Raw genomic sequence first — 57,671 nt, forward strand, 5'->3', positions numbered from 1 at the left:
CGGCCGCGCGCGATGACGGGATCGATCGTCGCGATGGTCGTGGGCGTCGTGACGTCCGCCGTGGTGGGCGCGGTGGGCCTGGTGCTCGCCGTGCCGGACGCGCTCGCGGCCTACTGGTGGGTGCTCGTGGTCGCCGCGGCGCTCGCGGCGCTGCTCGTGCCGCCCGTCCTCGCACGGATCGTCACGCTCGCGTTCCGGGTGACGCGCCGCACCGAGGCGCCCGCGCACGTCGGCGGGCGCGCGCTGCTCGCCTCGGCGGCCTGGTCGACCCTCATGTGGGTGGTGCTCGGCGTGCACGCGTGGCTGCTGCTGCGCGAGCTCGCCCCCGGCGCGGGGCTCGCGGTCGCGACCGGGGCGTTCGCCTTCGCGTGGCTGGTGGGCTTCCTCGTGGTCGTGGCGCCCGCCGGCGCCGGCGCCCGCGAGGCGGCGCTCGTGCTCGCGCTGGCGCCCGTCGCGACGCCCGCGCAGGCGCTCAGCCTCGCGCTCGTGAGCCGCTTCCTCATGACCGCCGCCGACGCGGCCGGGCTCGGCGTGGGAATCACTATCGGCGCGCGACGTCGGGCTGTCGCGTCGCCGCCGGACGGGTCGGCTCCGCCGGAGGCGTGACCGCGGGGCCCTGCCCCGGATCGTCCCCGGCCACCGCCGCGTCGTCCGCAGCCGCATCGTCCGCCGCCGCGTCGACCGCCGACACGGCGGGCCGCACCGGCCCGTACTGCTGCTCCTTGAGGCGCTCGAGCTGGTCCTCCGCGAGGATGCGGTTGGTCTTGAGCAGGTCGGACAGCACCCCCAGCGCCACCGCGATGAGCGCGCCCGAGATGAGCGCGCCTCCGAGCATGAGCGACTGGATGTGGTTGCCCTCGTCGCCGAGCGCCCGCAGGATGCCGAAGCGCACGTACGGGAACACGCCGAGCACCCCGAACAGCGTCGCGAGCGAGGCGAAGATCCCCCACGGCCGGAACATGATGTACGAGCGCAGGATCGCCTGGCCCGACTTGGCCATGTGCTCGAACATGTTCGAGAACAGGCGCGACTCGCGGGTCTTCGGGTTGGTGTCGATGGGCACCGACGTGATGGCGAGGCGCTTGTTGCCCGCCTGGATGATCGTCTCCATCGTGTAGCTGAACTGCGTGACGATGTTGAGCCGGTACAGCGCGAAGCGCGAGTAGGCGCGGAAGCCCGAGGCGGCGTCGGGCAGGTCCGTGCCGGCGGCGCGGTTGACCACCCACGACCCGAAGCGCTGCATCGTCTTCTTGAACGCGGAGAAGTGCGCGATCTTGTGCGTCTGGCGGTCGCCCACCACGATCTCGGCCTCGCCCGCGAGGATCGGCGCGACGAGGTCGCCGATGCGCTCCTGCGGGTACTGGTTGTCGCCGTCGGTGTTGACGACGATGTCCGCGCCGTGGCGCAGCGCGTGGTCGACCCCGTCGCGGAACGAGCGGGCCAGGCCCATCGTGCGCGCGTGGCGGATCACCGTCGCGCCGTGGGCGCGCGCGACCTCGGCGGTGCGGTCCGTCGAGCCGTCGTCGATGACGAGCACGTCGAGCACGTCGACGCCCGGGATCGACTCGGGGATCGACGCGAGCACGAGCGGCAGCGTCGTCTCCTCGTTCAGGCACGGGATCTGGATGGTGACCTTCACGCCCCCAGGCTAGTGCCCCCGCACGGGGCGGACGCCGAGCGGGCCTCCCGCGCCCCGCGCCGGTGTCCGGTTCGCCACACCGCAGTCGAGCACCGGGCACGATGCGCAAGAATGGGCCGGTGACCTCCTTCGCCGACCGCCACATCGGACCCGACGCCCCCGCCCTCGAGACCATGCTCGCCGCCGTCGGGCATGCCTCCCTGGACACGCTCGTCGATGCCGCGGTGCCGGCCTCGATCCGCGGCGACGACGTGCTCGTGCTGCCCGAGCCGCGCTCGGAGGCGGAGGTGCTGGCCGCGCTGCAGGGCCTCGCGGCCCGCAACACCGTGCACGTGTCGATGATCGGCATGGGCTACCACGACACGATCACGCCGATGGCGATCCAGCGGAACGTGCTCGAGAACCCGGCCTGGTACACGGCCTACACGCCGTACCAGGCGGAGATCTCGCAGGGCCGCCTCGAGGCGATGCTCAACTTCCAGACGATGGTCGCGGACCTCACCGCGCTGCCGGTCGCCGGCGCGTCCCTCCTTGACGAGGCGACCGCGGTGTCCGAGGCCGTCCTGCTGATGCGCCGTGCGGTCCGCGGCAAGGACGGCGGGCGCATCGTGCTCGACGCCGAGTGCCTGCCGCAGACCATCGCGGTGGTGCGCGCGCAGGCCGAGGCGATCGGGCTGCCGCTCGAGGTGCAGGAGCTCGGCGAGGGCTGGGAGGCGCCCGACGACCTCGTCGGCCTCGTGATCCAGCAGCCGGGCCAGACCGGCGTCGTGCGCGACATCAGCGGCCTCATCGACCTCGCCCACGAGGTCGGCGCGCTCGTCACGGTCGCCGCCGACATCCTGTCGCTGTGCGTCATCAAGGCGCCGGGCGAGCTGGGTGCGGACATCGCGGTCGGCTCGACGCAGCGCTTCGGCGTCCCGCTGTTCTTCGGCGGTCCCCACGCCGCCTACATCGCCGTGCGCGAGGGCCTCGAGCGCCAGCTCCCAGGCCGCCTCGTCGGTGTCTCGGTCGACGCCGACGGCGACCCCGCGTACCGCCTCGCGCTGCAGACCCGCGAGCAGCACATCCGCCGCGACAAGGCGACGTCGAACATCTGCACCGCGCAGGCGCTGCTCGCGGTGATCGCGAGCTTCTACGCCGTGTACCACGGCCCCGACGGCCTGCGCGAGATCGCGCTGCGCGTCCACACCATGGCCTCGACCCTCGCCGACGCGCTCCGCGCGCGCGGCGTGAAGGTCCGCCACGCGCACTTCTTCGACACCATCGTGGTCGAGGTGCCGCGCGGCGCGGACTCCGTCGTCGCCCGCATCGCGGCCCGCGGCATCAACGTGCGCCGCCTCGACGCCGACGCCGTCGCGATCGCGTGCGACGAGCGCACCACCCCCGAGATCCTCACCGCGCTGCTCGAGGCCATCCTCGACCGCCGCGCCGAGCGTCCCGTCTACACGGGCCCGACCGTGACCATCCCGGTGGCCCTGCGCCGCACCTCGGACTACCTGCAGCACCCGATCTTCAGCGCGCACCGGTCCGAGACGTCGCTCATGCGCTACATGCGCCGGCTCGCGGACCGCGACCTCGCGCTCGACCGCACGATGATCCCGCTGGGCTCGTGCACGATGAAGCTCAACTCCGCCGTCGAGATGGCGGCCGTGAGCTGGCCCGGCTTCGCGCAGATCCACCCGTTCGCGCCCGCCGACCAGACCGCGGGCTACCGGGAGATGATCTCGCAGCTCGAGGGCTGGCTCGCCGAGATCACCGGCTACGCAGCGGTGTCCGTGCAGCCCAACGCCGGCTCGCGCGGCGAGTACGCGGGCCTGCTCGCGATCCGGGAGTACCACCGCTCGCGCGGCGAGTCGGACCGCGACATCTGCCTCATCCCCGCCTCGGCGCACGGCACCAACGCGGCCTCGGCGGTGCTCGCCGGCATGCGCGTCGTCGTGGTCGCGACCGCCGCGGACGGCGAGGTCGACCTCGCCGACCTGCGCGCGAAGCTCGCGCTCAACGACGGCAAGGTGAGCTGCATCATGATCACCTACCCGTCGACGCACGGCGTCTACGAGGAGCACGTGGGCGAGGTGTGCGCCGCGGTGCACGACGCCGGCGGCCAGGTCTACATCGACGGCGCGAACCTCAACGCGCTCGTCGGCGTCGCCAAGCCCGGCCACTTCGGCGGCGACGTGTCGCACCTCAACCTCCACAAGACGTTCGCCATCCCGCACGGCGGCGGCGGCCCCGGCGTGGGCCCGGTCGCGGTCGCGCCGCACCTTGTGCCGTTCCTCCCGCGCTCGCTGGCGGCGGTGCAGTCGCCCGCCGAGCTCGCCCGCGAGGGCGCGCCCGTGTCGTCGGCGCCGTACGGCTCCGCCGGCGTGCTGCCGATCTCGTGGGCGTACATCGCGCTCATGGGCCACGGCGGCCTGCGCCGCGCGACCGAGACCGCGGTGCTCGCGGCCAACTACGTCGCCACCCGCCTTCAGGACCACTACCCGGTGCTGTTCCGCGGCCCCGGCGGCCTGGTCGCGCACGAGTGCATCCTGGACGTGCGCCCGCTGACCAAGGCGACGGGCATCACGGCCGAGGACATCGCCAAGCGCCTCATCGACTTCGGCATCCACGCGCCCACCATGTCGTTCCCCGTCGCGGGCACGCTCATGGTCGAGCCCACCGAGTCCGAGGACCTCGTCGAGATCGACCGCTTCATCGACGCGATGGTGACGATCCGCGAGGAGATCGCCGCCGTCGAGCGCGGCGACATCGCCGCGGCGGACTCGCCGCTGCGCCACGCGCCGCACACCATGGCGATGGTCGTCGCGGACGGCTGGGACCAGGCGTACCCGCGCGAGCAGGCCGCGTTCCCGGTGCCGTCGCTGCGCCTCGACAAGTACTGGTCGCCGGTGCGCCGCATCGACAACGCGCACGGGGACCGGAACCTCGTCTGCGCGTGCCCGCCGCTCGATGAGTACGAGGCCTGAGGCACGGCCCCGCGCACCGCCGTCGCGGGCGGTCCGATGGCTACGCTGTCGGCATGAGCCCGTCGCCGTCACGCCGCCATCCCGGGCTCGGAGGGACATGAGCCGTCAGCCCCTCCAGCCGCCGGTGCTGCCCGGGTACACGTACGTGCGCCCGCTCGGGCAGGGCGGCTTCGCGGACGTGTTCCTGTTCCAGCAGGACATGCCGCGGCGCCAGGTGGCGGTCAAGGTGCTCCACGCGCGCGTGCACGATGCGGCCGCGCGCGCCCTCGGCGTCGAGGCGGACGTCATGGCGGCGCTCAGCGCGCACCCGTCGATCCTCACGGTCCACGAGGCGTCCGTGTCGGGCGACGGCCGGCCCTTCATGGTGGTCGAGTACTGCCCGGGGTCGCTCGCGAACCGCTACCGCGCCGAGCAGATCCCGGTCGCGGACGTCCTCGGCGTGGGCGTGCAGATCGCGTCGGCGGTCGAGGCGGCCCACCGCATCGGCATGCTGCATCGCGACATCAAGCCCTCGAACATCCTGGTCACGCAGTTCGGCCATCCCGTGCTGTCCGACTTCGGCGTCGCGACCGCGGTGATGGCGGGCGACGCCGACGACGTCGCGATGAGCCCGCCGTGGAGCGCCCCCGAGGTGATCGACCGGATGAGCTCCGGCACGGTCGCCTCCGACGTGTGGTCCCTCGCCGCCACCGTCTACACGCTGCTCGCGCAGCACAGCCCGTTCGACGAGCCGGACCGCCGCCTGCCGCCGGACCAGCTCAAGGCGCGCATCCTCAAGGCGCGCTACCGCCCGACGGGCCGCGACGACGTGCCGCCCGCGCTCGAGGCGGCGCTCGCGGGCGGCATGCGCCGCGACCCCGGCGACCGCTTCCCGAGCGCGCTCGCCTTCGGGCAGGCGCTCCAGGAGGTCCAGCGCGACCTCGGCCTGCCCGTCACCCCGCTCGAGGTGCCCACCGACGCGTGGGCGCAGGCGTCGCGGGTGACGGTGGACGATGCGCCGCGCGGCCCGGTCCGCTCGCACGTCCCCGTCGCGCAGCGCCGCCGCGCCACCGTCACCGGCACGCTCGCGCGGCCGCCGCACGCCACGCCCCGCACGATCGTCGCGTGGGCGCTCGGCGCCGCCGCCGCCGCGACCGTCACCACCGTGCTCGTCATGACGCTGGCGGGCGGCGGGTGACGGACGTCGGCCGCGCCACCGCAGCGCGGCGCCGCCGCGCCGGACGCATCGTCACGGGCGCGGTGCTCGCCGCGGCGACGGTCGGCGCGATCGTCGCGCCCGGCTTCGACGAGCGCGAGGCCGTCGCGGTCGACCCGACCGTGTGGGCCCTCCAGACGGGTGCGGGCGAGCGCTACGCGCGCGTCAACACCGAGCTCGCCGAGGTCGACACCGTGAAGGAGGTCGACTCGCCGTCGGAGATCCTCCAGCACGCCGGCAGCCTCCTCGTGCTGTCGGCGGGGCTCACCTCGGCGAACGAGATCGACGCGGGCCGGCCGGTCGACCTCGCCGCCGGCGCCGAGGGGGCGGTCGACACCCCGGCCGGCACCACCGCGATCGCGGCCGAGGGCGACGTCATCGCGTACCTGGCCGCGGACGGCGACGTGCTGTCGGGCCGGCTCTCGGACGGCACCGCGCTCGAGCCGCGCGAGCTGCTCCTCGACTCCGGCGACGGGCTCCGCGCCGTCGCCGTCGCGGTCACCGCGGACGGCGCGCTGGCCGCGTACTCCCCCACGCTCGGCGGCGTGGTGCGGGCGGACGCGGACGGCACCGTCGCCGGCATCGACCCCGTGCCCGACGCGCCCGAGGACGGCAGCTACCAGGTCTCCTTCGCCGGCGGCGACTGGGTGCTGCTCGAGACCCGGACCGCGGAGCTGTGGCGCGAGGGCGTCGACGGCGCGACGGTGACGGGCACGGACGTCGACGCGCTCCTCCAGCGCCCGGCCTCCGCGGGCGACGTGCGCATCGCGGACGGCCGGGGGCTCGTGGTCGTCCCCGCGGACGGCTCGGACGCCGACCGCGTGTTCGGCTCCGAGGCGGCCGCGGGCGCCCCGGCGGCGCCGGCCGAGCTCGACGGCGTGATGTACGCGGCGTGGCTGCCCGACGGGGACAGCCAGGGCACCCTGTGGAGCTCGGCCGGCCCCACGATCCCGCTCGAGTACGGGGGCGGGACGCTGGGCGAGCGCCGCGAGCCCACGCTGCGCTCGAACGGCTCGCGCATGGTCCTCAACGAGGTGCGCTCCGGCTGGGTGTGGGGGGTCCCCTCCGGCACGCTGGTGCGCTCGTCCCAGGACTGGGTCCCCGACGAGCAGACGACCGCGACGGAGGAGCAGCAGGACGTGACGTCCGAGGTGCGCGACCCGCGCCCGCCCGTCGCGGAGGACGACGCGCTCGGCGTGCGGGCCGGGCGCCAGGTCCGCCTGCCGGTGCTGCTCAACGACCACGACGCCAACGGCGACCTGCTCACCATCGACGCGGCGAGCCTGACGCAGCCCGACGGGATCGCGACCGTGGCCATCGGCGACGACGGCCAGTCGCTCGTCGCGACCGTCGCGTCCGGGGCGCGCGGGTCGGCGTCGTTCACGTACGCGATCTCGGACGGCTCGGGACCGCAGGGACTCTCCGAGCCCGCGACCGTCACTCTCACCGTCGCCCGCGGGAACTCCGCCCCCGCCTGGTGCGGCGTCGAGGGCTGCGTCGCCGAGTGGCCCGCGCCGCAGGTGGAGTCGGGCGGCACCGTCACGGTCGACGTGCTCGAGGGCTGGGTCGACCCCGAGGGCGACCCCGTCTACGTCGCGAGCGCGGTCGCCGTGGATCCCGAGGTCGCGGTGGCGGCGTCCCCCGAGGGCACCGTCGTGATCCGCCACGGCGGCACCGCCGCCGAGATCGAGGTCGAGGTCACGGTCGCCGACGCCCGCGGCGCCACCGCCACGCGCACGCTCAAGGTGGGCGTCGTCGGCGAGCCGCGCCTCACGGTCGAGCCGCTCGCCGTCACCGCGCTCGCCGGGGTGCGCACCTCCATCGCCTTCGCCGAGCGGGTCACCGGCGGTGCGGGCGTCCCGACGGTCACCGAGGCGAGCGTGGACCCGGCGGACGGCGCCCTCGTCGAGGTGTCGCCCGATGCGTCGGGCGTGCTGTTCGAGGCCGAGCTGCCGGGCACCTACACGGTCGACGTCACGGTCGTGGACGGCACCGTGCAGGCGCGCGGCACCGCGCGGGTCACGGTGCTCGCGCCCGAGGACGAGGCGCTCGCGACGGTGCCGCTCACCGCGTTCGTGCGGCCGCACGAGGACGTCACCGTCGACGTGCTCGACGCGGTCACCAACCCCGGCGGCCGCGTGCTCCTGCTGTCCGACGCCTCGGTGGCGGCCTCCGACGGCGCCCGCGTCGAGGCGTCCATCGTCGGCCACGGCGCGCTGCGCCTGTCGGGGACGACGGGCGACGGCCAGCCCGGGCTGCTCGGCACCGTCGAGTACACCGTGTCGGACGGGTCCGGCCGCGCGGCCATGACGGTGCGCGGGGAGATCACCCTGATCCTGCTCGACTCCGCGGTGCCGGCACCGCCGCTCGTGACCGACGACGCGATCACGGTGCGCGCCGGCGGCCAGGTCGACGTGCGGGTGCTCGACAACGACATCGCGGCCGCCGGCGCCGTCATCGCGCTTGACGCCGGCTCGGTGGAGGCCCCGCAGGGCGGCGGTCTGGCCTTCGCGGCCGGACCCCTCGTGCGCATCCTCGCCCCGGAGGTCCCCGGCACGTACCGGATCCCGTACGCGTCGTACGTGCTGGGCTTCCCGTCGCAGCGCGACACCGGGGTGGTCGTGGTCACCGTGACCGACGGCACGGAGAACGCCGCGCCCACGCCCCGGGACCTCGCGGTGCGGGCGTCCTCCGGCGAGGAGGCGCGGCTCGACTTCGACGGCACCGGGCTCGATCCCGACGGCGACGAGGTGCGCCTCGACGCGGTCGTCACGCAGCCCGCCGAGGGCTCCGCGCGGGTGAGCGCGGACGGCACCGCGCTCGTGTACGCCTCGGTCGCGGGCTTCTCCGGGCAGGACGCCTTCGAGTTCCGGGTCGTCGACGCGCGCGGCCGCACCGCGACCGCCACCGCCCGCGTGGGCGTGGTCGCGGTCGAGGCCGATCCCGCGCCCGTGACCTACACCGACTTCGTGCAGGTGCAGGCCGGCTCGGGCAGCAGGGTGGTCGTGCAGCCCCTCGCCAACGACCTCGACCTCACCGGCGGGGAGCTCGAGCTCGTCGACGTGCGGCCCGACGCGGCCGAGGGCACGGACGAGCGCGCGGCGCTCGCGGCGCTGCTGCCGGCGTCCCTCAACGCGCCCGACGCGCTGGCCGAGGGCGTCGTGACGTTCGCGGTCGGCGCCGACGTCGGCACCTACGCCTACCTCTACACCGTGCGCAACGCGACGGGCTCGCTCGCGCAGGGCCGCATCGTCCTCAAGGCGGTGCGCGAGCGCGTCGTCGACACCCCCATCGTCGCGGACACGGTGCTCACCCTCGAGACCAGGGACGCGTTCCCCACCGGCGTCGACGTGCTCGCCGGCACCGTCGCCTGGGCCAGCGGCGACGCGGGCGCGCTCCAGCTGACCCTGTGGGGTCAGGGGGAGGACCTCGCCGTCGACGGCTCGGAGATCTCCGGTCCGCTGCCCGACGAGACGCGCATCGTGCCCTTCCGCGTCGAGGGCGCCGACTTCGCGGGCGAGACGTCCGTCGGGTACGGGTTCCTGCGGGTCCTCAGCGGGCAGGACCTGCGGCTCGCGTTGCGTGAGGACGCGCACGTCTCGGTGGACGAGGGCGGCTCCGCGACGGTCGACGTCGCGCCGCTGCTCGCGGCGCCCGCGGGCACGGGGATCGAGCTCGACGCGGCCCAGGTCGCGGCCGGCGGCGCGCGCGAGCAGGCGACCTGCACCGCGCTCGGCGGCACGACGGTCCGCTACGACGCGGGCGCCGGCGCGCCGTACACCGACACCTGCATGGTCGCGGTCCGCCTCGCGGGTCAGGACGCGTGGACGGTGCTGCCCGTCCCGGTCACGATCGTCCCCGCGGACCCGGTGCCGACGCTCGTGAGCGCGTCCCTCGAGATCTCGCCCGGCGACGCGGCGACGTTCGACCTGGGACGGATGGTGCGGTGGCCCGAGGGTGCGGCGTCGATGGACGTCGAGGTCGCCGCCACCTACTCCGGCCAGCTCTTCGACGTGCGGCGCGACGGCGGGCGCCTCACCATCGCCGCGAAGGACGATGCGGCGCCCGGGCGCGCCGAGTCGGTCACCGTGTCGCTGCCCGACCACCCCGAGGTGCAGCCGCGCGTGCTGTCCCTCGTCGTCGGGCCCGCGCCGTCCGAGCTGCCCAAGGGCGGCTCCGTGGTCAAGCGCTGCTCGCAGGCCGACGGCGACGGCTGCGTGCTGACCGTGGTCGGCTCCGCGGGCGAGGTCAACCCGCTGCCCGGCACCCCGCTCGAGGTCGTCGACGTCACGGGCGCGGGCGACTGCCCCGACGTCCGATTCCGGGTCACCGGCGGCGACAAGGTGCGCGTGACCTGGACCGCCGGGGCCCCGGGCGGGGTGTGCGAGGCGGTGTTCCGGGTCCGCGACGCGCAGGGCCGCGTGAGCGCCGCCGACCGCTCCGGCAGCATCAGCCTCGACCTCCAGGGCTTCCCCCGTGCGGCGGCCGGCGTCTCGCAGGTCGACTACGGAGACGGATCCGTGACGCTCGCGGTCGCGCCCGGCGGCGCCGCCGGGGCGTACCCGGCGCTCCAGGGCTTCGACGTGGTCTCCGGCGGGGTCACCGTCGCCACGTGCACCGCGGGCGGCGTGTGCGCACCCATCACGGGGCTCGCGAACGGCGCGAAGGCGACGTACGCCGTGTACGCCGTCAACGCCGTCGGCCGGTCCCGCGCCGCGGTCTCGACCGTGGCCTGGTCCTACGCCCCGCCGGCGGAGCCGACGGTGGTGTCGTGGCAGCCGTCGGTGACGTCGGGCGACGGCGAGCGGATCGACCTCGTCGTCGACGTGGCCGACGCCTCGACGAGCGCGCTGCGCATCGCGACCTCGGCAACGGAGCAGACGGTTACCGTCGGCACGGGCCGGCAGCGCCTCGACGGCGTCGCGATCGGCTCGAACGCGCCCGTGGACGTGGTGCTGACGCCCCTCACCGCGTTCGACCTGCCGCCGGTCGACGGCGCGACCGCGACCGGCGCGTCCGTGACCATCACGGCGCACGGGATCGGCCGCCCCACGATCGACGAGGCGACCCACGCGTACACCGCGGGCGCCGGCCAGGCCACCATCACCGCGAGCGTCAGCGCGGGCGGCGCGGGTTCCACGACCTGGGTCGGACGCATGACGGGCGGGCGCTGCGACGCCTCGACGCAGGCCACCGGGGGCACCGCATCGTTCACCGTGCCGGTCGACGCGAACGCGACGAACACGGTCACCGTGTGCGCGGAGAGCCGGGCGGACGGGCAGACGTACGGCCAGGCCGAGACGGTCGACGTCGTGTTCGCCGCGTTCGCGGATCCCGGCGCCCCGGTGCTGCAGCGCGGCTACCGGGTCGCGTCGACCTGCGACGGCACGGGCACGTCGTGCACGACCGCGCTCGCGCGCGAGCCGCAGTGGCAGCCCCGCGCCGGCCTCGAGCTCTGGTACCGCGGCTCGGACGGCTCGACCTCCCGATCGTTCGCCGACGTCCTCGTCGCCGGGCGCGCCGTCACCGTCGAGGCCTACTACTGCGTGGACTTCGGCGGCGGCCAGCGCACATGCTCCGACCAGACGACGCCCGTGACGCAGGAGTCCGGGGCCGCCTACCGGCCCACCGTGACCTTCGCGTCGTGCACGGTGGGGACGGCGCCCACCGCGACGCTCGGCGGCGCGGCCGCCGACCTCGCCCCTACGATCACGATGCTCAACGCCGACGGCGCCCCCACGAGCGACGCGTCGCTCATGCGCACGGCGCGCGTCACCGTCGCCTTCCAGGGCGCGCTCACGGGCATCGCCGACTGGACCAGCGCCGCCGTCACGTGCGGCGGCGCCCCGCCCGACCCCGACCCGACGGTGACGCCGTGACCGGCGTCCGGCCCCTCCGGGGCCCACACGAAAGGAGGCCGCTGTGGCCCTGACCTCCGAGCACACCCAGTGGTTCGAAACCACCTTCGGCAAGCTCGCCGACAACGTCGAACGTGCCGTCGTGGGCAAGCGCCACGTCGTCGAGCTCGCCTTCACCGCGATGATCGCGGAGGGCCACCTCCTCCTCGAGGATGTGCCCGGCACCGGCAAGACGTCGCTCGCGCGCGCGATGGCGGAGACGGTGCGCGGCACCAGCACCCGCATCCAGTTCACGCCCGACCTGCTGCCCGGCGACGTCACCGGCGTGACCGTGTACGACCAGGGCCGCTTCGAGTTCCACCACGGCCCGGTGTTCGCGAACGTGGTGCTCGCCGACGAGGTCAACCGCGCCTCGCCCAAGACCCAGTCGGCACTGCTCGAGGTCATGGAGGAGCGCCAGGTCACGGTCGACGGCGTCACGCGCGAGGTCGGCGCGCCGTTCATGGTGATCGCGACGCAGAACCCGGTCGAGCAGGCCGGCACCTACTCCCTGCCGGAGGCGCAGCTCGACCGCTTCCTCATGCGCACGTCGCTCGGCTACCCCGATCACGCCGCGACCCTGCGGATCCTCGAGCCGGGCCGGCCCACCCGCGTCGTCGTGCCCGCGATCGCCGAGCTCGAGGCGATCACCGCGATGTCCGCGCTCACCCACGACGTCCAGCAGCACCCGCTGATCTCCGACTACATCGCGCGCATCGTGGGCGCCACCCGCACCGCGACGCAGGTGCGCCTCGGCGCGTCCATGCGCGGCGCCCTCGCGCTCGCCCGCGCGAGCCGCACCTGGGCCCTCGCGCACGGGCGCCACTACGTGGTGCCGGACGACGTCAAGGCCCTCGCGGAGGTCGTGCTTGCGCACCGTCTCATCCTCGACCCGGAGGCCGAGTTCGACGGCGTCACCCAGGGCGCGGTCATCGGACAGGTCCTGCTCGACACGGCCCCGCCCAGCCAGAAGGACCTCGCGTGAGCGAGCGCCTCGACCGCACCGCGACCCGGACGCGCAGCGGCGCGACCGGGACGTACTCGACGCGCACGGAGGTCGCCGACGTGCCGCGCGCGAGGGCGGTCGGGGCGCGGCTCCGCGTCGACAGCATGGCGCGCGCGGCGGCAGACGTGCTCGCCGGGGCGTGGGACGCTGCCCGCGCGGTCGTGACGCCCGTCGGGTGGGCCGTGGCGGGATGGACGGTCGTGGGCCTCGCCCTCGGGATCGCGCTCGGATGGGAGGAGGCGCTCGTCGGCGGGATCGTCGGCGCGGTCCTGCTCGTCGCCGCGGTGCCGTTCCTGCTCGGCGACGTCCGCTACCGCGTCGAGTTCGCCCTCGAGCGCGACGCGGTGGTCGCGGGCGAGGAGGCGGCGGGCGAGATCGTCGTCGAGAACATCGGGCGCCACGCCGCGCTTCCCGGCAGCGTCGAGCTGCCCGTCGGCGACGCCCTCGTCGAGCTCCACGTGCCGCTGCTGCGCGCCGGTGGACGGTGGGCCGAGCGGGTGGTCATCCCGCCGCGCCCCCGCGGCATCGTCGAGGTCGGCCCCGCCGCGTCGACGCGCACCGACCCGCTGCGGCTGCTGCGTCGGCATCTCGCCTGGGACGAGATGCGGCCGCTGTACGTGCATCCCCGCACCGTCGAGGTGCCGAGCACGTCCCTGGGCTGGATCCGCGACCTCGAGGGGCAGGCGGTGCGGATCCTCACCAACGAGGACATCTCGTTCCATGCGGTCCGCGAGTACCAGCGCGGCGACGCGCAGCGCCACATCCACTGGCGCTCCACCGCCAAGACCGGCACCCTCATGGTCCGCCAGTTCGAGGAGACGCGCCGCTCGCTCCTCATGCTCGTGCTCGACGTCGACTGCGGCTCGTACCGCGACGACGACGAGTTCGAGATGGCTGTCAGCGCGTTCGGGTCGCTCGGCACGCGGGCGATCCGCGACGGCCGCGAGGTGCGGGCGATGATGAGCGGCGAGGTGCCCGAGTTCGCGCGCGCCTCGATCCGCGCGCTGCGGGCGCTGCGCGTCGAGCGGCCCCGCGCGCTCCTCGACGACCTCACCGCCGTCGACGCCACCCACGCCGCGATGGACCTCGCCACGGTCACCCGGATGGTGGCCGAGGACGACCCGGGCACGTCGCTCGCCGTGCTCGTCACCGGCTCAGCGCTCGCGCACGAGCGCCTCCGGACCGCGGCCCTGCGCTTCCCCGCCGACGTCGCCGTCGGCGCCGTCGTCTGCGACCCCGCCTCCGAGCCGCGCACCCACGTCCTCGGCGGCCTCCAGCTCGTCAGCCTCGGCGTGCTGGAGGACCTGCGCCAGCTGCTCGCCCGAGGGGCGGCCCGCGGATGAGCGCGGCCGAGCGGGGCACCCGGCGCGCCGTCCCCGTGGCGGTGCTCGTCGCCACGTGCCTCTACGCCGTCACGATCGTCGAAGGGATCTGGCTGACGCTGCGCCGCGTCTACCTTCCGACCGACGCGGTCGTCGCGCGGTACGGGCTGGTCGTCGTCGTCGGCCTCGCGATCGGCCTGGCCGCGGGGGTGATCACCGTGCTGGCGCGGCGGGGGGCGGTGCTGCTGCTCGCGCTCGCCGGCGCGGGCTACCTGGCCGCCGCGGTGCTCGTCGCGATCCCGGGCGCGACCGCGAGCGGCCAGGCCGCGGCCTCCGCGGTGGTCGAGGCGCTGCGCGCCCCCGTCACCGGGTGGAAGGACGTGGTCACGCTCCCCGTGCCGCTGGGTGAGTACGGCGCCACCCTCGCGGTCCCGCTCGTGCTCGTCGTCGCGACCTCCGCCGCGATCGTGTGGCTCGGCACGCGCACCCGCTGGTGGGGGGCGGCCGCCGCGGTCGGCGGCGTCGCCTTCGCGGTCGCCATCGCGATCGGGCCCGCGGCACGGACCGATCTGGACGCGCTGCCCGGCGCGCTCGGCGGGATCAGCCGCGAGATCCTCATCGGTCTCGGCATGCTCGGCGCGACGCTCGCCTGGATGCTGTGGCGCATGGCCGACGCGCGGCGGCGGGCGCTGCGCGCGGCCGGCGGCGGCATCCGGGGCGAGCGCGCGCCCGGCCGGGCGCTGGGCCGCATCGTGCTCGGCACCACGGTGCTCGCCCTCGCCGTCGTGGTGGGCGTCGCGGTCGCGGTGCCGGCCGCGCAGTCGCATCCGCGCGAGGTGGCACGCACGACGATCGAGCCGCGACTCGTCGTGGACCGGTCCGTCTCGCCGCTGTCGACGTACCGGGCCTATCTCTCCGACGCGCTGTACGACGCTCCGCTGTTCTCCGTGAGCGCCGTCACCGGCGACGCCGACCGGATCCGCGTCGCGACCCTGCCGTTCTTCGACGGCAGCGAGTTCACGGCCGTCGCGCCGGACGGCTACACGCCGCTGCGGTTCCAGCGCGTGCCGTCGCCGCTGGCCGTCGACGGCGGCGACCCCGTGTCGCTCACCGTCACGGTCGAGGGACTGGAGGGGCCGTGGACGCCGCTGCCGGGCCCGCTCGGCGGAGCGACGTTCGGCGGGCCGCGCGCCGCGGCCCTGGCGGACGCCTTCTACTACGCGCCCGAGGCCGGCGCCGGCGTCGTGACCCTCGCCGGCGGGGTGGCCGCCGGCGACGAGCTGCGCGTGACCTCCGCGACCGGGCCGACGGTCACGCTCGCGGATGCGGGAGAGTCGCCCGGGTCCTCCGGCGTGCCGGCGGACCTCATCCCCGCCTCGCTGAGCGAGTGGGTCGAGTCCCAGGGTGTCACGCGCGACGGCGCGGGCCTGGCGTCGCTGGTCGAGCGCCTCCGCGCCCGCGGCTACCTCAGCCACGCGCTCACCACGGCGGGCTCGCCGCGCTGGGTGACCGACCTCGGCGACTACGCGTTCGAGCCCTCCGCGGCGGGGCACTCCTACGACCGCATCGACCGGCTGTTCTCCGCGCTGATCGAGCGGGAGGCCGAGGCGGGCGCAGGGGCCTCCGCCGCACAGCTGGTCGCGGCGGTCGGCGACGACGAGCAGTTCGCGGTCGCGGTCGCGCTGCTCGCGGCCGAGCTCGGTTTCCCCGCCCGGGTGGTCGTGGGCGTGCGCGTCGCGGACACCGACGTGCACGACTGGACGCCGCCCGTGTGCCAGGAGGTGTGCCGCGGCCGCAACATGAGCGTGTGGACCGAGGTGCGGTCGGGCTCTGGCGACTGGATCCCCGTCGACGTGACCCCGCAGCACGAGACCCCGGTGACGCCGACGGTCGCGACGCAGCGCGAGCCCGAGCTGCCCACCGCCACCGATCCTGACCGCGCCGAGCCCATCGAGGCCGTCGCCGCGCTCAAGGGCCGCAGCGGCGGCGGCGAGGCCGCGCCGGTCACCGACGCCGGCGCCTCGTGGTTCAGCGGCTGGGTCCGGGTGGCGCTGGGCGGGGTGCTCGTGCTCGCGCTCCTGCTCGGACCTGTCCTCGCCGTGCTCGTCGCGAAGGCCGTCCGGCGGTCGCGGCGGCGCCGCGGCGGCCCGCGCGCCGCCGCCGAGGGCGGCTGGGACGAGCTGGTCGACCTCGGGCTGGACGCGGGCCTCGCGCCGATGCCGCTCGCGACGCGTCACGAGGTCGCGGAGGCCTACGGGACCGCGAACGCCGTCGCGATCGCCGCGCTCGCGGACCGCGCCACCTTCACGCGCGAGGGCGTCGAGGAGGACGATGCGCGGCGCGCCTGGGAGATGGTGGCGGCGGACCGCGCGGAGCTCCGGGAACGGCAGGGCTGGTGGCGTAGGCTCGGCGCACGGCTCTCGACCCGGTCGCTGCTGGGCCGGAGGGACGCGACGGCCGAGCCGGGCCACGAGGGCGTGCATGTCGATGAGCGGTGGCACCTCGTGTCGGCCGCGCCGGTGTCGTCGTCGGCTCGACGGCGGCGGACCTGAGGCCTTGAGGGAAGGAGCACGGGGATGACGGCAGGGATCCTGACCGAGGTGACCGGCGAGGCCGCGCTGGCCGCGCCCGGCGGCATCGCGCTCGTCGCGGCGCTCGTCGTGGGATACGCCGTCGGGATCGTGTGGATGGGTCTGACGCTCGGGCCGATCTACCGCAAGGTCGGCGCGCGGCAGGCGCGCGCATGGATCCCCGTCGCACGCTACGCCGAGATGGCGCAGCTCACGCAGTCGAGCGTCGCCGGCACGGTCGCGGCACGCGTCACGACCGTCGTGGGGCTGCTCGTGTGGGCGTACGGCGTGGCGCTCGCGGGTTCGAGCACGTTCGCGCTCGCGGGTCTCGCCGCCGCGTCGGTCGCGGCGCTCGCGGCCTGGGTCCTCTGGATCGTGCAGGTGCACCGTTTCGGCCTCGACCACTCGCTTCCCGCCGCGCTCCCCGTCGTCGCGGCGCTCGCGCCCGGCGTATGGACCGCGGTCGTCGGCTGGTCCTCCATGGTGCGTCCGGTCTCGGGTGCCGTCCCGGTGCGCGTCCCGGTGCGCGTCCCGGTCGAGGAGGACGTCGAGGAGGACGTCGAGGCGGTCGATGCGGTGCTCGCGTCGGTGTCCGCCGCGCAGCAGGGCTCGGAGGCGGCGAACGACGCGCACACGTGGGGCGCGACGCCCGCCGCCGCGCTGTGGTCGCGCGCGCCCGAGGACCGGCCGGACATCGAGGCGATGTACCCCGTCGAGCCGTTCACCGGCAGCGACGGCTACCCCGAGGACGAGCCGATGCCCGGCACGCGCACCGCCGCCGCACCCGAGCCCGAGCCTGAGGCGGAGCCCGCGCCCGCGCCCGCGGACCCCGTCGAGACCGCCCCCATGGTGGTCGTGGAGCCCGGGCCCGACTTCGTCCCGGAGGAGTCCACGCCGTCCACGCAGCCCCTGCCGACCCGGCGGTCCCCGTACGCTTCCCTCGCGCCGCGCGACCTCGCGGACGAGGAGCCCGCGCGCGAGCGCCGCTCGCCGTTCGCCGAGCTCGCGCCCCGCACCCTTCCGTCCGAGGAGGCCGCGTGGGCCGCGGCGCTCGATGCGGATGACGAGCCGACGGCCGAGCCCGACGCCGCCGTCGAGCCCGCGGCGGAGGCCGCTCCGGGCATCGTCGCCGAGCCTGAGCCCGAGCCCGAGCCCGAGCCCGAGCCCGAGCCCGAGCCGGAGCCGACGCCCGCGACCGAGCCCACCGCGGCCGTCGCGGAGCAGCCCGCGGCGCCCCCGTACGTCGAGCCGACCCCCACCGTGCCCATCAGCCCGTACATGCGCGGCGGCGCCGCGGCGCCCCCGCGCGCCCCATCTGCCGTCCCCACGTTCGAGATGCCGCAGGCGCCCGAGCCCGAGCCCGCGCCCGAGCCGCCCGCGGCGGTCGTGGCGCCCCCGGCGGCGCCCCCCGCGGAGCCGGACGCCGCGCAGGCCGCGGTGATCCCGCCGCCGCCCGTGGCCCCGCGTCCCGAGCCGGACCCGGCGCCCGACGCATCGTCCCCCGCGCACGAGCCGGACGACCGCACCCAGGTCTCCACGCGGCAGCGCGAGGCGTGGGAGCTGGTGACCTCCGAGGGCGGCCGCCACGGCTTCGACTCGTCCGCGGTGCTGCTGGGCCGCCTCGGCGGGATGCCGCCCATCGACGGCACCCGTCGCCTCGACCTCGCGGACACGACGCGCACCATCTCGAAGTCGCACGCCCGCCTGGTGCTGCAGCGCGGCACGTGGTGGGTCGAGGACCTCGGATCGACGAACGGCACGTACCTGGTCGACCAGGACGGCCACGAGACGCAGGTCCCGGAGGGCGTGCCGACCCCCGTCGCGGGGCGCCTCATCCTCGGCGACGTCGAGGTCGAGCTCCGACGCCGAGGCGCGTCGTGACCGACGGCCCGGCGGTCGACGTCGCCGGCGCGGGCGTCACCGCCGTCGGCGGACGCTCGCGCAACGAGGACGCCTTCATCGCCGACCCGCCGGTGTTCGTGGTGGCCGACGGCATGGGGGGCCACCTCGCGGGCGCGGAGGCCGCGTGGGCCGCGATGGCCGCCTTCCAGCCGCTCGTCGGGACCGCCGCGGTGACGCCGGAGGACGTCGCGCGCGCGCATCTCGAGGCGCGCCGCAACGTCGCTGCGGTGCAGGCCGACGTCGGCGCCGCGTCCGGCACCACCCTGACCGGTGCCGTCGCCGTCATGCACGGGGGCAACCCGTGGTGGATGGTGATCAACGTGGGCGACTCGCGCACCTACGCGCTCGACGGCGGCGAGCTCCGTCAGGTGACCGTCGACCACTCGCACGTCCAGGAGCTCGTCGACGCGGGCCGGATCACCCCCGCGCAGGCGCTCGTCCACCCGGACCGGAACATCCTCACGCGCGCGATCGGCGACGACATCCTCGAGATGGACGCGTGGCTCGTCCCGCAGGTGCCCGGACGGCGGCTCGTGGTCGCGAGCGACGGGCTGATGAAGGAGGTCGAGGACCGCGAGATCGGCGAGGTCGCCGGCCTCATCGGCGACGCCGCGACGGCCGCCGCGGCGCTCGTGGACCTCGCGATCGGGCGCGGCGCGACCGACAACGTCACCGTCGTCGTCGCCGATGCGACGTCCACCACGCCGGCCGATGCCGACGCTGCGCCGTGGCCCCTGTGGGGCGCGGACCAGGATCCGGACACCACGCCGAGCCTCCGGAGGCGAGGGGGCGCGTGACCGAGGACCACGAGACCCGCGTCTCGGGGCGGCGCGCACGCGCGGCCGAGGCGCCGGACGACACCGTCGCATCGTCCCGCGCGACGGCGGACCCGACCCGGCTGTCGCGCCGGCGCATCGCCGAGAGCGCGACCCAGCCGGCCGAGCCCGACCCCGCCGAGGTGTCGACGCGGCCCGTCGCGGAGGCCCCGGCGCCCGCGGACGACGTGCTTCGGCCGCCCGAGGACCTCGCGGGGCGGATCGGCGACGCCGGCGCCGTCCCGCCGCCGCGCGCCGGCGAGTTCGGCGGCTCGCCCCAGCACTACTACCCGCGCATCCGCCACACCCAGGACGCGACCGGCGCCGGCGTGTGGCCCGAGCCGCCCCGCACCGCGGAGCCCGCGCCCGAGGTGCTCGACGAGTCGGGACGGCAGGAGCGGCGCGCGTCCGAGCTGCGGGGACGGCGGCGCCGTCGCGCGCTCGCGGTCGCCGGCGGGATCGGCGCGCTCGCGGCCGCGGTGGGCGTCGCGCTGGCGCTGCTGTAGACCCGCGCGCCGATACGCTGAGGACCATGTCAGACGCCACCCTGCGCTCCCCGCTCCACGACCAGCACGTCGCGCTCGGCGCGACGCTCGTCCCGTTCGCGGGATGGGAGATGCCGGTGAGGTACACGGGCGACATCGCCGAGCACACCGCGGTCCGCACGGCGGCGGGGCTGTTCGACCTGTCGCACATGGGCGAGATCTCGATCCGCGGCGACCAGGCGGCCGCGTTCCTCGACCACGCCCTCGTCGGCCGCATCTCCGCGGTGGCGCTGTGGGGCGCCAAGTACACGATGCTGTGCACGCCCGAGGGCGGCGTCATCGACGACCTGATCGTCTACCGCCGCGACTGGGACCACTTCTTCATCGTCGCGAACGCCGCGAACAAGGACGTCGTCGTCGAGGAGCTCACCGCACGGCTCGCCGGCTTCGACGCGACGCTCGAGGACATCTCCCCCGAGGTCGCGCTCATCGCGGTGCAGGGGCCGCGCGCCGAGGACATCGTCGCGCGCATGTGCACCCGCGGCGACGACGACATCCGCGCGATGCGCTACTACTCCGCCGCGAACGTCCTGCTCCAGGGCGACATCCACGCGTTCGTCGCGCGCACCGGCTACACCGGCGAGGACGGCTTCGAGCTGTTCGTCGACGCGGACGAGGCCGCCGCGGTGTGGGCGCTGGCGCTCGAGGAGGGCGCCGCGGACGGGATCGTGCCGTGCGGGCTGTCGTCGCGCGACACGCTGCGGCTCGAGGCGGGGATGCCGCTGTACGGCCAGGAGCTCACGCGCGACACCACCCCGTTCGACGCCGGCCTGGGCCGCATCGTCGTGTTCGGGACGCCGGCCAAGCCGCGCGGCGACTTCGTGGGCCGCGAGGCGCTGCTGCGCGCCAAGGTCGAGGGGCCCTCGCGCGTGCTCGTCGGGCTGCTCGGGGACGGCCGCCGCGCCGCGCGCGCCGGCTACGGCGTGCTCGACGCGGAGGGTGCGACGGTGGGCGTGGTGACGTCGGGAGCGCCGTCGCCGACGCTCGGCCGCCCCATCGCCATGGCGTACGTGCCCGCGACCCTCGCCGAGCCGGGCACCGTGGTCGGGATCGACGTGCGTGGCCGACGCGAGGACATGACCGTGACCGCGCTACCTTTCTACTCGCGGGCCTCGTAGGCTCGTCCCAGGGCCGGCCCGCCGGCGCTGCCGCATCCGAGTCCCGTCCCCAGAGAGGGGTTGCCATGTCGAACGTTCCCGAGGAGCTCGCCTACTCCGCCGAGCACGAGTGGGTCTCCGGCGAGCCCGACGCGGGCGCCGAGGTCACGGTCGGGATCACCGAGCATGCCGCGCAGGCGCTGGGCGACATCGTCTACGTCGAGGCGCCTCGCGTGGGCGACACGGTCGTCGCGGGCGAGGTCTGCGGCGAGCTCGAGTCCACCAAGGCCGTGAGCGAGCTCTACTCGCCGGTGTCGGGCACCGTGATCGCGGTGAACGAGGCCCTCGAGGGCGCCCCCGAGACCCTCAACTCCGACGCCTACGGCGACGGCTGGATCTTCAAGGTCGAGATCTCCGAGACCGCCACGGATCTGCTCGACGCCGAGGCGTACGCGGCGCTCACCGAGTAGCGGACGGGCGGTCCCCGTGCCTGTCAACACGCGCCTCGTGGTCGCCGCCGCGATCACCGACTCTCTCGAGGCCCCGCGGCGGCTTCTTGCGGCACGGCGCAGCGCGCCGTCCGCGCTCGCGGGCCTGTGGGAGTTCGCGGGCGGCAAGGTCGAGCGCGGCGAGACCCCCGAGCACGCGCTGCGCCGGGAGCTGCGCGAGGAGCTCGGCGTCGAGGTCGAGATCGGCGACGAGGTGATCGGCCCGGACGACGGGCACGGCATCGAGGACTCGTGCGGCGACGCCCCCGTGTGGATGCTGCGGCCGGGCGACGCCGATCTCGAGCGGCTCGTCATGCGCGTGTGGTGGGCGCGGATCCTGCCCGGCGCGGACGGCGCGGCGGTCGAGCCGCGTCCGCTCGAGGACCACGACGAGCTGCGCTGGCTCGAGCCCGGCGGGTGGCGCGACGTCCCGTGGCTGCCCGCGGACAAGCGCATCGTCGAGGCGCTCCTCGAGGACGCGATCGAACGCCACCGACGCGCGTACTGCTGACTCCCGCGCGCACGTTCCGCGCGTCCGCGCGCGCCGAATCGGACATATCCACATCAAGTGGATACAAATGTGGACAACTCGCGACGGACGAAGGTCCCGCGTCTCACGCGCGCGCGGCCACGCAGCCTGCGATGTGGTCGTCCACCAGGCCGCATGCCTGCATCGCGGCGTGCATCGTGGTCGGTCCGACGAAGACGAAGCCGGCCTTCTTCAGGGCCTTCGCCAGCGCGACCGACTCGGGCGTCGACGCCGGCACGTCCTGCCACGAGGCCGGCGCGGCCGCGCGCGGCGCGGGCGCGAAGGACCAGAACAGCTCGTCCAGGCTCGTGCCGGACTCGCGCAGGGCGACGGTCGCGCGCGCGTTCACGACCGCGGACTCGATCTTGCGCCGGTTGCGCACGATCCCCGCGTCCTCCATGAGCCGCTCGACGTCCGCGTCGCCGAAGGCCGCGACGGCCGCGGGGTCGAAGCCGGCAAAGGCCTCGCGATAGCCCTCGCGCTTGCGCAGGATCGTGATCCACGCGAGCCCGGACTGCGCGCCCTCCAGCACGATGCGCTCGAGCAGCGCCGCGTCCCCGTGGACCGGCAGCCCCCACTCCTCGTCGTGGTACCTCTCGTACAGCGGGTCGCCGGCGCCGAAGCATCGCACGAGGTCGTTCGTCTCCGTGATCATGGGTCCAGTCTGCAGGGACGATGCGACAGCGCCCGACCGCATTTTCGGCACGGGGGAGCACTTCGGTGCGGCCGCGCGACCGGGGACATCACCTCTGGCCGGGGTCCCGGACGCCGGGTATGGTGAGCGCGCCATGACGATCCGTGACCTCCTCTCCGCCGGGCGCCGCACGCTCTCGTACGAGCTCTTCCCGCCGCGCACCCCCGCCGCCGAGTCGACCCTCGTGGAGACCATGGACCTGCTGGCCGCGACGCGGCCCGACTTCATGTCGATCACCTACGGCGCCTCCGGCACCACGCGCGGCACCTCGCGCTCCGTGGTCCACCGCCTCGCGGTGCAGCACACCATCCCGCCGCTCGCGCACCTCACGTGCGTCGACCAGTCCCGCGCGGAACTGATCGAGGTCATCGAGGCGTACCTGGCCGACGGCGTGCGCGACTTCCTCGCGCTGCGCGGCGACCCGCCCAAGGGTCAGAGCGACTGGCGCCCGCACCCCGAGGGGCTGCTCTACGCCTCCGAGCTCGTCGTGCTGCTGCGCGAGGTCGCCCGCGCGCACGGCGTCCAGGACCTCAGCGTCGGCGTGACCGCCTTCCCCGCGCAGCACGCGATCGAGCGCTTCCGCCAGCTCGGGCTCGACGTGCTCCGCGCCAAGCAGGACGCGGGCGCCGACTTCGCGATCACGCAGGTGTTCTACGAGGTCGACCAGTACACCGCGCTCGTCGAGGACGCCGCGGCCGACGGCATCCACCTCCCGGTCATCCCCGAGGTCATGCCGCTCGTGAGCACGCGGCGTGCGATGCGCGCCGCCGAGCTCACCGGCGTGCCGACGCCCGCCGAGCTCACCGGCGAGCTCGAGGCCGCGGAGGACGATGCGGCGGCGCGGGCGGCCGGCGTGGCCCACGCGGCGCGGCTGTCGCGCGGGCTGCTCGACGCCGGCGCTCCGGGCATCCACATCATCACGTTCAACCAGCACGCCGCCGCGCTCGAGCTCGTCGACACGATGGGGCTCGTCCGCGACTGACCTCGACGCGCCGTCCGCGCAGGCGCGCGGTCGGGCACGCGCCCGCGTCCGTGCGACCATCGACGCATGACGCGCACCGCCACCCCCCGCACCGTGACCCTCACCCGTGAGTCCGAGGGCGTCTACGTCGCCACCAACGCGGACGGGGCGCAGCTGCGCTTCGGCCGCGGCGAGGGCCTGCTCGGTCCGGTCGAGCTCATGCTCGCCGCGATCGCGGGCTGCTCGTCGATCGACGTCGACGCGATGACCACCCGCCGCTCCGAGCCCGACCGCTTCGAGGTGACGGCCTCCGCGGACAAGGTCACCGACGACGGCGCGAACATCCTGGAGAACATCCGCGTGCTGTTCGACCTCGCGTTCCCCGAGGGCGAGGCCGGCGACGCCGCCCGCAAGCGCATCGGCGCCGCCCTGCGCGCCTCGCACGAGAAGCACTGCACCGTGTCCCGCACGGTCGAGGCGGGCGTGCCCGTCGCGCTCGTCGAGGCCGAGCCGCGCGCCACCGCGTGAGCCCGCGCGTCGAGATCGACCTCGACGCCGGCCCCGACGCGGCGGACGATGCGGTCGCCGTGATGCACCGCGCGTTCGCCGAGTACGCGCGCACCGGGCTGCCGTCCGGCGCGATGACGGAGACGGCGGAGTCGCTCCGCGGCGAGATCGCCGGCGGCGTCCGGATCGGCCTGCTCCGGGTCGACGGCCGCGCGGTGGCCTCCGTGAAGCACCACCCCGCCGGGGACGGGACGCTCTACTTCGGCAGGCTCGGCGTGGTGCCCGAGGAGCGCGGCCGCGGCCACGCCGCCGCGCTCGTCCGCGCCCTCCGCACCCACGCGCACACCTCCGGCCTCGCGGGGCTGTCGTGCCTCGTGCGGGAGGACGAGGAGGGCAATATCGCCGTCTACCAGGGGCTCGGCATGGCGGTGGCGGGTCGTGGGGAGCGCCGGAGCCGCACCGGGGCGCTGATCCGGGTGGTGGAGATGCGCGACGACGAGGCCGTGGCGGACTGATCGACAGGTGTCCGCGAAGTGGGACGATGCGTCCGAACCGTGGACATGCCCCCTGGCGAAGAGCGCCGCGAGGGGTTAGTCTGACCGTCGCAACTCGGCGCCGCGCGCGTCGACCAAGCGCAATGGCGAGCCCGCCGCGCACCACCCTCATGAGGAATCATGTCTGAGCAGAACAACGTCTCTGTCCCTGCGCACACCTTCCCGGGCGGCACCATCCTGGGCTACCCCCGCATCGGCCGAATACGCGAGCTCAAGCGGGCGCTCGAGTCCTTCTGGAAGGGCGCGACCACGGCGGACCAGCTCGAGTCCGCGGCGCGCGAGCTGCGCCTCGAGAACCTCGCCCGCCTCGCGGAGCTGGGCCTCGACAAGGACGCGTCGGCGATCCCCAGCAACTTCTCGTTCTACGACCACGTGCTCGACGCCGCGGTGACGCTCGGCGCGGTCCCCACGCGCTTCGCGGACCTGCGCGACGCGGACGGCGGCGTGGACCTCGCGGGCTACTCGACGATCGCCCGCGGCGTCGGCGACAAGGCCCCGCTCGAGATGACCAAGTGGTTCGACTCGAACTACCACTACCTCGTCCCCGAGATCGGCCCCGAGACGCACTTCGCGCTTTCGAGCACGCGCTGGGTCGACCAGTTCGTCGAGGCGAAGGACGCGGGCTACCTGACCCGTCCCGTCATCACCGGCCCGCTCACCTTCCTCTACCTGTCGAAGGCGAGCGACGAGGCGCCCGAGGGCTTCCGCCCGATCGAGCGTCTCGAGGACGTCCTCGAGGTCTACGGCAACCTGCTGGAGGCCTTCAAGGCCGCAGGCGCCGAGTGGGTGCAGATCGACGAGCCCATCCTCGTCGCCGACATCGACGCGGACCGCGCCGAGGTCCTCGCGAACGCGGAGAAGGTCTACGGCTCGCTCGCCTCGCTGGCGAACCGCCCCGCGCTGTTCGTCGCCGCGCCGTACAACGCGCTTGACGACGCGCTCCCCGTGCTCAAGGACTCCGGCGTCGAGGCGATCGGCCTCGACCTCGTCCGCGGCGGGGTGCCCTCCGGCACCGACCTGTCGGGCGTGACCGTGGTCGCCGGCGTGGTCGACGGCCACAACATCTGGCGCACCGACCTCGACGCGGCGCTGCGCAAGGCGAAGGAGATCGAGGCGCTCGGCGCGACCGTCGCCGTCTCGACCTCGACGTCGCTGTTCCACGTGCCCCACACCCTGGAGGGTGAGGAGCACCTGGGTGCCGAGCTGCTCAGCTGGCTCGCCTTCGCGGACGAGAAGGTCGCGGAGGTCGTCGCCCTCGCCACCGCGCGCGAGCAGGGCGAGGAGGCGGTGGCCGATGCGCTCGCCGCCACCCGCGCCGCGCTCGCGTCGCGCAAGGCGCACCCGGGCACGAACAAGGCCGACGTGCGCGACGCGCTGGCGGGCGTGAGCGCCGCCGACCTCGACCGCCCGTCGTACGCGGTCCGCGCCGCGGCCCAGGACGCGCGCTTCGCGCTGCCGGAGCTCGCGACCACGACCATCGGCTCGTTCCCGCAGACGCAGGACATCCGCAAGGCGCGCGCCGCCTGGGCGAAGGGCCAGATCGACGACGCCGCCTACGAGGAGGCCATGAAGGCGGAGATCGCCCGCGTGGTGAAGCTCCAGGAGGACCTCGGCCTGGACGTGCTCGTGCACGGCGAGGCCGAGCGCAACGACATGGTGCAGTACTTCGCCGAGCTGCTCGACGGCTTCGACGTCACGGTCAACGGCTGGGTCCAGTCGTACGGCTCGCGCTGCACGCGCCCGTCGATCCTGTGGGGCGACGTCACGCGTCCCGAGCCGATGACCGTCCGCTGGACCGCGTACGCGCAGTCGCTCACCGAGAAGCCGATGAAGGGCATGCTCACCGGCCCGGTGACGATCCTCGCGTGGTCGTTCGTCCGCGACGACCAGCCGCTCGGCGTCACCGCCAACCAGGTGGCGCTCGCCCTGCGGGACGAGATCCGCGACCTGGAGGCGGCCGGCATCGGTATCATCCAGGTGGACGAGCCCGCGCTGCGCGAGCTGCTCCCGCTGAAGAAGAAGGACCAGGCGGCGTACCTGGAGTGGTCGGTGGACTCGTTCCGCCTCGCCACCTCGGGCGCGCACGACGACACCCAGGTCCACACCCACCTGTGCTACTCGGAGTTCGGCGAGATCATCGACGCGATCGACGGCCTCAACGCCGACGTCACCTCGATCGAGGCGGCCCGCTCGCGCATGGAGGTGCTGCCGGCGATCAAGGGTCACGGCTACGAGCGCCAGATCGGCCCGGGCGTGTGGGACATCCACTCGCCGCGCGTGCCGTCGACCGAGGAGATCACGGAGCTGCTCTCGCTCGCCAAGGAGTCGATCCCCGGCAAGCAGCTGTGGGTCAACCCCGACTGCGGCCTCAAGACCCGTGCGTACGCGGAGACCACCGCGACGCTCGAGCACATGATGGAGGCGACGCGCGCCGTCCGCGCGTAGCACCGCCCTCGTCGCCACGGCCCGGACCTCCCCGCGAGGCCCGGGCCGTGGCACGATCGGAGCCATGAGCGAATTCACCGAGGAAGAGCGCGCTGCCATGAAGGAGACCGCGGCCGAGCGGCGCGCCGCGGCCAAGCGGGCCAAGGGCGCCGACAAGGCGGCCGCGGACCTCGCGGACGTGCTCGCGAAGATCGAGGAGATGCCCGACGGCGACCGCGCGCTCGCGGAGGGCATCCACGCGATCGTCACGCGGGTGGCCCCGGGGCTCGCGCCCCGCACCTGGTACGGGATGCCCGCCTACGCCAAGGACGGCAAGGTGCTGGTGTTCTTCAAGCCGGCGGAGAAGTTCAAGTCCCGCTACGCGACTCTCGGCTTCGAGGACGTGGCGGCGCTCGACGACGGCGCGATGTGGGCGACCTCGTACGCGCTCCTCACCCTCGACGAGGACGAGGAGAAGCGCATCGCGGAGCTCGTGGAGCGTGCCGCGGGCGCGTAGCCGACGTCAGGGCGCGACGCACTCCGCGTTCTCGACGTAGCCGTTCTTGGAGTCGAAGCGCACTCCCGGGTTGGCGGAGATGTCGCCCTGCGGATGCTTGAGCTGGACGCACCAGCTGTCGATCGCGCCGCCGGTCCACGTGACGAACTCGACCCCAGGTGACATCCCGAGCACCGGGTCGCCATCGATCATGTATTGCCGATCGGAGGAGACCGTCACGGTCACACCGGTCGTCTCGTCCTCGTCGTAGGCGGCGCGGATGAGCGTGCCGAGGTTCATCGCGTCCGACTGTGCCGCGGCGTCGCTGGCCTTGCGCTGGTGATCGAGATAGAGCGGGATCGCGACCGCCGCGAGGATCCCGATGATGATGATGACGACCACGAGCTCGACCATCGAGAACCCGTCGTCGCGTCCCTGCCGCATGCGTGTCATGGCTGCCCCCCTCAAGGCTCCTCGCTCAGTGTGACCGTTGGTGCAGGAGAAACGCAACAGCCGGCCGGCTGGCGAGCCCCCTGTCGCGCGACGCTCGGCGTTTTCATGCACTTAGCGCCGGCATCGTCTCCTCGGATCGGGCGCTCGCGCTCGGGGCGCCGCTCGCGGGAACCGGCGGCGTTGCGACCGCCTCGAGCTCGCATCGGAAATCTGCCAGGAACGATGCGTACGTCCGCTGCGGTCGCGGCGGTCAGACGTCCGTCCGGTGCCGATGTCCTCGGGCCTCGCACGGGCCGGGGTCGTCCCGCGAACACGCGCAGACGGGTGCAGACGGCGCCGTCCCGGCGCCAAAGTGCATGAAAACGCCGAGCGTGCGGGGCGGATGCAGGCGCCGCCGCGCCGAGGCCTGAGGAGGCAGCGTGAACCCGCTCGAGCCAGGGGCCCGCTTGGGTGCGGCGCGCGAACGGTGGCGCCAGCTGCTCGGCGGCCGCGCCGGTGCGGTTCCGCCGACCTTGCCTCTCTTCACCACGGCCGAGGCCGGGCGTGCCGTGCGCTGCCACGCCGCCTGGCTTGCGCATCAGAGCGGCGCCGGGACGATCGCGGTCGTCGGACGTGGCCTGTACGTCGTCGTGCCGGACGGCGCGCCGGTCGGTTGGGCCCCGGACCCGGTCGAGGTGGCCTGGCTGGTCGCGGCGCACCGGTTCGGTCGCGTGCTGCCATACGTCTGCGGTGTCTCGGCGGCGGCGCTTCACGGCGCCTGCGCCGTGCCCTTCGGCGAGGTGCATGTCACGGTCCCGAGGCAGACGCGCGACCGACCTCTGCCTCCGCTCGGCGCGACCGTGCGCTTCCATCAGCGTCGCGAGATCGACGTCGCGCCGGGATTCTGGGCGGCGCCCGCGCCGGTCCGCGAGAGCCCCGGCCCGGTCCTGGAGACGAGGCAGGGGGAGCTGTGCGACGTGCGCGTCACGTCGACGATCCAGACCGCTCTCGACCTGGTCCACAGTCCGGTGCGCATGGGTGCGCCCGGCGATGCCCCTCGCCTCGCGGATGTCCTCGTGCGCGGCACGGATGGACGGGACGTCCGCACGGTGGCCACCGGCCAGCGGCGGCACAAGGCGTGGGAGCGCCTGTGGCGGCTCAGAGCATGAGCTGCCAGTAGCCGACGTCGATCCAGCGGTCGAGCTTGAAGCCGGCGTCGGCGACCGTGCCGACATGGCGGAAGCCGAGCCGCTCGTGCAGCGCCACCGAGCCCGGGTGCGGCAGCGCGATCACGCCCATCACGGAGTGCACCGGCGCGTGCGCCGTGCCGTCCAGCGTGCGCAGCCGCTCCAGCAGCGCCGAGTACAGGGCGGTGCCGGTCCCGGCCCGCCGCGCGTCGGCGTCGAGGTAGACGGTCGACTCGAGCGTGTGCCGGTACGCGGCACGGTCGCGGAACGGCCCGGCGTACGCGTATCCCAGCACGCGCCCGCCCTCCTCGGCGACGATCCACGGGAGGCCGCGGTCCTGGATGCGCGCGATGCGCGCCCACATCTCGTCGGCGGAGACCGGTTCGGTCTCGAACGTCGCCGTGTCGTGCGCCACGTAGTGGTCGTAGATCTCGGCGATGCGCGCCGCATCGGCGGCGGGGTCGGCGTCTCGGATCACGCGCCCATTATCCGGTCGCCCTGGCGAGGAAGCGCCGATCACGCCGCGACGGGCAGCGAGTCGTCGCGCGTGATCATCTCCTCGTACGCGCGGCGCGAGCGCAGGTAGCGCCACGACGCCGCGGCGATTGCGACGCCCGCGAGCCCCGCGCACGCGGTCACGAGGAAGCCGCCCTGCGCGCCGTGGCGGTCGATGATCGCGCCCGCGAGCCATGCCCCGGACGCGATGCCGAGGTCCATGCCGGTGCGGGTCCAGGTCATGCCCTCGGTGAGGCGCGACCGTGGCACGAGGGCGTGGGTGACGCCGTCGCCCACCGCCATGGTGGGGGCGATCGCCAATCCGGTGAGGAACATCAGCGTGCCGAGCGCGAGCAGCCCCGGCGCGAACATGAACGACACGGCGCCCACGCCGGTCACGGACACGCCCCACAGCAGTCGCGACGCGAGGGTGCGGGCCCACACCCTCGAGCCGTACGCGAGGCCGCCCACGAGCGAGCCCACGGCCCAGACGGCGAGCACGAGTCCGGCCATGTCCTTGTGGCCGAGCTCCTCGGCGAACGCGACGGTGGCGGCGTCGACGGAGGCGAACATCGCGCCCTGGGTGCCGAAGATCACGGTGGTGACGACGAGCGCGGGGGTGGTGACGAGCAGGTGGCCGCGCAGCGCGCCCCGGTAGCGGCGCATGCCGCGGGGCTTGGGAGGCAGGCCGATGCGCTCGAGGGTCCCGTCGATCACCAGCGCGGTGCTGTGCTCGCGCTCGGCCTGGAGCGCGCGGGCGTCGGCGCGCCGTGCGGGCGGCTCCGTCGCGGTGAGCGACAGGAAGCCGTAGCCGCCGATCGCGAGAGTGACGACGGCGATCGCGGACGGCACCCACGACTCCACCTGGGTCGCGAGCACCGTGGCGAGCGCGGGACCCGCGATGAACAGCACCTCCTCGAGCGACGACTCGAGCGAGAAGGCCGTGTTGAGCGCGTCCTTGTCGGGGACGATGTGCGTCCACCGGGCGCGCGTGTGCGTGGACTGGGTGCCGCCGGCGGCGAACAGCGGCGTGAGCAGCATGAGCACCCAGATCGGCTGGTGGGTGAGGGCCGCCGCGATCATCGCCACGCGTCCCACGATGGCGATCGCGTAGCCGATCCGGAGCACGCGCGACTGCCCGTACGCGTCGACCAGCTTGCCCACCTGCGGCGACACGAGGGCGTACGACACGGCGATGGCCGCGACCACCATGCCGCCGTACTCGTAGCGCCCGTACTCGATCTGGACGAGCAGGAACGTCGCGAGGCCGGTCAGCCCCATCTGGATGCGCGCGACGAGGCCCCACAGGGTGAACGCGCGTGCACCGGGCAGGGCGAGGATGCCCCGATAGGGGGTGAGCATGACGGAACCTCACAGGGAGAAGAACATCTCGCGCGTCCTCGCGCGGAAGCCACGCCAACTGCGCGACGTGGCCGGCGCATCGTCCTCGGGGTGAGGCCCGCCGGGACGATGGCCCATGTTCTCACACGGCCGGTCGTGGCCGTGACCGTGCGGCGGGCGCTCTCAACGGTGACGGGATCTGGTCGGCGTAGCGCATCAGCACCGATCCCGCGACGGCGAGGATGAGCACGTAGGCGGCGGCGAACGGGCCGAGCAGCGGCTGCGCGCCGCCCGCGACGCCGAGGCCCGCGATGACGATCGAGAACTCTCCGCGCGGCACCAGGGACAGCCCGGTGCGCCACTGGCCCTTGGGGCCGATGCCCACGCGGCGGGCGGCCCACACGCCCGTGATGATCTTCGTGATCAGCGTGACGACCGCGAGGCCGAGCGCGGGCAGCGCGACCGGGCCCAGGTCGCGCGGGTCGATGGTGATCCCGAAGAAGACGAAGAAGATCCCGCCGAAGACGTCGCGCAGCGGCGGCATGAGCCCGCGCAGCTGGTCCGCGACGTTGCCCGACAGCGTCAGGCCGAGCAGGAACGCGCCCACCGCCGCGGACACCTGGACCGCCTCGGCGAGGCCCGCCACCAGGAACGCGAGCCCGAGCACGCTCAGCAGCAGCAGCTCGCGCGAGTGCGAGTGGACGGCGGTCGACAGCTGCCGCGAGAAGCGCATCGCGAACAGGAACGCCGCCGCGACGATCGCGATCGCGATGGCGGCCGCCACCGCACCCTGCAGCAGCGTCGCGCCGACGAGCATGACCGCGAGGATCGGCAGGAACAGCGCCATCGCGATGTCCTCCATCACCAGGAGGCTGAGGATCACGGGCGTCTCGCGGTTCGCGAGCCGGTCGAAGTCGTCGAGCAGGCGCGCGATGATGCCCGAGCTGGAGATGTAGGTCACGCCCGCGAGCAGCACCGATGCGGTGGCCGACCAGCCCATCATCAGGCCGACCGCGAGGCCGGGCGTCGCGTTGAGCACGAGGTCGAGGATCCCGGCCTTCCAGGTGGTGCGCATGCCCACGCGGAGGTCGTCGGGCGAGTACTCGAGGCCGAGCAGCAGCAGGAGCAGCACCACGCCGATCTGCGCCCCGATCGACAGGAACTCCTCGCCCGCGCTGATGGGGATGAAGCCGCCCTCGCCCATGACGAGCCCCGCGAGCAGGTACAGCGGGATCGAGGGGATCCCGATGCGGCCCGCGAGCCTGCCGAGCAGTGCGAGGACGAGGAAGACGATGCCGAGCTCGATGAATACGAGCGCGGTGTCGCCCCCGTGGGCGCCCTCCACTGCGACACGCAGGCCCGTCATGGGTGCGGTCGCGGCGTCCATGGCTCAGCCCGTGAGGATCGCGGCCGCGCGGTCGACGGCCTCGTCGGAGCCCAGCACCAGGACGGTGTCCCCCGGCTCGAAGATGAAGGACGGCTCGACCCCGGGGATGCCCTGGTCGCCGCGGATCACCGCCACGACCGATGCGGAGGTCACCGTGCGGATGCGTCCCTCCGCGAGCGACCGGCCGACGAGGCCGCCGCGCGCGGGCATCGTCACCCACTCGATCGCGAGCCCCACGATCGTGTGCCGGAGGTCCTCGAGCCGCGCGATGATGTTCGTCCCGCCGAGCAGGTCCGCGAGCTTGCCCGAGTCTCCCTCCGACAGCTCCACGGTGCCGCGGCACGCGTCGGGGTCCTCCCGGTCGTAGAACGCGAGGTCGCGCTTGCCGTCGCGGCGGACCACCACGCCGACGTGGTCGCCACCCTCCGCGGTGAACTCGTAGCGGACGCCGACTCCGGGGAGCGGGGTCTCGAAGATGTCCATGCGGCCTACTGTCCCACGTCCGGGCCGCTACCGGCGAGGATGCGTGCCGATCAGGGGATCGTCACCTCGGACACGATGACCAGGTACTCGTCGTCGATCGCGCGCTTCGACCCGTCGAACTCGTAGCTCTTGAGCGCGCCGTCGTGGGTCCGCCGCAGGCGCGTGACCGCCGCCCCGTCCGCGGTGGCGGTCGCGTGCCAGTCCTCGTACTCGGCGAACGTCGAGAAGTCCTCGAGCGTCGCTCCCGAGGCCAGCGCGGCGTCGTCGAGCGGCGCGACCGCGACGACGTCGTGATCGCGCACCGTGACGCGCCAGGTGCCCGCGGACGGCCCGAAGACCGTGATCGTCGCCTCGTACGTGTAGTCGGCGGGCTCGTCCCACGCCTCCGACGAGCCCGACAGCGCCCCGCACGCGGCGAGCGCGACCGTCGCGCACGCGAGCGCGATCGCGCGCCCGGCCCGTCGCATCGTCGCCGCGTCCATGGATCCAGCATCTCCCCTGATAGGCGACCTGTCGACGGGACGATGCGGCGGCGGGCTACGCCTCGTGCGCCAGGCCGAGCTCGATGAGCCGCTCCCACGCCATGCGCGCGAGGAACGGGTCGTCGAGCTCGATGTGCCGCATCGCGGCGATCAGCTGGTACGACTGGGCGCGCCACGCGGTGGAGGCGCTCACCTCGCCATAGCCGGCGTACAGCTCGTCGCGCATGTCGAGGGGGACCACGGTCGCGGCCCCGCCGAGGTCCGCGGCGGGGTCGCCGGCGCCGAACGCGTGCCAGATCAGCATGCCGGCGAAGCGCCCGCGATCGGACTGGATCGAGCGCGGCTCGAGGCGGCCGTGGGTCCAGGTGCGCGGCACGTCGACGCGGGCGGCGACGCCGGTGCGGAACAGCGCGTCCGCCGCCTCGACGTCGAGCACGCGGTTCTCCGGCGCCCCGCGCAGCGACGCGAAGACGAGCAGCCGCTCCCAGTCCTCGAGGAGGGTCGTGAGCGGCGGCGCGGTGCGGGGGTTCTCGGGGGCGTCCGCGGGGGCGGGCGCGTGGACCTCGCGCAGCGCGGCGCCGAGCTCGCGCGCCGATGCGGAGTGCAGCGGCACGAATGCCGCCGTCGAGGCCGACACCCAGTCCACGAGCGCCCAGTGGTACGGGAAGCCCCGCCCCGGGAGCCCCGTCTCGATGGGGGCGCTCACCGGGAAGCTCCACATGTCGAGGTGGGGCGCGACCACGTCGGCGGCGCGCGCGAACAGCGCGTCGTCCTCGGCCAGGCGGGGGAACAGCGCTCCGTGGTGGTCGCCGATGCGGATCGCGAAGTGGTCCTCGAGCGTGTAGCGGCGGCCGAGCTCGAGGTCTGCGAGGTGCGGGAACTGGTCGTCGATCAGCGCGCGGACCGTCTCGTCGTCCACCACCAGGGGGTGTTCCGTACGCGTACCTGGGAGCATGCGTGCCACCCTAGCGGCGCCCGCGGGGCGCGTCACGCCTCCGCGTCACGCGTCGGAGGCGCGCGGCAGCACGAGCGTGAACGTCGCCCCCCGACCGGGTCCGTCCGAGCGGGCCGAGACGTCCCCGCCGTGGGCGCGCGCGAGCGAGCGTGCGATCGTGAGGCCGATGCCGCGGCCGGGCCGCTCGCCCGACCCGGGTCCCCGGTAGAAGCGCTCGAACACCCGGTGGAGCTCCTCGGGCGCGATGCCGTCGCCCTCGTCGGCGACCTCCGCCACCGCATCGTTCCCGCGCGCCTCGACCGCCACGCTGACCCGGCCGCCGTCCTCGCTGTGCGCGAGGGCGTTGCCGAGCAGGTTGACCAGCACCTGGAGGATGCGGTCGCGGTCGACCGTGACGGGCGCGGCGGCGACGACCGTCTCGAGGGTCACGCCGCGGTGGTCGAACTGCGGGCGGAGCCGGTCGGCGGCCTCCCGCGCGAGGTCCGCGAGGTCCGCGGGCGCGGTGCGCAGCGTGAGGGCGCTCTCCTCGGCGCGCGACAGCGTCGACAGGTCCTCGGCGAGGCGCTGGAGCCGCGCCGCCTCGGCCGCGACGCGCTCGTAGACCTCGGGCGACGGGTCCACGACGCCGTCGATGAGGCCCTCCATCGACCCGCGGATGGTGGTGAGCGGGGTGCGCATCTCGTGCGCGACCTCGTCGACGAGCCTTACGCGGCGCGCCTCGCCGTCGGCCAGCCGCGCGGCGAGCGCGTCGACGTCGGCCGCGACGGCCGCGAGCTCCTCCTCGGGCGGCCGCGGCACGCGCCGCGTGTAGTCGCCGGCGGCGATCGCGCGGGTCGCCTCGCGGATCGCCCCGAGGGGTCCCGCGATGCGGCGCGACATGAGGAGCGCGGCGACGGCGGCCGCGGCGAGGCCGGCGGCGGCGCCCCAGCCGAGCGCGGCGGGGAGCGCGTCCGCGAGCAGGTCGCGGGCGCTCTCCTGGTTCATCATCGTGCCGCGGCCCATGCCCATCCGGCGGGTCACCGTGACGTTGGCGACGATGGTGCCGACGACGACCAGCGCCACGACGCCCACCGCGGCGACCGCGAGGTGGGAGGCGAGCAGGCGCCCGCGCACGGTGCTCACGGCGCCGCCAGCTTGTAGCCGACGCCGCGCACGGTGTGCAGCAGGCGGGGGCTGTCGGCGTCGTCCCCGAGGGCGCGACGGAGCTTGCGGACGTGGACGTCGACGATGCGCTCGTCGCCGAAGAAGTCCCAGCCCCACACGCGCTCGATGAGCTGGCGGCGGGTGAACACGCGGCCCGGCGCGGAGGCGAGCGCGGCGAGCAGGTCGAACTCGAGCGCCGTGAGGGTGGCCGGGGCGCCGTCGACGGTGACCTCCCGCCCCGCGAGGTCGATGCCCACGTCGCCGACGTCGAGCCGGTCGGCGCCGCGCGCGCCGCCGTCGCCGCGGCGCAGGATGGCGCGCACCCGGGCGACCACCTCGCGCGGGCTGAACGGCTTGGTGACGTAGTCGTCGGCGCCCACCTCGAGCCCGACGATGCGGTCGGCCTCCTCCGCGCGCGCGGTCAGCATGAGCACCGGCACGTCGGACGTGCGACGGATGCGCCGGAGCGTCTCCACGCCGTCGATGCCCGGCAGGCGGACGTCGAGCAGGACGAGGGCGATCGGGTCGCGCGAGAGGACCGCGAGGGCGTCCTCGCCGCTCGCGGCCTCCGCGACGTCGAAGCCGTCGCGACGCAGGTAGCCGCCGACGAGGTCGCGGATGTTCTCCTCGTCGTCGACCACCAGCACGGTGCGTCCGCCCACGCTCGTCATCCTACGGAGCGGGGACGCCCGTGATGTCCTCCACCTCGGCCGGATCCAGGACCGATGCCTCGTAGGTCGCCCCCGAGGCGTCGAGCGCCCGGACGAAGGCCGTGAGGTGATGCTCGCTCGCGTGCTCGAGGTGCGCGTACACGGTCGCGACGGCGTCGGAGTCGACGTCCTGGGCGCGGAGGTCCGCGATGTCGGTCTCCTCGACCAGCGCCCCGACGCCGAGCGCCGCGGTCACGGACTCGGAGCCCTGCGCGAGCAGCTCGTCGTACATGGCCTGGATGTCGGCATCGGCGTACACCCCGGCCTCGGCGCCGTCGGTGGGGTCGTCGAGGCCGTACGCCTCGATGAGCCCGAGCACCGCGTCGAGGTGCCGGTCCTCGGCGCCCGCGATCCTGTCGAACGTCGACAGGTCCCAGGCCTCCGCGAGCTCGACGTAGAGGTCGCGCGCCATGCGCTCCTCGTCCGCCATCGTGGCGAGCGACGCCGCGTCCGCATCGGTCGCGTCGCCCTCGACGACCGCGTCCTCGAGGCACGTGCCGTCGCGGTCGCCGAGGCTTCCGCCGTTCATCATGCCCATGCCTCCGGCGCGGCGGCCGGTCGCGTCGTCGTCATCGTCGCGGCCCCAGCCGCCGCCCATCATCATGCCCATGCCCGTCTCGATGCGGGTCTGGTCGCCGTTGCCGGCGTCGTCGTCGCTGCCGCCGTTGCCGGATCCGGCCCAGGCCGCGACCGGGATCGCCAGGAGCGCCGCGCCGGTCGCGCCGGCGAGCACCAGGCGTGTGGTCCGCGTGGTCATCGGGGTCTCCTTCCCTCGGATGACCCCAGTCCATCGCCCGCGTGTGAAGCGCCGCGGGGCGCGTCCGTGAAGATTCCGTGAAGTCAGATCCCCAGGAGGTCGCGCCGCGACCGCCAGTCGCGGGCGAGCAGGCCGAAGATCGCGTCGTCGGACACCTCGTCCTCGACCCAGAACGCCTCGCGCTTCACGCCCTCCGCCTCGAAGCCGAGCCGCTTGAGCACCTGGATCGAGCGCTCGTTGTCGGGATGCGTGGACGCCTCGACCCGGTGGACCCCGGTGACGTCGACGAGGTGGTCGATGAGTGCGGCGGCCGCCTCGGTCGCGTAGCCCTTGCGGCGCGCCCAGCTGTGCAGCGTGTAGCCGATCTCCGCGGTGTGACCGTGCTCGTGGAGGTAGACCGCCACGTCGCCCACGGTGCGCCCGTCCGCGACGCGCTGCACGTCGAGCTGGTACCAGTGGCCCGGCGTGGGGCCGTCGTGCCGCCCGCTCTCCTCGATCAGCGCGAGCGCCTTCTCCACCGAGTAGGGGACCCGCCAGGCCTGATACATCGCCGTCTCCGGGTCCGAGCGGCGCGCGGCGAAGTCCTCGGCGTCCTCCTCCGTGAAGGGACGGAGGACGAGCCGGGACGTGCGAAGGGGTGCGAAAGCCACGGGCACACGATAGCCGGGCATAACGATGTGACCCCCGCATTTCGTGCGTTTGAATTAGGCAACGTCGCCGTTGCGGATGTGGTCTACACTGCACTGGTGAGGTAAGGCTTGCCTGCCTCGTCGGCCCCTCCCGATCCCCCGAACGGAGCCCCATGGAGACCACGCACGGCGCCACCGTCACCTCCGTCGAGCAGGTCACGCCCCACATGGTGCGCCTGCGTCTGCGGCTCGACGAACCCGGCGCGTGGGTCTCGGACGGCACCCCGGACGAGTGCGTGCACGTCGAGGTGGGCGCGACCACGAACGACGCCGACGGCCACAGCGCGCGCCACTACACGGTGAGCGGCCACACGCCCGACGGCTTCGAGCTCGAGGTCTTCCTGCACGGCGACGGCCCGGGTGCGACCTGGGCCCGCACCGCGCGCCCGGGCGACCGCACCGAGGTCTCGGACTCCAAGGGCTACTACGCGGTCCCCAAGGGCGCCGGCGTGCGCGTGCTCGTCGGCGATGCCACGGCGCTGCCCGCGATCGCGCGGATCCTCGCGGAGGCGGCCGCGGACGAGGTCTTCCACGTCGTGGTCGAGCTGTCCGACCTCGCCGACGCGCGCGAGCTGCCCACCGCGGCGACCGCGACGGTCGACTGGCGCCTCGCCGGCAACGGCACCCGCGCCTCCGCGCTCAAGGCGGTCCTGGGCGCGCTCCGCGACAGCCACCTCGACCCGACGGATCAGGCGTACGTGTGGGTCGCGTGCGAGGCGAAGGAGTCGCGCGCGATCCGTCAGATGCTGCGCCGCGAGTACGGGCTGCCCCTCACCCACTTCCGCATCGTCGGCTACTGGCACTTCGACCTCGCCCACGCGCTGCGCGTGTGGGAGGAGGCGTCGGAGCAGACCAAGGCGGACTACCTCGCGCTGTGGCGGGACGACCGCTCGGACGAGGAGAACTGGGTCGAGCTCGAGCCGTTCCTGCAGAAGATGGGCGCCTGAGCCCACGCCTCACGCGGACGCGACGTCCAGGTCGATCAGGGCGCGCCTGCCCGCGTCGCGGTACGGCTGCTCGTCCAGCGACGCGAGGGTGACCGCATAGGCGACCGCCTCCGCGCGCATGCGCTGCAGCGCGGCCTCGTCGAGCGGCGTGACCGCGTCGTCGTAGCCCTTGAGCAGGTCGCGCAGCCGTGAGGTGCCCACCAGGCACCAGGCCTGCCCGAGGTCCGTGGCCGGGTCCGCGACGCCCAGGTCGCCCCAGTCGAGGATGCCGCCGAGCCGTCCCCGGTGGCTCAGCACGTTCGCGCCGTGCAGGTCGAGGTGGGCCCACGTCTCGAGGGGCCGGCGCTGCAGCGCGCCCGCGTGGAAGTGCTCCCGGGCGAGGTCGGCGTCGAGCGCGACGCCGATCTCCAGGATCCGCTCGATGCGGTCGTCGAAGCGCTCCGCCCGCTCCGCGAGCGGGGTCGACCGGAACGGGTTGCGCGGCGCGTCGGGCGGGGCCGGTGCGTGCAGCTGCGCGAGGGCGCGCCCGAGGTCCGCCGCGCCGCGCCCGCTCAGCGGCGCGACGTACGCGGGCGTCCCCGGCAGCCACGGGACGACAGCCCAGGCCCACGGCACCTCGTCCGACGGACCGCCTAACCGCTCGGGCACGGGAGCGGCGAAGCCCCACCCGGGGGCGAGGCGCGGGAGCCAGACGTGCTCCCGCTCGATGAGCTGCGCGGCGTGCGCGCGGCGGGGGATCCGCACGGCGAGCGTGTCGCCCAGCCGGACGGTGATGTTGTCCCAGCCCTCGTACGTGTCGCCGAGGGGCAGCGCGGCGAGGTCCGGATGGTCGCGCTCGAGCAGCGAGCGGACCGTGGCGTGCGAGACGGTGACGTCGGCGGCGGGACCCGACCACCCCGTTGTGCTCATGCGACGAGGCTACGGGCGCCCTCCCCGCGCCGCCACCCGATCACGCGAAGAGCGTCTCCCCCACGAAGCCGCCCTCCGCGCACCCCGGCGGGATCGCCCACACGCCCGAGCCGATGGGCGTGGTCCACGTGTTGAGCAGGTCCACCTCGGCCATGCGCTGCTGCAGCGGGGTGAACTGCGTCGCGACGTCGCGCTGCCACGAGCCGAACAGCAGGCCGACGTTCGACACCGCGGGCCGGCCCTGCGAGTCCAGCGCCCCGGCCTCGACCGGGTCGTCGTAGTTGTAGCCGATGCGGACGATGCGCCGCGCGGGATCCTCGACGCGTGCGCGCGCGACGTGCGCGGCGGGGTTGACGACGGTGAAGCCGCTCGCGTCGGTCGCCTCGAGGTCGACGTCGTCGTGCTCGGAGCCGCCGGTGAGCGGCGCGCCGTCGGACAGGCGCCGGCCCACGGCGTTCTCGCGCCCGTCGACGCCCACCTCGTCCCACGTCTCGAGGTTCATCGCGATGCGGCGCAGGACGAGCGACGTGCCGCCGCGCAGCCACGCGGGCGCGTCGGACCCGGCCCAGACGGCGGCCGCGAACCCCTCGTCCTCGGGCTTCGGGGTGGTCGAGCCGTCGACCTGGCCGAACAGGTTGCGCATCGTGGTGCCGTGCGGATCCGAGCCGTACGCGCGGCGGAAGCCGTCCTGGCGCCACCGCAGCGTCGCGAAGCCGCGCGAGTCGCGCACGAGCATGCGCAGCAGGTGCGAGATGGCGGTGCGGTCGTCGCCGTGCAGCAGCACCACGAGGTCGCCGCCGGACCAGCGGTCCTCGAGCGCGTCGATCTGCGGGAAGGCGGGCAGGGGCGCGAGCCAGTCCGGCACGGCCGCGCCGATGCGCCGCACCGCCTCGCGGCCGAGCCCGAAGGTCGCGGTGAGCCCGGCGGGCCGGATCGCGAGCTCGGGCTCCAGGTCCGCGAGCGCGCCGCGACCCTGGGTGATGCGCGCCGCATCGTCCGACAGGAGGCTCAGCCACGCCCGCATGCCGGTGCGGTCCGTCCCGTCGAGGAGGTCGAAGGCCGCGTAGGTGGCGTACGCGCCGGGTGCCGACGTCACGCCGGCCTGGTGCGCGCCGTGGAACGGGACGATGCGCTCGCCGTTGACGCCCGCCGTGTCGGCCTGAGGGCCCGGACCGGGCAGGAGGCCCGCCCGGTCCGCACCGAGCGCGGCGGCGGCGCCCACGCCGACGGCGGCCCCTCCGAGGAGGAGCTGCCGCCGGTTGGGGCCGCGTCGTGCGGTGGTGTCCATGCTCAGTGCGACTCGTCCGCGTCGGCCGAGTGGTCCATCTCCATGGACTCGCCGTCGTAGTCCTCGTTGCCGCCGTCGAAGTCCTTCGCGGTGGCGGTGAACTCGACGGTCGCGCCGTCCTCGAGCTCGAGCGTGAAGGCGACCTCGTCGCCGGCGGCGATCGGCTCCTCGACGCCCATGAGCATGAGGTGGAGGCCGCCGGGCTGCAGCGTGACGGAGCCGCCGGCGGGCACCGTGAAGCCGCCGTCCTTCTCCTGCATCTGGCCGTCGACCACCTCGTGGAGCTCGACCATGGGCGCGGCGTCGGACGAGGCGGCCACCACGGTGAGGTCCTCGTCGGTGGCGTTGGTGAGGGTGCCGAAGCCGGCGGTCATGCCGGAGTCGACGGACTTGACCCAGGGGTCGGTGACGGTGAGGGCGTCCTCGGCGGACGCGGTATCGGAGGCGCAGCCGGCGAGCGCGGTCGCGGCGGCGAGGGCGAGGGCGGCGGTGGCGAGGTAGCGGGGACGGGTGAACATGACTCTCCTGTGGTGGTGCGCGCGCGTGCGTGGGCACGCCGGCGCGCGGCTTGCCTGAAAGGGGTGCGCGGGATCCGCGCGGGTGGCTCGTCAGGCGGCCACGGGAGGCGCGCGGCTCGCGCGGCACGCGAGCGCGACGGGGAGGGCGGCGCGCTCGGCGGGCGCCAGGAGGACGATGCGGCGGAGCGGGGCGGGCAAGGTCGCCGACTCGACGCGCAGGCCGGCGAGCAGCGCACGGGCGACGAGCGCGGCCACGGCGGCGATGGCGCCCAGCAGCGCCCCGGCACGCCGGATGCCAACGTAGGTGACCGCTCCGGCGAGCGCGTGCGCGAGCGGCATCGACGCGGCGTGCGCGTGGACCGCGGTGCCCGCGATGGCGTCCGCGATCGCGGACGGGTCGTGGCCCGCGTGGCCGTCGAGCGCGACCGGGGCGACCGCGCCCAGGGAGAACGAGGTGTGCAGCGCGGCCTGGCTCGCGACCACGATCGCGGCGAGGCGCCAGCGGCCCAGCGGACGCCCGGCGAGCTGGGCGGCGACGGCGAAGGACGCGCCCAGCGGCGCGAGGACCGCGAGGAGGCTCGGGGCGTGCCCGCCGGCGAGGACGTGGAGCGCGAGCGCGGAGAACGTGGACAGCGCGGCGGCGCCCGCGGCGCGGCCCAGCCTCGACACGCTCTCGTTCACGCGGGCGATTCTCCCACGATCGGGACCGAGGTCCCAGCGCGCGTAGGGGATGATGGTGCGTCATGAGCGAGCAGAAGCCGGAGGCCGCGAAGGAGCGCCCCGACCACCAGCGCTGGAACTACAACATCCACTACATGTCGCCGCTGCTGGGGAGCATCCCCGACACCGCGCGCACCGCGCTCGACGTGGGCTGCGGCGAGGGCTTCCTCGCGCGCCGGCTGGCGTCCCGCGGCCTCGAGGTGACGGCGATCGACGTCGACCCCGCCGCGATCGGGCGCGCCCGCGCGCAGGGCCACACGGTCGAGCTGCTCGACTCCACGGAGGAGGAGCCCGCGGAGTCGCCGTCCATCACGTACCGCGCGGGCGACGTGCTGACGTCGCCGCTCGAGACCTACGACGTGGTGACCGCGTCGGCGGTGCTCCACCACCTCGACCTCGAGGAGGGCCTCGCGCGGCTGCGCGACCTGGTGGCGCCCGGCGGCCGGCTGCTCGTGGTCGGCATGGCGAACGCGAACTGGCCGCAGGACCTGCCGCGCGACGTGTGGGCGACGTTCGTCGACAAGTTCCACCGGCTGTTCCGCGGCTACTGGGACCACGGCTGCGACTGCCGCTGGCCCGCCGCGCACTCGTTCCGCGACGTGCGCGACGCGGCGCCGCGGATCCTGCCCGGCTCGGAGTACCGCCGCGAGCTGCTCTGGCGCTACACGCTCACCTGGGACAAGCCGGCGTCCTGAGCCCGCTCGATCCCCGTCGCGATCCGTCGGACCGCCTCCTCGAGGATCTCGGGCGACGTCGCGATGTTCAGGCGTGCGTGCCCGGCGCCCCCGGTGCCGAAGTACGGGCCGTTGTTGAGCGCGACCCTGCCGTGGTCGATCAGCGCGTACGCGGGCTCGTCGCCGAGCGTCTGCCCGAAGTCGAGCCACGTGAGGTATGTGCCCTCCGGGACCGTGTAGCGCACCTGCGGCACGTGCTCGGCGAGCAGGTCGCGCACGAGCAGGCGGTTGCGGTCGAGGCCCGCGAGCATCGCGTCGAGCCACTCGTCGCCGTGCGCGTAGGCCGCGGTCTGCGCGATGGTGCCCAGGTGGGTGGGACCGTGGTGCTTGCCTGCGCGGTGCGAGTCGTAGCCCTCCGCGTCGGGCCCGCCGACGAGCAGCGCGGCCGGGATCGCCGCGAGGTTCCACGCCTTGGACGCGGCGTGCAGCGCCATCCCCGTGGGGTCGACCTCGAGGTACGGCACGAAGTCGAAGCCGGGGAACGTGATCGGCGCGTGGATCTCGTCGGAGACCACGCGCACCCCGTACCGCTGCGACAGCGCCGCGATGCCCTCGAGCTCGGCCCGCGTGTGGACGGTGCCGCCGGGGTTGTGCGGGTTGCACAGCAGGTAGGCCGCCCGCCGGCCGCCCGAGGTCGCCTCGACCATCGCGCGCTCGACCGCGTCGAGGTCGAGGCGCAGGTCGGCGCCGAGCGGCGCCTCGCGAATCTCCCGGCCGGCCTGGCGCAGGTAGAGGAAGAAGGGCGGGTACACGGGCGGGTTGACGATGATCTCGCCTCCCGCGTCGGTGAGCTCGACCAGCGCGTCGACGTAGCCCTCGATCACGCTCGCGACCGGGGTGACCCGCGCATCGTCCACGGTCCATCCCCACCGGCGGTCCGCGAACGCGACGAAGGAGCCCACGTACGGCGTCGACCCCGGATAGCCCATGTCGCCGTCCCGCACGGCCGCCTCGAGGGCCTCCCGGATGGGGTCGGCGAGGTCGACGTCCATCTCCGCGACCCACAGCGGCAGCACGTCGGGCTCGTAGTGGCGCCACTTGGCCGAGGTGCGGCGCCGCAGGCGCTCGAGCGGGACGGAGAACGGGTCCGCGATCATGAGCCCGACACTAGCCGAGCCGCGGATCACGCCATAGAGCGCAGCAGCGTCTCGAGCCGCTCGGTCGCCTCGCGCATGCGGGCGACGCCCCCGAGGTTGAGGTAGCCGGTCCGGTGGTAGTCGTCCGGGAACATGTGGCTCGTCACGAGCATCGTGCCCGCGGGCGTCTCCCCCATGTCGATCCGCATCCATGTGAGCACGTCCGGGAAGAGCTCCGAGATGAACGTGTACGTGAGCTGCGACTGCGGCTCGACCTTCTCGTAGCGGCCGTAGAAGCTGAAGGTGTTGCCCTCGGGGTCCGACTGCACCACCCGCCACGACCCGCCCGGCTCGACGTCCATGTCGACGCTGCGGTTGACGTAGCCGTGGGGCGCCCACCATTGCTGGACGTACAGCGGCTCGGTCACGGCGGTCCACACGCGCGGCAACGGGAACGCCAGCCGGGCGGTCGACACCAGCACGGGAGGCTCGGCGGGCGCCTCGAACGAGATGTCCATCCACGCTCCCCCGGTCGTCGGGCGCTGCCCGTCCTGCTCTCAGCCTGATAGCAGGAGGGTCGCTCGTCAACCGGAGGCCGTCCTCGCCTGGGAGCGTGTCCACGTCGCGCGACACGATCGCGTACCTGCTCGAGCAGCTGGAGCCGCTCGACGTGCGGGCGCGCGCGATGTTCGGCGAGTACGGGCTGAACTGCGACGGGCGGCTGGTGGGCCTCGTGTGCGACGACCGGCTGCTGCTCAAGTCGTCGCCCGCCTCGTCCGGCCTGGCCGAGGAGGCCGCCTACCCCGGGTCGCGCGTACCGTCGCGTGCCGGACGCCACGGTGGACGATGCGGCGGCGCTCCAGGACGTCGTCGCGGGCACCGCGGCGCACATGCCGGAGCCGAGGCGGCGCTAGGGCGCGAGCCGGCTCACGAGCCGGGGCGCAGCACCTTCTTCCCCACGCGCAGTCCCTTCGCGGCCTTCGAGTCGGGGCCGTTGCGCTCCTCGACCTTGTCCGCGATCGCTCCCAGCGCCCAGGCGGCGACGGGGATCGCGATCGCCATGAACATCCAGCGTCCGAACCTGCGTCTCATCGATGCACCTCCGCGGTCGACAACGCGTACACCCCGCCGGGGCTTCCCGGCGGGGTGGCGGCGAGGGTCAGGAGGCGCGGTCGTCGGGCGCCGGGGTCGGGTCGATGAAGCCGGCGTGCGCGGCCTGCGCGGCGGCGGCCTCGCCCTCCTCGATCCGCTTCGAGGCGCGCAGGCTGGTGACCGTGGTGATGGCGAGCACGCCGACGATGACGACCAGCGACAGCGTGGTGGGCACGGTCGGGACGCCGGGCCACACGCCGTGCGCCCAGTGCAGCACGAGCTTGACGCCGATGAAGCCGAGGATCACGGACAGGCCGTAGCCCAGGTGGACCAGCTTCGACAGCGCGCCCTCGAGCACGAAGTAGAGGGCGCGCAGGCCCAGCAGCGCGAACGCGTTGGTCGCGAAGACGAGGTACGGGTCCGCGGTGATGCCGTAGACCGCCGGGACCGAGTCCACGGCGAAGACGATGTCGGTGAAGATGATCGCCGCCATCACCATCGCGAGCGGCGTGAGCGCGCGGCGGCCGTTGCGGATCACGGTGGCCCTGGTGCCCTCGTACTCGCCCGTGACGGGGAAGAAGCGGCTCATCACCTTGACGATGCGCATCTGCTCGGGGTCGATCTCCTCGTCCTCCTCGCTGCGCGCGTCGCGGAACACCTTGATCGCGGTGGCCAGGAGGATCGCGCCGAACAGCAGGAACGTCCAGTCGAAGGTGGCGATGAGGCCGGCGCCGAGCGCGATGAAGAGGCCGCGCAGCACGATCGCGCCCGCGACGCCGATGAGCAGCACGCGCTGCTGCAGGACCCGCGGCACCGCGAAGGCGCCGAGGATCAGGATGAAGACGAACAGGTTGTCGACAGACAGCGACTTCTCGACGATGTAGCCGGTGTAGTACTTGACGCCGATGTCGGAGCCGTGGGCGGCCCACACCCAGCCGCCGAACGCGATCGGGATCGCGATGTAGAACGCGGTCCAGCCGAGCGCCTCCTTGAAGGACACCTCGTGCGGCTTGCGCGTGACGATGAAGTCGAAGACCAGCAGGCCGATGACGGCGAGGATGGTGCCGATCCACAGCGCCGGCGTGGCGATGGTGTGGAGCCCGGCGTCGGCGGCCGGGGTCTCGAGGACGAGCGGGGACATGGGTCTCCTCAGGTACGACGAAGTCCTGAGGTCTCCTTCGCCGCTGGTGCGGCGCCCGCCCGGGAGGATCCACGGAGATCTCGTACTGACCGGGACGGGGCTTGAGAAGTACTCCCCTCGGAGGTCAAGGGTAGGCGACGATGCGCTCCCGCGTCACCTCCCGTGCGCCTCTCCACACACCGGAGTCGATGAAACGCCTCAACTCTGCACTCTCGGTCGCGAAACGGGATTAGCGCGGACTCAGTTGCAGAATCCGTGTGGATCAGCGCATGGCCGCGGGCGCGGGGGGCGGGCGCGGGGCGGTTCAGAGCAGCGCGCGGAAGGCCTGAGCCGCGCGCTCCGGCGCGCCCTCGCCGAGCGCGAGGAACAGGCTGGGCTCCGTGAGCTCGAGCTCGAGCACGACCGGGCCGTCCGCGGTGGGCAGCAGGTCGACGCGCACGTAGGCGAGGTCGGGGTGGCCCAGGCCGGGCAGCGCCGCGACGATGCGGTCGGCCAGGGCGCGCTCGGCGTCGGTCGCGGTGGTGCCCGCCACCTTCTCGTCCGCGTACAGGCCGGTCTCCCACGACATGTCGCGCGACAGGATCGCGGCCTTGCGGGCGGCGTGCGAGAAGCGTCCGCCCAGGTAGACCAGGGCCGTCTCGCCAGCGGTGTCGACCTCGGCCAGATACGGCTGCAGCATCGCGACCTTGCCCTGCGCGTGCAGCGCGGCCACGTGCGCCCGTGCTCCCTGCGCGTCGCCGTCGAAGAGCCGCGCGCCGTTGGAGCCCGCGCCCACCGACGGCTTCACCACGAGGTGGCCGTCCATGGCGACCACCGCATCGTCCGGGGCCTCGCCCGGGGCGACGAAGGTGGTCGGCACGGTCGGGAAGCCCGCGGCCGCGAGGTCGCCCAGGTAGCGCTTGTCGGTGTTCCACACGACGGTGTCGACCGGGTTGAGCAGGCGCGTGACGGCCGAGGCGGCGCGCGCCCACGCGAGGAACTCCTCGAGGCGGTCGTGGTAGTTCCAGGTGCTGCGCAGGATCGCGACCTCGAACGCGCTCCAGTCGACCTCGGGGTCGTCCCACGCCACGAGGGCCGCCTCCGGCAGGTGCGGCAGCAGCAGGTCCTCGTCCGCGTCGGGGACGGAGAGCTCGAGCGTGGTGACGATGGCGATCCGGGCGGTCATGCCCGACAACCTAGCGCCCGGCGTGGACGCCGCCGCGCCGCGCCCGGCGCCAGTACCCTCACGGTCAGGAGGTGTCCATGTCGCGCTGGGGTCAGGTGCTCGGTGCGACCGCGGGCGTGCTCGTGGGGGCGGGCCTGCTGTACGGCACCTACCTGACCGTCGCCCCGATGCTCTTCCCCGAGGGCGGCGCCGCCGAGCCGGCCGTCTCCGCGAGCGCATCGTCCAGCCCGTCGCCGTCGGCGACCGTCACGGACGGCTGCGACTGGGAGTCGCTCACGGGCAAGCAGCGTCCCGCGTACCTCAAGGGCGAGCCCGAGGGCCTGCCGAAGGCGCGCGGCATGACCGACAAGACGTGGGAGTGCGTCGACGAGTCCTGGGCGGTCGAGGTGCGCAGCGCCGGCGGCGACACCTGGCGCCCCGGTGGCACGGCCCAGGCGCTCTACCTCGTCGCGCCCGACGGGGACCTGCTCAAGCTGTTCGACCTGCGCACCGACGTCGCGGTCGTCGTGCTCGAGTCCGACCTCGACGCGCGGCTCGCGTGGACCGCCCGCATGGGCGAGGGCGACAGCTTCCAGGTCGTCCAGGTCGAGCTGGACTCCGGGCTCGTCATCGACGCCTGGGGCGGCGACGGCATCCCGAGCCTGCAGCGCGACAAGAAGGACAACGTGATCTCGGTCGCGCCGCTCGGCCCGTTCGAGGCGGGCGGCACCCTGTGGGCGGGCTACACCGACACGTCCGCCCTCCAGTCCCTGTTCGTGCGGGACGACGACGACCAGTTCCGGACGTTCACGGCGCAGAAGGCGCTCGACAACCTCGTCGCCGAGGGCTCCGTGAACGCGCAGGGCGACGACGGCGTCGAGGTGTGGACGAACAAGTCGGCCACCATCGCGGTGTTCCTGGCGCAGCACCTCGACGACGGCGCGAAGGGCAAGGCCTCCACCGGCGCCGGCACGTGGGTCGTGGTCGACCTCGTGCGTGACCAGTGGCGGCTCGCGGCCGCGAGCCTGCCGTCGTGGCTGTGCGCCCCCGCGCCCGGCACGTACGTGCCCGGGACGTACAAGGACCCGGGCGAGCTGCAGGCGGTGTGTACCAAGGGCGGCAAGGAGCGGGTCTACCGCCTCACGATGGGCGGCGACCCCGTCGAGGTCGACGCCGGCGGCCCGTAGCCGCCCGGATCCTTATGCTGGCCGAATCCGGTCGCGCCTAGGCTGTTCCGGCCGCCCGGCGTCGTCGCCCCCCGCGCACGCCGGTCGGCCCTGAAGACGAAGGGAGCGCGCGTGAGGGTGCTGGTCGTCGAGGATCACGCGGTCCTCGCGCGCGAGGTCGCGACGGGCCTGCGCAGGGTCGGCCTCGCGGTCGACGTGGCGCGCGACGGCGCGGAGGCGCTCGACAAGGCGGGTTTGAACGCGTACGACGTCGTGGTGCTCGACCGCGACCTGCCGCGCGTGTCGGGCGACGAGGTGTGCCGGACGCTGTCGTCCGCGCCCGAGCCGCCCCGCATCCTCATGCTGACCGCGGCGGGCCGCCTCGAGGACATCGTCGAGGGGCTCGGCCTGGGCGCCGACGACTACCTCGCGAAGCCGTTCGCGATGGCCGAGCTCGCGGCCCGCGTGCGGACCCTCGGCCGGCGCGCGGGCGCCGCGCCCCGGCCCCACGTGCGCATCGGCGGGCTCGAGATCCGCCCCGACGAGCACGTCGTACTGCGCGACGGCCGCACCGTGACGCTCTCGCCCAAGGAGTTCGGCGTGCTCGAGGTGCTCGCCGCCCACGCGGGCCGGGTGGTGTCCGCCGAGACGCTGCTGGAGAAGGTGTGGGACGAGTACGCCGACCCCCTCACCAACTCCGTGCGCGTCACGATGGTGACGCTGCGCCGCAAGCTCGGGGAGCCCGCGCTCATCGAGACCATCAAGGGCGTGGGCTACGTCCTGCGGGGAGGGGACGACGCGTGAGGGTCACCATCAGGATCAAGCTGACGGCCCTGTTCGCGCTGCTGTTCGTGGTGCTCGCGGGGGTGCTCGTCACCACCGCCTACCTGTTCGTCGCGAGCGCGACCACCCCGGAGGCGCAGCAGGCCGACCGCCAGCGACTGCTCGAGGAGGCGCTCGAGGAGCAGGGGGTCACGCTGCCCGCCGCGCCCACCCCGATGCCCAGCGGGCGGCCGGACGATGCGGTGGGCGAGGTCCTCGACAGCATCGCCGCGCAGGTGCGGCAGAACGTCCTCGACGACCTCCTCCAGCGCTCGCTGCTGGCCTTCGCGCTGTCCGCGGTCATCGCCGTGGCGCTCGCCTGGTGGCTCGCGGGCCGCGTGCTGCGTCCCGTCGACGAGATCTCCGAGGCCGCGAACATGCTGTCCGAGCGCACGCTCGACCGGCGGCTGCCCGAGGACGGCCCCGACGACGAGTTCGGGCGCCTCCGGCGGGCCTTCAACGGGATGCTGACGCGGCTGGAGACGGCCTTCGACGCGCGGCAGCGCTTCGCGGCCGACGCGTCGCACGAGCTGCGCACCCCGCTGGCCGTGCTGCGCGCCTCGGCGGACAACGTCCTGTCCTCGCCCAGGCCTTCGAAGCAGGCGCGCGAGCTCGCCGAGCAGGTCGAGCAGCAGGTGGGTCGCGCCGACTCGCTCATGACGAGCCTGCTCACGCTCGCCCGGGCCGACGACGTGATCCACACGCGCGAGCCCCTCGACCTCGCCGACGTCGCGGCCGAGGTGGTCTCCGCGGCGTCGCCGCGCGCGACCGACGCTGGCGTCGCGATCGACCTCGACATCGCCGACGCGCCCGTGCTGGGCGACCCGGTGCTCCTCGAGCGGATGCTCGCGAACCTCGTCGACAACGCGCTCCGCTACAACGTCGAGGCCGACGGCTGGCTGCGGTGCCGCGTGTGGAGCGAGGCGGGGCGCGCGCTCGTCGAGGTGTCCAACACGGGCCCCGCGCTCGCGGCCGGCGACATCCCCGCGCTCTTCGCACGCTTCGCGCGCGGGGACCAGCGCTCCGAGGTGGCCGGCCACGGGCTCGGGCTGCCGATCGTCGCACGCGTCGCACGCGTCCACGAGGGCGTCATCGACGCGTGGCCCGGCGACGAGGGCGGCCTCAGCGTGCGCGTCTCGCTGCCGGTCCGCGCGGAGGCGTCGCCGTCCTAGGCCGGCTCGTCGACCGCATCGTCCGGACGGGTGGCCGCCCTGTCCTGCGCGATGCCGGCGAGCGTCCGCATCGTGGTCGCCGACGCGAGGTCGCTCAGCGAGCGGTGGTCCCGCCGGGCGAGGACCGACACCAGCTCCGCGCCGATGATCGCGGGCAGCAGCGAGGGGATGATCGCCCACGGCACCCAGCGCACGCCCCACCGCCTGATGAGGCGGGCGGCGCGGGGACGGGACGCGTCGTCGAAGGTGACCGGCGCGATGGCGAGCAGCAGCTGGCCGGGCGTGGTCGCGCTTCGCGTCAGCAGCGAGGGCAGCAGCACCGCCGCGGCGAACGCCGCGAGGTTGATCCCGATCGCGATGGCGGGGTGGTCGATGCGGGCCTCGGCGGCCTCGAGCGTCGCGCCGTCGGCGAGTGCCGCCACCAGCGTCAGCGTGACCACCACGTCGAGTGTCGTGGCCGCGAGGAGGTCCACGAGCAGCGCGAGCGAGCGCCGCAGGACGCTCGGCGGCGCGGTGTCGGGCACGCGCGCGGGATTCGCGAAGGGCCGGCGGGCCACGGCGAGCGAGATCGCCAGGCCGACCACGCCGCCGAGCGTGTTGGTGAGCACGTCGTCGACGTCGAACGTCCGGTAGGGGCACGGGTAGAGGCCGAAGACCGCCGTGCCCTGCGTGACCTCGATCAGCAGCGAGGTGACCGCGGCGATGCCGGTGATCACGAGCGGGCGCCATCGCGTCACCTGGTGGAGGAAGAAGCCGTAGGGGACGAACAGCAGGACGTTGAGCGCCACCTGGAGGAACGTGAAGCTGGTCAACGTGCCGAGGAGCCCCACCTCGCCGAGCTCGTGGAGGATCGGCGGGATCGACGCGAGCGGCACCAGCTGCGCATGCGTCGCCACCGTGCCCCCGTCGCACGCGAGCTGTCCCGGCTCGGGAAGCGGGAAGACCGTGAAGGCGGCGAGCGCGCTGCTGGCGCCGAGGAGGCCCAGCGCGCTCAGCAGCGGCCAGGCGGGCAGGCGTCCGTAGCGGCGCACGACCACGCTGAGCGCGGGGAGCATGGCGAGGGGGAGGACGGCGACGGTGAGCACGACGGTGACGAGCGTGCCGACGTTGAGGTCCGGGCCCATGGATCCACCCTAGGGCGACGATGCGCCTGGTGGAGGGGGATATCCGGCGTCGGCGTCCCAGGGGGAGGGAGCGGGACGCCGACGCACGGAAAGGGGTGCGGCTCGGGCGGCCAAGTCCCCGGATGGACGCCCGAGCCACGATCTGCCGGATGGCTGCGATGCCATCGGGAAAACCTTGTGTCTCCGACGGTATCCGGCCCCCGCGGCCGGTGGAGGGGACCTAGGTCCCGTCGTTTCCGGCACGCGGTGGCGGATCAGATGTGGGGCGGCGTCGGAGGCTGCTCGACGGGCTCCTCGCGCTCGGACGGCGGGGGCGCGTCGGGCAGGTGCTCGGCGTCCCCGCGCTCGGTGCTGCGGCGCAGCACCCCCGCGCTCGCGAGCACCAGCACGAGCGCCAGACCCGCGCCGGCGGCGCTCATCCCGAGGCCTGCGCGCGAGCCGCTCGTCTCGATGAGCCCGCCCGCGATCCAGGCGCCGAAGGCGACGCCCACGCCCATCCCGATGCGCAGCCACGCCATTCCCTCGGTGATCTGGTCGCGGCGCACCACGCGCTGCACCACCGTGTCCGCGTTGGTGAGGGTGGGCGCGATGGTGAGGCCCGCGAGCAGGCCGAGGCCGGCGAGCCACCACACGTTCGGGGCGAGCGCGAGCAGGCCGAAGCCGACGGTCATGAGCAGCGCGGTGACCACGGTGCGCTTCCACAGGGGCGCGCGCCAGTGGCGGGAGCCGTAGTAGAGCCCGCCCAGCAGCGACCCGGCGGACACGATCGCGATCACCACGCCGGACAGCGTCTGGCGCCCCGCCTCGTCCGCGAACGCGACCACCGAGATGTCGAAGGCGCCGAACATCGCGCCGATGCCGAGGGACACGAGCGAGACCGCGATCACCGCGGCCGGCAGCCGCAGGCCCAGCGACCCGGCGGAGCCGCCCGCGCGCGGCTCGGGCTCGGTGCCGGTCTGCGCGAGCAGGATCGCCATGCCGACCACGAGCCCGGCGAGGCACACGACCACGCCGAGCGGTGGCCACACGAGCGTCGCGAGGATCGTGGCGAGCGCGGGCCCGGACACGAACAGCACCTCGTCGAGCGCGCCCTCGAGCGAGAACGCGGTGTGGATGTCACGGTCGGAGTGCAGCAGATGCGACCAGCGCGCGCGGGTGAGCGAGCCCAGCGGCCCCTGGATCGACGCGACCGCGACGGTGAGCCACAGCAGCCACTCGGGGCCCTGGGACATCGCCGTGACGATCGCGCCCACCGCGCCGAGGACGAAGACCAGGGTGAGCGGGATCATCGCCCGGCGCTGGCCGATGCGGTCGACGAGGCGCGCGGTCGGCACCGTCTGCGCGGCCCACACCAGCGTCCCGACCGCCGCGACGCGGCCGGCCATCGCGTAGCTGTCGTACTGCAGCTGCACCATGAGGATGACCGAGATGTTGAACATCGAGATGGGCAGGCGGGCGAGCAGGCCCGCGGCCGCGAAGGCCTTGGCGCCGGGGTGCGCGAGGATCGCGCGGTAGTTGTCGAGCACCAGGAAATGCTCCCATCCCGGGCGCCCGGGCACGATTCGGGCACAACCCTCGCAAGATGTGACAGATGGGGTTAACGTGACGAAAGGTTCGCTCGTGCCTGTGGGTGCGACGAACGGGCTGCTAGGGGAGGTCACGTGCCCACACGACGTCGGGGTTTGTCCGCGCTGCTCGTCCTCCTCCTCGCGAGCCTGGGCATCGTCGCGGGCGCCACAGTGGCCGCGGCCGAGCCCGCCGCGCAGCTGTCGATCACCAAGACGGCGAGCGAGACCGAGGTGGTCCCCGGTCAGACCTTCGACTTCAACATCAACATCCAGTGCACGACGTTCGCGCAGGGCTGCACGAACGCGGTTGTGATCGACACCCTGCCCGACGGCCTCACCCCCATCAACGTGTCGGTGACCACCAACTCGGGCTTCACGTCCTCGATCGACGGCCAGACGGTCAACGTGACGTTCACCGACCCGATCACCGACCCCGCGAACTCGGTCGGCATGGCGTCGGGCAATACCGCCGAGATCATCATCACCGTCGTCGTCGACGACCTCCCGTACTCCGCGGACGGTGTGCCCCTCACGAACGAGGCGCTGTTCGACTCCACCAACCCGGACTCGACCTGCCTGCCGGCGACCCCGAACGCCGTGCCCCCGTGCGCGGACACCGCCACCGTCACCCCGAACGTCCCGCTCGACCTCACCACCGACATCACCAAGGCCTTCGACGCGCCGACGTCCGCGCTGGCCGAGCCCGGCGCCGACGCGAGCTTCTCGCTCACCGCGACCAACACCTCCGACGAGGGCGTCACCGAGATGGTCGTCCAGGACCCGGCGGACCCGGCCGCGGCGGGCGGCACGTTCGACTACTTCACGCTCACCTCGCTCGACTACGGGCCGCCGTACCCGCCCGACGCGGACCAGGCGCAGCTCGAGCTCTACATCGACGGCGCGTGGGTGCCGGTCACCGAGATCCCGGCCGACACGAGCAACGTGGGCGGCTTCCGCGTGACGTACTCGAGCTCGACCGGCGGGCTCATCCAGCCCGGCTCCTCCGTCACCATCGACGCGGGCCTCGAGCAGCGCGACAACGGCGCGGTCGACACCGCGATCCCGGTGACCAACACGGCCACGAGCGAGGTCTCGCGCGACGACGAGACCGGCACCGACAGCGACGACGACACGTACACCCTGCTGCCCAACGTGCCCTCGGTCGAGGCGGGCAAGACCATCACCCCGGACAGCGCGCCCCACGGCAGCGAGTTCAACGCCGAGCTCACGGGCGAGAACACGTGGACCGAGAACCTCGAGCACCTCACGCTCACGGAGCCCGCCGACGGCACCCCGGCCTTCGACGACTCGATGTCCTTCGAGGGCTTCGCCGACCCGTTCGTGTGGCCCACGGGCGCCACGAGCGCGACCATCGTCTACGAGTGCGCGGGCACGGACGCCGCCGCGCAGGACATCCCGGTGGGCGGCTCGCCGCCGGCGCCCCCCGCGGGCTGCGACGTCACCCGCTTCACCATCGACTTCGTGGGCGACATGCCGCCCGGGGACTCCGCCACCGTCAACGTCACGCTCGGCACCGACCCCGACGACCCGGCCGAGCTCACGCAGCACGACGACACCGTGGGCGTCGAGGGCACCTCGCCGTCGGACGTCACGGGCACCGACGAGGCCGACGACGACTTCTCGACCTTCCTCGCGCTGCTCGACACGACGCAGGGCAAGAACCTCATCCCCGGCACGATCTTCGGCAACGCGGGCGAGTGGATCGTCGCGACCCTGCCCGGCGGCACCACCACCGCACCGACCGAGGTGCCGTTCCCGGACGACGCCACCACCGTCGGCGCGGGCCAGATCGTGGTCCAGGACCCGCCGGCGACGAGCGCCACGGACGACACCCCCGTGCTGCCGAGCGAGTTCTGGGACGCGTTCGACCCCACCGAGATCGCGTCCGTCGCGGTGCTGGCCAACAGCACCCTCACCGTCAACTACTGGGACGGCGACTCGTGGGAGACCCTCGCGGGTCCCATCACGGGCCCGACCACGTGGTCCTACACCGGCCCGTGGCCCGACGACATCGGCGGGCTCCAGTTCGTCTACGACTCGACCTCCCCGGACGGCTTCCCGCCCGGCACCACGGTGCAGCCGAACATCGTCTTCGAGCTCGCCGAGGACTACTTCGGCGACGAGCCGCTGGTGATCGAGAACTGCGCGACCGCAGGCGCCACCTCCGACCTCACCGACCCCGCGCTCTCCGACGAGGGCTGCGACGAGGTCGAGATCCTGCCGATCGACCCCGACACCGGCGGCAACGGCAACGGCGGCACCGGCGAGTACGTCGAGAAGGACATCATCCAGCAGGTGGTCGCGGCGCGTACCGGCGACATCATCCAGGCCGAGCTCCTGTGGGGCACCGGCGGCGTCTCCGGCGTGGACTCGATGACCATCTCCGACATCCCCGACCCCGCGGGCACGCCGATCGCCCAGTCGTTCTACGAGGCCTTCGACCTCGTCTCGATCGACCCGATCACGACGGCCACCGATCCGCTGATCCAGTGGGACCAGGTCCAGGCGGTCGAGCTCTACCGCGAGGGCCAGGGCTGGGTCGACGCGACCAACGACCCCTGCCCGGCCGCGTGCGACGGCACCTTCCCGGGCTACACGCTGACCGCCGCGGAGCAGGCCGACACCATCGGCGTGCGGCTGGTGTTCGTCGAGGGCTCGGCCCGCGCGACCACCACGGACCCGACCGCGCCGCCCGTCGGCTCGGGCGTCGCGCGCACGTTCGACGAGTCGCGGCCCATCACGCTCAACTTCCAGATCCGTGACGACCGCCGCTCGGACGGCAGCCCCGTCACCGGCCACGACTCGTACAACGAGGGCGACCCGGCCGACGGCGAGGCGCTCATCCGCGACGATGCCGGCGCGACCGCCGAGATCGGGGACGAGACCTACACGGACGAGGACTCGGACGTCATCGCGATCGTAGACGTGCCGCTCAACGTGGCCCTCGACAAGCAGTGGACCGGCGGTCCGCTCGGCGACCCGCCGGCGGGCACCGCACCCGAGGACTACCCGTCGGGCCGCGTCACCCTGACGGCCGACAACCTCACCCAGGCGCGCATCGACCACCTCATCCTCGAGGACCCGAGCTCCGCCGGCACGAGCCCGTTCGACTTCTTCAACCTCACCGGCTTCGTGAGCATGCAGGTCCCCGACGGCACCGAGTCGTGGAGCATGACGCTCACCCACGCGGACGGCACCACCACCGTCATCGACTCCAACGCGGATCCGAACGACGCGACGCCGCTCACCTCGATCCCGCGCGCCGAACTGCTCGACGTCGTCGGCCTGTCCATCGACTACCAGGGCCGCATCGAGCCCGATGCGCAGGCGGTGCTCGTCTTCGACCTGCAGCTGCGCGCCACCAACCGCACCACGGGCGAGGACATCCAGGCGCCGATCGAGCCCGACGTCCTCACGATCCCGAACGGCGCGACCGCGACGGTGGACGATGCGGGCCGCGACCCCGAGGTCCAGCCCGACCCGCCCACGGTGGACGACACCGCGACCATCGACATCACCGGCCTCGACCTGGGCCTCACGGTCGAGAAGCAGTTCGGTCCGCTGGACGGCAGCGACTGGACCCAGGACGGCTTCTCGCAGACCGAGCCCGACCAGAGCCAGTTCGGCATGCTCCTCACGGCGCACCCCAGCGGCAGCGCCCGCATCGGCATGCTGCAGATCCGGGACACGGACGAGACCTTCTGGAACGCCTACGAGTTCGTCGGCTTCGACCCGTCGTTCACCTTCGACGACCCGATCGACCAGGTGCAGATCGACGTGCTCACCGGGGGCACGTTCACCGAGGTCGACGGCGAGGTCGTCGTCACCGGCGCGGACTGGGTCGACGGCGAGCCCAGCGACTTCCCGACGCTGCCCGCGGGGGTGGCCCCCGAGGACGTCCAGGGCATCCGCGTCACCTACACGCGCGAGGACGGGTCGCAGTGGGAGAACTCGGAGGCGCCCAACCAGCAGATCCCGATCATCGTCCAGCGCCGCGACGAGCTGCTCACCGGCGGCGAGGTCCCCACGGACATGGCGGGCAACGACCCGGCGCCCGGTGAGACCGAGCCGGGGCGCTCGACCAACACCATCGACGGCATCGTGAGCTCCTACCTCGAGGACGCGAGCGGCAACCCGCTCATCACCGTCCAGTCCGAGGACGACACGGCGTCCGTGCTGTACGAGCACGCGACCACCGCCGTGTCCGTGGAGAAGGACCCGACCGGCACCATCCCGCCCGGCAGCACCACCGACTTCGTGCTCACCATCACGAACACGGGCGACTGGCCGATCATCGACCCGGTCATCACCGACCGCCTCCCCACCGACGCGGACGGGCCGATGCTCGAGTTCGCGCTCGGCGACGACGACCCGTACTCGTACGGCCTGACCGGCGCGGCCCCCGACCCGGCCACCGGGCTGCCGATGCCCACGGACCCCGACGACGTCACCGCGACGGTGTCCGGCGACGGGTCCGAGATCGAGTTCACCTTCCCGCCGGGCACGGTGCTCGAGGTGGGGCAGACCTACACGATCACCATCACGCTCTTCCCGCGCC

At 74.0% G+C, this 57,671-nt stretch carries 49 protein-coding genes and 1 pseudogene (2 of these 50 running past the window's edge); 26 read left to right on the plus strand and 24 right to left on the minus strand.

Going from position 1 to position 57,671, the window contains the following annotated elements; all coding sequences use genetic code 11:
- Positions 1–606, plus strand: partial view of a lysylphosphatidylglycerol synthase domain-containing protein gene (locus tag AOM02_RS10480; protein WP_062299102.1) — the 3' portion only. It extends 321 nt beyond the left edge of the window; 606 of the gene's 927 nt are visible here — the last part of the coding sequence; the start codon falls outside the window, past its left edge; the stop codon is at positions 604–606.
- Here AOM02_RS10480 and AOM02_RS10485 read toward each other — a convergent pair.
- The gene (locus AOM02_RS10485; protein WP_062299103.1) at positions 542–1,639 is read right to left on the minus strand and encodes a glycosyltransferase family 2 protein; all 1,098 of its coding nucleotides are present in this window, start codon (positions 1,637–1,639) and stop codon (positions 542–544) included. The two genes, AOM02_RS10480 and AOM02_RS10485, sit on opposite strands and share 65 nt — an antisense overlap.
- A gap of 101 nt (positions 1,640–1,740) precedes the next feature.
- On the opposite strand from AOM02_RS10485, the gene gcvP reads away from it, so the two are divergent.
- From gcvP to AOM02_RS10545, 12 genes are all read left to right on the plus strand, one after another.
- Positions 1,741–4,608: an aminomethyl-transferring glycine dehydrogenase gene (gcvP, locus tag AOM02_RS10490; protein ID WP_062299104.1), complete on the plus strand. Its 2,868-nt coding sequence runs from the start codon at positions 1,741–1,743 to the stop codon at positions 4,606–4,608.
- Positions 4,609–4,705: 97 nt separating this feature from the next.
- Entirely contained in the window at positions 4,706–5,785 is a 1,080-nt protein-coding gene (locus tag AOM02_RS10495; protein ID WP_062299105.1) for a serine/threonine-protein kinase, read from the plus strand.
- Entirely contained in the window at positions 5,782–11,682 is a 5,901-nt protein-coding gene (locus tag AOM02_RS10500; RefSeq protein WP_062299106.1) for an Ig-like domain-containing protein, read from the plus strand. Before AOM02_RS10495 ends, AOM02_RS10500 begins: the two co-directional genes overlap by 4 nt.
- Positions 11,683–11,725: 43 nt before the next feature.
- On the plus strand, positions 11,726–12,685 hold the full coding sequence (locus AOM02_RS10505) for an AAA family ATPase (protein WP_062299107.1): 960 nt from the start codon (positions 11,726–11,728) through the stop codon (positions 12,683–12,685).
- Complete coding sequence (locus AOM02_RS10510) at positions 12,682–14,049, plus strand: DUF58 domain-containing protein (protein ID WP_062299108.1); 1,368 nt, start codon at positions 12,682–12,684, stop codon at positions 14,047–14,049. The genes AOM02_RS10505 and AOM02_RS10510 overlap by 4 nt, the downstream gene beginning before the upstream one ends.
- Positions 14,046–16,580, plus strand: a complete 2,535-nt coding sequence (locus AOM02_RS10515; protein WP_062299109.1) for a transglutaminase domain-containing protein — start codon at positions 14,046–14,048, stop codon at positions 16,578–16,580. The genes AOM02_RS10510 and AOM02_RS10515 overlap by 4 nt, the downstream gene beginning before the upstream one ends.
- 24 nt (positions 16,581–16,604) lie before the next feature.
- Positions 16,605–18,479: an FHA domain-containing protein gene (locus AOM02_RS14695; protein ID WP_062299110.1), complete on the plus strand. Its 1,875-nt coding sequence runs from the start codon at positions 16,605–16,607 to the stop codon at positions 18,477–18,479.
- The gene (locus tag AOM02_RS10525; RefSeq protein WP_062299111.1) at positions 18,476–19,297 is read left to right on the plus strand and encodes a PP2C family protein-serine/threonine phosphatase; all 822 of its coding nucleotides are present in this window, start codon (positions 18,476–18,478) and stop codon (positions 19,295–19,297) included. The genes AOM02_RS14695 and AOM02_RS10525 overlap by 4 nt, the downstream gene beginning before the upstream one ends.
- The gene (locus AOM02_RS10530) at positions 19,294–19,821 is read left to right on the plus strand and encodes a hypothetical protein (protein ID WP_062299112.1); all 528 of its coding nucleotides are present in this window, start codon (positions 19,294–19,296) and stop codon (positions 19,819–19,821) included. The genes AOM02_RS10525 and AOM02_RS10530 overlap by 4 nt, the downstream gene beginning before the upstream one ends.
- 26 nt (positions 19,822–19,847) lie before the next feature.
- Positions 19,848–20,978 (plus strand): glycine cleavage system aminomethyltransferase GcvT, encoded by a 1,131-nt coding sequence (gene gcvT, locus AOM02_RS10535; protein WP_062299113.1) that lies wholly within the window; start codon positions 19,848–19,850, stop codon positions 20,976–20,978.
- Between the two features lie 65 nt (positions 20,979–21,043).
- Positions 21,044–21,427: a glycine cleavage system protein GcvH gene (gene gcvH / locus AOM02_RS10540; RefSeq protein WP_062299114.1), complete on the plus strand. Its 384-nt coding sequence runs from the start codon at positions 21,044–21,046 to the stop codon at positions 21,425–21,427.
- A gap of 16 nt (positions 21,428–21,443) precedes the next feature.
- The gene (locus AOM02_RS10545; protein ID WP_062299115.1) at positions 21,444–21,956 is read left to right on the plus strand and encodes a (deoxy)nucleoside triphosphate pyrophosphohydrolase; all 513 of its coding nucleotides are present in this window, start codon (positions 21,444–21,446) and stop codon (positions 21,954–21,956) included.
- 103 nt (positions 21,957–22,059) lie between these two features.
- On the opposite strand, the gene AOM02_RS10550 is transcribed toward AOM02_RS10545, so the two are convergent.
- Complete coding sequence (locus AOM02_RS10550; protein WP_062299116.1) at positions 22,060–22,629, minus strand: DNA-3-methyladenine glycosylase I; 570 nt, start codon at positions 22,627–22,629, stop codon at positions 22,060–22,062.
- Between the two features lie 133 nt (positions 22,630–22,762).
- Between AOM02_RS10550 and AOM02_RS10555 the strand changes: the two genes are divergently transcribed.
- The 5 genes from AOM02_RS10555 to AOM02_RS10575 all read left to right on the plus strand — a co-directional run bounded on the left by AOM02_RS10555 (position 22,763) and on the right by AOM02_RS10575 (position 27,631).
- Positions 22,763–23,650, plus strand: a complete 888-nt coding sequence (locus AOM02_RS10555) for a methylenetetrahydrofolate reductase (RefSeq protein ID WP_062299117.1) — start codon at positions 22,763–22,765, stop codon at positions 23,648–23,650.
- Positions 23,651–23,716: 66 nt separating this feature from the next.
- Positions 23,717–24,157, plus strand: a complete 441-nt coding sequence (locus AOM02_RS10560) for an OsmC family protein (protein ID WP_062299118.1) — start codon at positions 23,717–23,719, stop codon at positions 24,155–24,157.
- Complete coding sequence (locus AOM02_RS10565) at positions 24,154–24,651, plus strand: GNAT family N-acetyltransferase (protein ID WP_062299119.1); 498 nt, start codon at positions 24,154–24,156, stop codon at positions 24,649–24,651. The genes AOM02_RS10560 and AOM02_RS10565 overlap by 4 nt, the downstream gene beginning before the upstream one ends.
- A 159-nt stretch (positions 24,652–24,810) precedes the next feature.
- Positions 24,811–27,135 carry a 5-methyltetrahydropteroyltriglutamate--homocysteine S-methyltransferase gene (metE, locus tag AOM02_RS10570; RefSeq protein ID WP_062299120.1) on the plus strand — a complete coding sequence of 775 codons (2,325 nt, stop codon included), beginning with the start codon at positions 24,811–24,813 and terminating at the stop codon, positions 27,133–27,135.
- 64 nt (positions 27,136–27,199) lie between these two features.
- Positions 27,200–27,631, plus strand: a complete 432-nt coding sequence (locus AOM02_RS10575) for an iron chaperone (protein ID WP_062299121.1) — start codon at positions 27,200–27,202, stop codon at positions 27,629–27,631.
- 6 nt (positions 27,632–27,637) lie between these two features.
- On the opposite strand, the gene AOM02_RS10580 is transcribed toward AOM02_RS10575, so the two are convergent.
- Entirely contained in the window at positions 27,638–28,063 is a 426-nt protein-coding gene (locus AOM02_RS10580) for a prepilin-type N-terminal cleavage/methylation domain-containing protein (RefSeq protein ID WP_082105036.1), read from the minus strand.
- A gap of 419 nt (positions 28,064–28,482) precedes the next feature.
- Here AOM02_RS10580 and AOM02_RS10585 point away from each other — a divergent pair, with 419 nt between their 5' ends.
- Positions 28,483–29,211 (plus strand): type IV toxin-antitoxin system AbiEi family antitoxin domain-containing protein, encoded by a 729-nt coding sequence (locus AOM02_RS10585; RefSeq protein WP_062299123.1) that lies wholly within the window; start codon positions 28,483–28,485, stop codon positions 29,209–29,211.
- Here the strand turns inward: AOM02_RS10585 and AOM02_RS10590 are convergent.
- The 10 genes from AOM02_RS10590 to AOM02_RS10635 all read right to left on the minus strand — a co-directional run bounded on the left by AOM02_RS10590 (position 29,201) and on the right by AOM02_RS10635 (position 37,632).
- Positions 29,201–29,707 carry a GNAT family N-acetyltransferase gene (locus AOM02_RS10590; protein WP_062299124.1) on the minus strand — a complete coding sequence of 169 codons (507 nt, stop codon included), beginning with the start codon at positions 29,705–29,707 and terminating at the stop codon, positions 29,201–29,203. The genes AOM02_RS10585 and AOM02_RS10590 overlap by 11 nt on opposite strands.
- A gap of 38 nt (positions 29,708–29,745) precedes the next feature.
- Positions 29,746–31,086, minus strand: coding sequence for an MFS transporter (locus AOM02_RS14665; protein WP_062299125.1), 1,341 nt, complete (start codon positions 31,084–31,086; stop codon positions 29,746–29,748).
- Positions 31,087–31,207: 121 nt separating this feature from the next.
- A complete protein-coding gene (locus AOM02_RS10600; RefSeq protein WP_082105038.1) occupies positions 31,208–32,452 on the minus strand; it encodes a cation:proton antiporter in 1,245 nt (414 codons plus the stop codon).
- A 3-nt stretch (positions 32,453–32,455) separates the two neighbouring features.
- Positions 32,456–32,935: a cation:proton antiporter regulatory subunit gene (locus AOM02_RS10605; protein WP_062299126.1), complete on the minus strand. Its 480-nt coding sequence runs from the start codon at positions 32,933–32,935 to the stop codon at positions 32,456–32,458.
- Positions 32,936–32,985: 50 nt separating this feature from the next.
- Positions 32,986–33,417, minus strand: a complete 432-nt coding sequence (locus AOM02_RS10610) for a DUF6174 domain-containing protein (protein WP_062299127.1) — start codon at positions 33,415–33,417, stop codon at positions 32,986–32,988.
- Between the two features lie 55 nt (positions 33,418–33,472).
- The gene (locus AOM02_RS10615) at positions 33,473–34,336 is read right to left on the minus strand and encodes a phosphotransferase (protein ID WP_169746624.1); all 864 of its coding nucleotides are present in this window, start codon (positions 34,334–34,336) and stop codon (positions 33,473–33,475) included.
- A gap of 81 nt (positions 34,337–34,417) precedes the next feature.
- Entirely contained in the window at positions 34,418–35,494 is a 1,077-nt protein-coding gene (locus AOM02_RS10620; protein ID WP_062299129.1) for a sensor histidine kinase, read from the minus strand.
- A complete protein-coding gene (locus AOM02_RS10625) occupies positions 35,491–36,186 on the minus strand; it encodes a response regulator (protein WP_062299130.1) in 696 nt (231 codons plus the stop codon). The genes AOM02_RS10620 and AOM02_RS10625 overlap by 4 nt, the downstream gene beginning before the upstream one ends.
- 1 nt (position 36,187) lies before the next feature.
- Positions 36,188–36,982, minus strand: a complete 795-nt coding sequence (locus AOM02_RS10630) for a DUF2202 domain-containing protein (RefSeq protein ID WP_062299131.1) — start codon at positions 36,980–36,982, stop codon at positions 36,188–36,190.
- Positions 36,983–37,065: 83 nt separating this feature from the next.
- Complete coding sequence (locus AOM02_RS10635; protein ID WP_062299132.1) at positions 37,066–37,632, minus strand: GNAT family N-acetyltransferase; 567 nt, start codon at positions 37,630–37,632, stop codon at positions 37,066–37,068.
- A 152-nt stretch (positions 37,633–37,784) separates the two neighbouring features.
- Between AOM02_RS10635 and AOM02_RS10640 the strand changes: the two genes are divergently transcribed.
- Positions 37,785–38,618 (plus strand): siderophore-interacting protein, encoded by an 834-nt coding sequence (locus AOM02_RS10640; protein WP_062299133.1) that lies wholly within the window; start codon positions 37,785–37,787, stop codon positions 38,616–38,618.
- 9 nt (positions 38,619–38,627) lie between these two features.
- Here AOM02_RS10640 and AOM02_RS10645 read toward each other — a convergent pair whose 3' ends face one another.
- The 4 genes from AOM02_RS10645 to AOM02_RS10660 form a co-directional block, all read right to left on the minus strand.
- Positions 38,628–39,527, minus strand: a complete 900-nt coding sequence (locus tag AOM02_RS10645; RefSeq protein ID WP_062299134.1) for a phosphotransferase — start codon at positions 39,525–39,527, stop codon at positions 38,628–38,630.
- A gap of 40 nt (positions 39,528–39,567) precedes the next feature.
- Positions 39,568–40,815: a Dyp-type peroxidase gene (locus tag AOM02_RS10650; protein ID WP_062299135.1), complete on the minus strand. Its 1,248-nt coding sequence runs from the start codon at positions 40,813–40,815 to the stop codon at positions 39,568–39,570.
- A gap of 2 nt (positions 40,816–40,817) precedes the next feature.
- Positions 40,818–41,333, minus strand: a complete 516-nt coding sequence (locus AOM02_RS10655; protein ID WP_062299136.1) for a copper chaperone PCu(A)C — start codon at positions 41,331–41,333, stop codon at positions 40,818–40,820.
- Between the two features lie 90 nt (positions 41,334–41,423).
- Complete coding sequence (locus AOM02_RS10660; RefSeq protein ID WP_156156184.1) at positions 41,424–42,014, minus strand: hypothetical protein; 591 nt, start codon at positions 42,012–42,014, stop codon at positions 41,424–41,426.
- A 62-nt stretch (positions 42,015–42,076) separates the two neighbouring features.
- Here AOM02_RS10660 and AOM02_RS10665 point away from each other — a divergent pair, with 62 nt between their 5' ends.
- On the plus strand, positions 42,077–42,748 hold the full coding sequence (locus AOM02_RS10665) for a class I SAM-dependent methyltransferase (RefSeq protein WP_062299138.1): 672 nt from the start codon (positions 42,077–42,079) through the stop codon (positions 42,746–42,748).
- Here the strand turns inward: AOM02_RS10665 and AOM02_RS10670 are convergent.
- A complete protein-coding gene (locus tag AOM02_RS10670; protein ID WP_062299139.1) occupies positions 42,715–43,884 on the minus strand; it encodes a MalY/PatB family protein in 1,170 nt (389 codons plus the stop codon). The two genes, AOM02_RS10665 and AOM02_RS10670, sit on opposite strands and share 34 nt — an antisense overlap.
- Positions 43,885–43,910: 26 nt before the next feature.
- Positions 43,911–44,381, minus strand: a complete 471-nt coding sequence (locus AOM02_RS10675; protein WP_062299140.1) for an SRPBCC family protein — start codon at positions 44,379–44,381, stop codon at positions 43,911–43,913.
- Positions 44,382–44,533: 152 nt separating this feature from the next.
- On the opposite strand from AOM02_RS10675, the pseudogene AOM02_RS14745 reads away from it, so the two are divergent.
- Positions 44,534–44,647 (plus strand): annotated as a pseudogene (locus AOM02_RS14745) (TfoX/Sxy family protein); the annotation flags it as partial.
- A 143-nt stretch (positions 44,648–44,790) separates the two neighbouring features.
- Here the strand turns inward: AOM02_RS14745 and AOM02_RS14365 are convergent.
- The 3 genes from AOM02_RS14365 to AOM02_RS10685 form a co-directional block, all read right to left on the minus strand.
- A complete protein-coding gene (locus AOM02_RS14365) occupies positions 44,791–44,955 on the minus strand; it encodes a hypothetical protein (protein WP_156156185.1) in 165 nt (54 codons plus the stop codon).
- A gap of 67 nt (positions 44,956–45,022) precedes the next feature.
- Entirely contained in the window at positions 45,023–46,096 is a 1,074-nt protein-coding gene (locus AOM02_RS10680) for a TerC family protein (RefSeq protein WP_082105041.1), read from the minus strand.
- A 304-nt stretch (positions 46,097–46,400) separates the two neighbouring features.
- Positions 46,401–47,261, minus strand: coding sequence for an ATP-grasp domain-containing protein (locus AOM02_RS10685; protein WP_062299141.1), 861 nt, complete (start codon positions 47,259–47,261; stop codon positions 46,401–46,403).
- A gap of 77 nt (positions 47,262–47,338) precedes the next feature.
- On the opposite strand from AOM02_RS10685, the gene AOM02_RS10690 reads away from it, so the two are divergent.
- The 3 genes from AOM02_RS10690 (at position 47,339) to AOM02_RS10700 (ending at position 50,400) form a co-directional block, all read left to right on the plus strand.
- Entirely contained in the window at positions 47,339–48,427 is a 1,089-nt protein-coding gene (locus AOM02_RS10690) for a hypothetical protein (RefSeq protein ID WP_062299142.1), read from the plus strand.
- 111 nt (positions 48,428–48,538) lie between these two features.
- The gene (locus AOM02_RS10695) at positions 48,539–49,210 is read left to right on the plus strand and encodes a response regulator transcription factor (protein ID WP_062299143.1); all 672 of its coding nucleotides are present in this window, start codon (positions 48,539–48,541) and stop codon (positions 49,208–49,210) included.
- A complete protein-coding gene (locus AOM02_RS10700; RefSeq protein ID WP_062299144.1) occupies positions 49,207–50,400 on the plus strand; it encodes a sensor histidine kinase in 1,194 nt (397 codons plus the stop codon). Before AOM02_RS10695 ends, AOM02_RS10700 begins: the two co-directional genes overlap by 4 nt.
- Here AOM02_RS10700 and AOM02_RS10705 read toward each other — a convergent pair.
- Positions 50,397–51,524, minus strand: coding sequence for a VanZ family protein (locus AOM02_RS10705; protein WP_062299145.1), 1,128 nt, complete (start codon positions 51,522–51,524; stop codon positions 50,397–50,399). The two genes, AOM02_RS10700 and AOM02_RS10705, sit on opposite strands and share 4 nt — an antisense overlap.
- 254 nt (positions 51,525–51,778) lie before the next feature.
- Positions 51,779–53,050 carry an MFS transporter gene (locus AOM02_RS10710; protein WP_062299146.1) on the minus strand — a complete coding sequence of 424 codons (1,272 nt, stop codon included), beginning with the start codon at positions 53,048–53,050 and terminating at the stop codon, positions 51,779–51,781.
- Positions 53,051–53,185: 135 nt separating this feature from the next.
- On the opposite strand from AOM02_RS10710, the gene AOM02_RS10715 reads away from it, so the two are divergent.
- Positions 53,186–57,671, plus strand: partial view of a DUF5979 domain-containing protein gene (locus AOM02_RS10715; protein WP_082105042.1) — the 5' portion only. Its footprint extends 2,867 nt past the window's final position; 4,486 of the gene's 7,353 nt are visible here — the first part of the coding sequence; its start codon is at positions 53,186–53,188; its stop codon lies off the right edge, out of view.

This window comes from Demequina maris, assembly GCF_000971155.1.
In the GTDB taxonomy this organism is placed as follows: domain Bacteria; phylum Actinomycetota; class Actinomycetes; order Actinomycetales; family Demequinaceae; genus Demequina; species Demequina maris.

What these genes read in the sequence shown, in the direction of transcription:
- gcvT (WP_062299113.1), top strand. Translation starts at nt 19,848, where the DNA reads ATGTCAGACGCCACCCTGCGCTCCCCGCTCCACGACCAGCACGTCGCG.
- AOM02_RS10670 (WP_062299139.1), bottom strand. Translation starts at nt 43,884, where the DNA reads ATGATCGCGGACCCGTTCTCCGTCCCGCTCGAGCGCCTGCGGCGCCGC.
- AOM02_RS10685 (WP_062299141.1), bottom strand. Translation starts at nt 47,261, where the DNA reads ATGACCGCCCGGATCGCCATCGTCACCACGCTCGAGCTCTCCGTCCCC.
- metE (WP_062299120.1), top strand. Translation starts at nt 24,811, where the DNA reads ATGTCTGAGCAGAACAACGTCTCTGTCCCTGCGCACACCTTCCCGGGC.
- AOM02_RS10675 (WP_062299140.1), bottom strand. Translation starts at nt 44,381, where the DNA reads ATGGACATCTCGTTCGAGGCGCCCGCCGAGCCTCCCGTGCTGGTGTCG.
- AOM02_RS10655 (WP_062299136.1), bottom strand. Translation starts at nt 41,333, where the DNA reads ATGTTCACCCGTCCCCGCTACCTCGCCACCGCCGCCCTCGCCCTCGCC.
- gcvH (WP_062299114.1), top strand. Translation starts at nt 21,044, where the DNA reads ATGTCGAACGTTCCCGAGGAGCTCGCCTACTCCGCCGAGCACGAGTGG.
- gcvP (WP_062299104.1), top strand. Translation starts at nt 1,741, where the DNA reads ATGCGCAAGAATGGGCCGGTGACCTCCTTCGCCGACCGCCACATCGGA.
- AOM02_RS10680 (WP_082105041.1), bottom strand. Translation starts at nt 46,096, where the DNA reads ATGTCCCCGCTCGTCCTCGAGACCCCGGCCGCCGACGCCGGGCTCCAC.
- AOM02_RS10705 (WP_062299145.1), bottom strand. Translation starts at nt 51,524, where the DNA reads ATGGGCCCGGACCTCAACGTCGGCACGCTCGTCACCGTCGTGCTCACC.
- AOM02_RS10495 (WP_062299105.1), top strand. Translation starts at nt 4,706, where the DNA reads ATGAGCCGTCAGCCCCTCCAGCCGCCGGTGCTGCCCGGGTACACGTAC.
- AOM02_RS10610 (WP_062299127.1), bottom strand. Translation starts at nt 33,417, where the DNA reads ATGGACGCGGCGACGATGCGACGGGCCGGGCGCGCGATCGCGCTCGCG.
- AOM02_RS10665 (WP_062299138.1), top strand. Translation starts at nt 42,077, where the DNA reads ATGAGCGAGCAGAAGCCGGAGGCCGCGAAGGAGCGCCCCGACCACCAG.
- AOM02_RS10690 (WP_062299142.1), top strand. Translation starts at nt 47,339, where the DNA reads ATGTCGCGCTGGGGTCAGGTGCTCGGTGCGACCGCGGGCGTGCTCGTG.
- AOM02_RS10550 (WP_062299116.1), bottom strand. Translation starts at nt 22,629, where the DNA reads ATGATCACGGAGACGAACGACCTCGTGCGATGCTTCGGCGCCGGCGAC.
- AOM02_RS14365 (WP_156156185.1), bottom strand. Translation starts at nt 44,955, where the DNA reads ATGAGACGCAGGTTCGGACGCTGGATGTTCATGGCGATCGCGATCCCC.
- AOM02_RS10555 (WP_062299117.1), top strand. Translation starts at nt 22,763, where the DNA reads ATGACGATCCGTGACCTCCTCTCCGCCGGGCGCCGCACGCTCTCGTAC.
- AOM02_RS10580 (WP_082105036.1), bottom strand. Translation starts at nt 28,063, where the DNA reads ATGACACGCATGCGGCAGGGACGCGACGACGGGTTCTCGATGGTCGAG.
- AOM02_RS10575 (WP_062299121.1), top strand. Translation starts at nt 27,200, where the DNA reads ATGAGCGAATTCACCGAGGAAGAGCGCGCTGCCATGAAGGAGACCGCG.
- AOM02_RS10650 (WP_062299135.1), bottom strand. Translation starts at nt 40,815, where the DNA reads ATGGACACCACCGCACGACGCGGCCCCAACCGGCGGCAGCTCCTCCTC.
- AOM02_RS10560 (WP_062299118.1), top strand. Translation starts at nt 23,717, where the DNA reads ATGACGCGCACCGCCACCCCCCGCACCGTGACCCTCACCCGTGAGTCC.
- AOM02_RS10625 (WP_062299130.1), bottom strand. Translation starts at nt 36,186, where the DNA reads ATGACGAGCGTGGGCGGACGCACCGTGCTGGTGGTCGACGACGAGGAG.
- AOM02_RS10645 (WP_062299134.1), bottom strand. Translation starts at nt 39,527, where the DNA reads ATGAGCACAACGGGGTGGTCGGGTCCCGCCGCCGACGTCACCGTCTCG.
- AOM02_RS10600 (WP_082105038.1), bottom strand. Translation starts at nt 32,452, where the DNA reads ATGGACGCCGCGACCGCACCCATGACGGGCCTGCGTGTCGCAGTGGAG.
- AOM02_RS10640 (WP_062299133.1), top strand. Translation starts at nt 37,785, where the DNA reads ATGGAGACCACGCACGGCGCCACCGTCACCTCCGTCGAGCAGGTCACG.
- AOM02_RS10605 (WP_062299126.1), bottom strand. Translation starts at nt 32,935, where the DNA reads ATGGACATCTTCGAGACCCCGCTCCCCGGAGTCGGCGTCCGCTACGAG.
- AOM02_RS14695 (WP_062299110.1), top strand. Translation starts at nt 16,605, where the DNA reads ATGACGGCAGGGATCCTGACCGAGGTGACCGGCGAGGCCGCGCTGGCC.
- AOM02_RS10515 (WP_062299109.1), top strand. Translation starts at nt 14,046, where the DNA reads ATGAGCGCGGCCGAGCGGGGCACCCGGCGCGCCGTCCCCGTGGCGGTG.
- AOM02_RS14665 (WP_062299125.1), bottom strand. Translation starts at nt 31,086, where the DNA reads ATGCTCACCCCCTATCGGGGCATCCTCGCCCTGCCCGGTGCACGCGCG.
- AOM02_RS10630 (WP_062299131.1), bottom strand. Translation starts at nt 36,982, where the DNA reads ATGACCACGCGGACCACACGCCTGGTGCTCGCCGGCGCGACCGGCGCG.